Annotated in this window: 36 protein-coding genes and 1 tRNA gene; 12 read left to right on the top strand and 25 right to left on the bottom strand. The window is 47.0% G+C overall.

Annotated features, from left to right (window positions below; all coding sequences use genetic code 11):
- From ABIX36_RS10940 to ABIX36_RS10925, 4 genes are all read right to left on the bottom strand, one after another.
- The coding region (locus ABIX36_RS10940; protein ID WP_348082203.1) for a class I SAM-dependent rRNA methyltransferase at positions 1 to 995 on the bottom strand (995 nt) is incomplete at its 3' end.
- Positions 996 to 1003: 8 nt separating this feature from the next.
- Positions 1004 to 1933: an agmatinase gene (speB, locus tag ABIX36_RS10935; RefSeq protein ID WP_348082202.1), complete on the bottom strand. Its 930-nt coding sequence runs from the start codon at positions 1931 to 1933 to the stop codon at positions 1004 to 1006.
- Positions 1934 to 2041: 108 nt separating this feature from the next.
- Entirely contained in the window at positions 2042 to 2251 is a 210-nt protein-coding gene (locus tag ABIX36_RS10930; protein WP_348082201.1) for a hypothetical protein, read from the bottom strand.
- A 215-nt stretch (positions 2252 to 2466) separates the two neighbouring features.
- Positions 2467 to 2543, bottom strand: a tRNA-Asp gene (locus tag ABIX36_RS10925).
- 177 nt (positions 2544 to 2720) lie between these two features.
- On the opposite strand from ABIX36_RS10925, the gene ABIX36_RS10920 reads away from it, so the two are divergent.
- The 3 genes from ABIX36_RS10920 (at position 2721) to ABIX36_RS10910 (ending at position 6820) form a co-directional block, all read left to right on the top strand.
- The gene (locus ABIX36_RS10920; protein WP_348082200.1) at positions 2721 to 4232 is read left to right on the top strand and encodes an FGGY family carbohydrate kinase; all 1512 of its coding nucleotides are present in this window, start codon (positions 2721 to 2723) and stop codon (positions 4230 to 4232) included.
- Between the two features lie 141 nt (positions 4233 to 4373).
- Complete coding sequence (locus ABIX36_RS10915; protein ID WP_348082199.1) at positions 4374 to 6074, top strand: sodium/sugar symporter; 1701 nt, start codon at positions 4374 to 4376, stop codon at positions 6072 to 6074.
- Positions 6075 to 6205: 131 nt separating this feature from the next.
- The gene (locus ABIX36_RS10910) at positions 6206 to 6820 is read left to right on the top strand and encodes a hypothetical protein (protein ID WP_348082198.1); all 615 of its coding nucleotides are present in this window, start codon (positions 6206 to 6208) and stop codon (positions 6818 to 6820) included.
- 70 nt (positions 6821 to 6890) lie between these two features.
- On the opposite strand, the gene ABIX36_RS10905 is transcribed toward ABIX36_RS10910, so the two are convergent.
- From ABIX36_RS10905 to ABIX36_RS10895, 3 genes are all read right to left on the bottom strand, one after another.
- Complete coding sequence (locus tag ABIX36_RS10905; protein ID WP_348082197.1) at positions 6891 to 7427, bottom strand: hypothetical protein; 537 nt, start codon at positions 7425 to 7427, stop codon at positions 6891 to 6893.
- A gap of 211 nt (positions 7428 to 7638) precedes the next feature.
- Positions 7639 to 9381, bottom strand: a complete 1743-nt coding sequence (locus ABIX36_RS10900; protein ID WP_348082196.1) for a S41 family peptidase — start codon at positions 9379 to 9381, stop codon at positions 7639 to 7641.
- A 62-nt stretch (positions 9382 to 9443) separates the two neighbouring features.
- Positions 9444 to 9659: a hypothetical protein gene (locus ABIX36_RS10895; RefSeq protein WP_348082195.1), complete on the bottom strand. Its 216-nt coding sequence runs from the start codon at positions 9657 to 9659 to the stop codon at positions 9444 to 9446.
- A gap of 175 nt (positions 9660 to 9834) precedes the next feature.
- Here ABIX36_RS10895 and ABIX36_RS10890 point away from each other — a divergent pair, with 175 nt between their 5' ends.
- Together ABIX36_RS10890 and ABIX36_RS10885 are read left to right on the top strand one after the other, a co-directional pair.
- On the top strand, positions 9835 to 10422 hold the full coding sequence (locus ABIX36_RS10890; RefSeq protein ID WP_348082194.1) for a porin family protein: 588 nt from the start codon (positions 9835 to 9837) through the stop codon (positions 10420 to 10422).
- Positions 10423 to 11048: 626 nt separating this feature from the next.
- Complete coding sequence (locus tag ABIX36_RS10885; RefSeq protein WP_067188338.1) at positions 11049 to 11525, top strand: Lrp/AsnC ligand binding domain-containing protein; 477 nt, start codon at positions 11049 to 11051, stop codon at positions 11523 to 11525.
- Positions 11526 to 11750: 225 nt separating this feature from the next.
- Here the strand turns inward: ABIX36_RS10885 and ABIX36_RS10880 are convergent, their stop codons facing one another.
- Positions 11751 to 12938: a class I SAM-dependent rRNA methyltransferase gene (locus ABIX36_RS10880; protein ID WP_348082193.1), complete on the bottom strand. Its 1188-nt coding sequence runs from the start codon at positions 12936 to 12938 to the stop codon at positions 11751 to 11753.
- 323 nt (positions 12939 to 13261) lie between these two features.
- Between ABIX36_RS10880 and ABIX36_RS10875 the strand changes: the two genes are divergently transcribed.
- Complete coding sequence (locus tag ABIX36_RS10875) at positions 13262 to 13720, top strand: hypothetical protein (RefSeq protein WP_348082192.1); 459 nt, start codon at positions 13262 to 13264, stop codon at positions 13718 to 13720.
- A gap of 616 nt (positions 13721 to 14336) precedes the next feature.
- On the opposite strand, the gene ABIX36_RS10870 is transcribed toward ABIX36_RS10875, so the two are convergent.
- Together ABIX36_RS10870 and ABIX36_RS10865 are read right to left on the bottom strand one after the other, a co-directional pair.
- Positions 14337 to 15467, bottom strand: a complete 1131-nt coding sequence (locus ABIX36_RS10870) for a DUF6515 family protein (protein WP_348082191.1) — start codon at positions 15465 to 15467, stop codon at positions 14337 to 14339.
- A gap of 229 nt (positions 15468 to 15696) precedes the next feature.
- Positions 15697 to 16266 carry a thiamine diphosphokinase gene (locus ABIX36_RS10865; RefSeq protein ID WP_348082190.1) on the bottom strand — a complete coding sequence of 190 codons (570 nt, stop codon included), beginning with the start codon at positions 16264 to 16266 and terminating at the stop codon, positions 15697 to 15699.
- Positions 16267 to 16338: 72 nt separating this feature from the next.
- On the opposite strand from ABIX36_RS10865, the gene dinB reads away from it, so the two are divergent.
- The 3 genes from dinB (at position 16339) to ABIX36_RS10850 (ending at position 20700) form a co-directional block, all read left to right on the top strand.
- On the top strand, positions 16339 to 17439 hold the full coding sequence (dinB, locus tag ABIX36_RS10860) for a DNA polymerase IV (RefSeq protein WP_348082189.1): 1101 nt from the start codon (positions 16339 to 16341) through the stop codon (positions 17437 to 17439).
- A gap of 732 nt (positions 17440 to 18171) precedes the next feature.
- Complete coding sequence (locus tag ABIX36_RS10855) at positions 18172 to 19479, top strand: ammonium transporter (protein WP_348082188.1); 1308 nt, start codon at positions 18172 to 18174, stop codon at positions 19477 to 19479.
- A 243-nt stretch (positions 19480 to 19722) separates the two neighbouring features.
- Entirely contained in the window at positions 19723 to 20700 is a 978-nt protein-coding gene (locus tag ABIX36_RS10850; RefSeq protein ID WP_348082187.1) for an integrase core domain-containing protein, read from the top strand.
- A 120-nt stretch (positions 20701 to 20820) separates the two neighbouring features.
- Here ABIX36_RS10850 and ABIX36_RS10845 read toward each other — a convergent pair whose 3' ends face one another.
- From ABIX36_RS10845 to ABIX36_RS10835, 3 genes are all read right to left on the bottom strand, one after another.
- Positions 20821 to 22800 carry a glycoside hydrolase family 97 protein gene (locus ABIX36_RS10845; protein ID WP_348082186.1) on the bottom strand — a complete coding sequence of 660 codons (1980 nt, stop codon included), beginning with the start codon at positions 22798 to 22800 and terminating at the stop codon, positions 20821 to 20823.
- A gap of 100 nt (positions 22801 to 22900) precedes the next feature.
- Complete coding sequence (locus ABIX36_RS10840; RefSeq protein ID WP_348082185.1) at positions 22901 to 23911, bottom strand: dipeptide epimerase; 1011 nt, start codon at positions 23909 to 23911, stop codon at positions 22901 to 22903.
- The gene (locus ABIX36_RS10835) at positions 23908 to 24453 is read right to left on the bottom strand and encodes a hypothetical protein (RefSeq protein ID WP_348082184.1); all 546 of its coding nucleotides are present in this window, start codon (positions 24451 to 24453) and stop codon (positions 23908 to 23910) included. Before ABIX36_RS10835 ends, ABIX36_RS10840 begins: the two co-directional genes overlap by 4 nt.
- A gap of 61 nt (positions 24454 to 24514) precedes the next feature.
- Here ABIX36_RS10835 and ABIX36_RS10830 point away from each other — a divergent pair, with 61 nt between their 5' ends.
- The gene (locus tag ABIX36_RS10830; protein WP_348082183.1) at positions 24515 to 25504 is read left to right on the top strand and encodes a hypothetical protein; all 990 of its coding nucleotides are present in this window, start codon (positions 24515 to 24517) and stop codon (positions 25502 to 25504) included.
- Here the strand turns inward: ABIX36_RS10830 and ABIX36_RS10825 are convergent.
- Genes ABIX36_RS10825 through ABIX36_RS10810 form a run of 4 tightly spaced genes read right to left on the bottom strand, consistent with a single transcriptional unit; the run spans position 25501 to position 28956 of the window.
- Positions 25501 to 26103 (bottom strand): rhomboid family intramembrane serine protease, encoded by a 603-nt coding sequence (locus ABIX36_RS10825; RefSeq protein WP_348082182.1) that lies wholly within the window; start codon positions 26101 to 26103, stop codon positions 25501 to 25503. The genes ABIX36_RS10830 and ABIX36_RS10825 overlap by 4 nt on opposite strands.
- Positions 26100 to 27842: a M14 family zinc carboxypeptidase gene (locus ABIX36_RS10820; protein ID WP_348082181.1), complete on the bottom strand. Its 1743-nt coding sequence runs from the start codon at positions 27840 to 27842 to the stop codon at positions 26100 to 26102. Before ABIX36_RS10820 ends, ABIX36_RS10825 begins: the two co-directional genes overlap by 4 nt.
- Before the next feature lie 36 nt (positions 27843 to 27878).
- The gene (locus ABIX36_RS10815) at positions 27879 to 28235 is read right to left on the bottom strand and encodes an MmcQ/YjbR family DNA-binding protein (RefSeq protein ID WP_348082180.1); all 357 of its coding nucleotides are present in this window, start codon (positions 28233 to 28235) and stop codon (positions 27879 to 27881) included.
- A 1-nt stretch (position 28236) separates the two neighbouring features.
- Complete coding sequence (locus ABIX36_RS10810) at positions 28237 to 28956, bottom strand: hypothetical protein (RefSeq protein ID WP_348082179.1); 720 nt, start codon at positions 28954 to 28956, stop codon at positions 28237 to 28239.
- Positions 28957 to 29031: 75 nt separating this feature from the next.
- Here ABIX36_RS10810 and pepT point away from each other — a divergent pair, with 75 nt between their 5' ends.
- Positions 29032 to 30297, top strand: coding sequence for a peptidase T (pepT, locus tag ABIX36_RS10805; RefSeq protein ID WP_348082178.1), 1266 nt, complete (start codon positions 29032 to 29034; stop codon positions 30295 to 30297).
- Positions 30298 to 30398: 101 nt separating this feature from the next.
- Here the strand turns inward: pepT and hflX are convergent, their stop codons facing one another.
- The 8 genes from hflX to ABIX36_RS10765 all read right to left on the bottom strand — a co-directional run bounded on the left by hflX (position 30399) and on the right by ABIX36_RS10765 (position 38853).
- Entirely contained in the window at positions 30399 to 31583 is a 1185-nt protein-coding gene (gene hflX, locus ABIX36_RS10800) for a GTPase HflX (RefSeq protein ID WP_348082177.1), read from the bottom strand.
- Positions 31584 to 31897: 314 nt separating this feature from the next.
- Positions 31898 to 32317, bottom strand: a complete 420-nt coding sequence (locus tag ABIX36_RS10795) for a hypothetical protein (protein ID WP_348082176.1) — start codon at positions 32315 to 32317, stop codon at positions 31898 to 31900.
- A gap of 8 nt (positions 32318 to 32325) precedes the next feature.
- Entirely contained in the window at positions 32326 to 33108 is a 783-nt protein-coding gene (trpC, locus tag ABIX36_RS10790; RefSeq protein WP_348082175.1) for an indole-3-glycerol phosphate synthase TrpC, read from the bottom strand.
- 183 nt (positions 33109 to 33291) lie between these two features.
- On the bottom strand, positions 33292 to 33903 hold the full coding sequence (locus ABIX36_RS10785; RefSeq protein WP_348082174.1) for an aminodeoxychorismate/anthranilate synthase component II: 612 nt from the start codon (positions 33901 to 33903) through the stop codon (positions 33292 to 33294).
- An 82-nt stretch (positions 33904 to 33985) separates the two neighbouring features.
- On the bottom strand, positions 33986 to 35395 hold the full coding sequence (locus ABIX36_RS10780) for an anthranilate synthase component I family protein (protein WP_348082173.1): 1410 nt from the start codon (positions 35393 to 35395) through the stop codon (positions 33986 to 33988).
- Between the two features lie 210 nt (positions 35396 to 35605).
- Entirely contained in the window at positions 35606 to 36052 is a 447-nt protein-coding gene (locus tag ABIX36_RS10775; RefSeq protein WP_348082172.1) for a cytochrome B, read from the bottom strand.
- Between the two features lie 67 nt (positions 36053 to 36119).
- A complete protein-coding gene (locus tag ABIX36_RS10770) occupies positions 36120 to 37601 on the bottom strand; it encodes a PQQ-binding-like beta-propeller repeat protein (protein WP_348082171.1) in 1482 nt (493 codons plus the stop codon).
- A gap of 52 nt (positions 37602 to 37653) precedes the next feature.
- On the bottom strand, positions 37654 to 38853 hold the full coding sequence (locus tag ABIX36_RS10765) for an anhydro-N-acetylmuramic acid kinase (RefSeq protein WP_348082170.1): 1200 nt from the start codon (positions 38851 to 38853) through the stop codon (positions 37654 to 37656).
- Between the two features lie 118 nt (positions 38854 to 38971).
- Between ABIX36_RS10765 and ABIX36_RS10760 the strand changes: the two genes are divergently transcribed.
- Positions 38972 to 40698, top strand: a 1727-nt coding sequence (locus ABIX36_RS10760) for a 6-phosphogluconolactonase (protein WP_348082169.1), incomplete at its 3' end; no start/stop codon positions are given.

The following is a 40698-nucleotide window of genomic DNA, read 5'->3' as shown; positions in this document are numbered from 1 at the left end:
TCGGGCAGGAGGCTCATGGCGCGGCGGTTGAGTTCGCGATAGCCCTTGAGGCCCTCGGCCATGCGAGCGCGGCTCTTGACTAGCGCGGGCGGGTCGAGCACGACCGCGTCGTAGCGCTCGCGCGCGCCGGCCATGCGCGGCAGCGCGTCGAACACGTCCTCGACGTGGAACTGCGCGCGTTCGCTCATGCCGTTGAGCTCGGCGTTTTCGCGCGCGATCGCGAGCGCGGGCTCGGAGCCGTCGACGAACAGCACGCTCTCGGCGCCGTGGCGCAGCGCCTCGATGCCCCACGCGCCGGAATAGGCAAACAGGTCGAGCACGCGCGCGCCCGCGACTCGGCCCGCCAGCAGGCGGCGGTTGATGCGCTGGTCGAGGAAGAAGCCGGTCTTCTGGCCACCCATGGGATCGACGTGATAGGACAGGCCCTCGACGTCGACCGTGACCGGCGGCTCGTATGCGCCGTGCCAGACCAGCGTCTCGAGCGGCAGGCCCGCGAGCTTTCGCAGCGCGACGTCGTTGCGCAGAACGATGGCGCGCGGCGCGAGCTGCTCGATCAGCGCCGCCTTGACGAGGTCCCTGCGCTGCTCCATGCCGAGCGTCGTGATCTGGACCGACAACACGTCGTTGAAGCGGTCGACCGTCAGGCCGGGCAGGAAGTCACCCTCGCTCGAGATCAGGCGGTAGGAGCTCGCGCCGGGAAAGAGCTCATCCCGGTAGGCCGCCGCGCGAGCGATCCGCTTGTGGAAGAACGCGGCGTCGATCTCGTCGCGGCTCCGGGTCAGGAGGCGCACCGCGATCAGCGAGTGGCGATTGACATAGCCGCGGCCCAGATAGGCGCCGCGCGAATCCACCACGTCGACGATCGCGCCGTCGGGCGGCTCGCCCTCGACGGCGTCGATCTCGTTCGAGAAGATCCACGGATGCCCCGCGCGCACGCGGCGATCCTGGTTCTTCTTGAGCCTCAATACCGGGTGGGTCGTGGTGAGGGTCGACACGGCCGTGCCTAGAGCGGCCGGTTCGGGTCGGGCGGCTTGAGCTTGCCCTGGGAGACCAGCGACCAGCCCCAGATGCGATAGAGCAGGCGCGACGCCAGGAAGTCGCTCCTTATCTGCCCGCCAAGCGGCATCAGCTCCATGATGTCGAAGCCGACGATGCGCTTCTTCTGCGCGACCTGGGCCACGATGTCGGTCAGCTCGTACCAGTCGAGTCCGCCGGGCTCGGGCGTGCCCACGCCGGGAACTGTCGCCGGGTCGAAGCAGTCGAGGTCGACGGTGATGTACACGTCCTCCGAGAGGGCGTCGACGATGGGCGCGTAGTTGCCCTTCATGGCGCGCGTGCGCCGCGCGCTGACCACCGGCCACTTCTTCTCGGCGATGAGCTCGGCCTCCTCCTCGGAGATCGAGCGGATGCCGACCTGGACGGCCGGCACCATCTCGCGCACGCGCCGCATGACGCAGGCGTGGCTGTAGGGCGTGCCGTGGAACTCGTTCCTCAGGTCGCCGTGGGCGTCGAACTGGAGCACTGAGAGCTTGGGGTACTTTTTGGCGTAGGCGCGCACCGGGCCCGACGTGATCGAGTGCTCGCCGCCGAGCGTGATCATCATCTTGTCCTGGTCGAGGCCCCAGGTCACCGCGTCGGCGACCCGGTCGACCATCGCCTTGGGATCCGCCACCACCTCGAGATCCGGGAGCGTGTGGATGCCGGCTTCGTAGAACGCGCCCAGTTCCTCGTCGTACAGCTCCATCGACTGCGACGCCGTGATGATCGCGCGCGGCCCGAGTCGGGCGCCGCTCATGTACGACATGGTGCCGTCGTAGGGCACCGGCAGGATCACCGCGTGCGCCCGCTCGAGGTTGGTCAGGCTCTCATCGAGTCCGCCATACGCGAAGTCGACCGTGTGCGGTGGGCGGTTGGTCGAAAGCTTCTGGGTCATCGGTTCTCCTCCTTCCTGCTCGGCTCCAGAACGACAACGGCGCGGGGAGCACTCTCCCCGCGCCGATGTTCGGCTGGCGGACGCTCGCGCGTTTCGCCCGAGTGGAGACTACTCTTCGTCGGTTTCCACTTCCGCGTCATCGTCGTCGAAGTCGACATCGTCGTCGTCGTCATCTTCGTCGTCGTCCTCTTCGTCGAGGTCGAGATCGTCGTCTTCTTCTTCCTCATCGAGGTCGTCGATGAACTCTTCGTCCTCCCCGTTGAACTTCAAAGTCGTGGGGAGAGCGCTTTGGTCTTGGGCGATGCCGAGGAATTCCATGTCGCACCCTTGCCTGTGGTGGGCCCGACCCGCGTCGGGCGCCTTCTTGACGGTACCACCGTGAGGAAAATCGCGAAACCGGCCGGCAGTATATCGAGCCGACCCGATGGGTCAACTTTTTTAACCTCACGGCCTGGATCGAGCGAAAACTGCCCGAAAATGCAATCGCCGCGAGGCGAATTGTGGCACAGCGCCGCGCGGCGAGAAGAGAAAAATGGCGGGGTTGACGGGACTCGAACCCGCGACCTCCTGCGTGACAGGCAGGCATTCTAACCAGCTGAACTACCACTCCGTTTGGGACTGCAAATATACGCCTCTTTTTGTTTTACACAAGTCCTTTTTAAAAAATTATCTGATAACAAGTTTTATCGCCTAATTCACAGCGAAATACATTCAAATTCAAAAAATAATTTAAATTCGTGTAGTTATCCCAATTTTTACCTGTCCGCTAATATTAAAGTTAAATAACATGCTCTTATTAGGCATTGATATTGGTACCTCGTCTGTAAAAGCAAGTGTTGTTGACTCTGTAACACAGTCGGTTATCGCATCCGCGCAGTATCCCGAACACGAATCGCCCATCATTGCGTTAAAAACGGGCTGGGCAGAACAATCGCCGGATATGTGGTGGCAGCAAACCGGGCAGGCTATTTCGCTTTGCCATAAAAAAGGTGGCTACAATCCAAAAGATATTGCCGCTATAGGGATAGCTTACCAAATGCATGGGCTTGTTTTGGTGGATAAAGACCATCATGTACTGCGTAACAGCATTATTTGGTGCGACAGCCGCGCGGTAGAAATTGGCGATAAAGCCTTTGAAGATATCGGGCACGAAACCTGTTTATCGCATATGCTCAATTCTCCCGGCAACTTTACGGCATCAAAACTGGCCTGGGTAAAACAAAACGAACCGGAGATCTACGACCAGGTAGATAAAATAATGCTGCCCGGCGACTACATAGCCATGAAACTTACCGGCGAGATCACCACATCGGCGTCGGCTATGTCCGAAGGGATCTTCTTCGATTTCCAGTTCAATGGGCTCTCAAAAGACATTATAGAGTATTTTGGGTTCAACGATGGGTTGTTCCCCGTTGTTAAACCCGTGTTTTCGTCACACGGCCGCGTAACTACAGATGTTGCCGCCGCGCTGCAGCTGAATACCGGCATCCCCGTAACCTATAAAGCGGGCGATCAACCGAATAACGCCCTATCCCTGAACGTACTTAAACCCGGCGAGGTAGCTGCTACGGCAGGCACATCTGGTGTTATCTACGGCGTGAGCGACCAATTGGCCTATGACCCGCAATCGCGCGTGAATACTTTTGCCCATGTGAATTACACCAACGAACGTAAACGCCTTGGTGTTTTGCTTTGTATAAACGGTACCGGCAGCCTGTATCGCTGGGTAAAAAATACCTTTGCAGCTCCCCTGAGCTACAGCGAGGTAAATACACTGGCCGCCGCAGCTCCTCTGGGCAGCGACGGACTCAGAATTTTACCTTTTGGTAACGGGGCCGAGCGGATGCTGAACAATAAACAGGTTGGCGCCCATATTCACCATATCGATCTGAACCTGCATACGCCGGCGCATGTGTACCGCGCAGCACAGGAAGGCATCGCTTGTGCTTTCCGCTATGGGTTGGATATTATGAGGGAGAACGGCATGGACCCTACCGTGATCCGCGCGGGCCGCTCAAACATGTTCCTGAGCGATGTTTTTACGGAAGCTTTTGTAAACGCTACCGGGGTGCCTGTAGAACTGTATAACAACGATGGCAGCATTGGGGCGGCAATAGGTGCCGGCATTGGTGCGGAGATCTTCGCATCAGCAGCCGAAGCGTTCAGCAATATCAAAGCGGTAGCTTATGTTGAACCGAAACCAGCCGATACAGCAGCTTTTGAAGAAGTGTATCAAAGCTGGAAGGAAGTGCTGGACGAACACCTGGCGCAAATTGAAGCAAAGCCTGTCCATTCTTAATTATTAGCAAAATATTAAAGCATAGCGGCAAGTTTAATAGGAATTGGTAACAACACCATCTCAAAGTTTGATTAACCGATTTTATAGCGTATTATTAGCCCGCCAATTAATAAAACACTATAATTTAAACTGAGCAGATAAATGAAGACCCTTTCCACTGGCGATTACATCGTTTTTTTCATCTACTTTGTAATCGTATCGAGCTATGGTTACTGGATATACCGCCGCAAGCACAACGCGGACGCCACCTCAAAAGATTATTTTTTAGCTGAAGGGTCGCTTACCTGGTGGGCTATCGGCGCTTCGCTAATCGCATCAAATATCTCTGCCGAGCAATTCATCGGCACCAGCGGCTCGGCTTTTAAAATGGGATTGGCTATCTCTACTTACGAGTGGATGGCAGCAGCAACCCTTGTTATCGTAGCGGTATTCTTTATTCCCATTTATCTTAAAAATAAGATCTTCACCATGCCGCAGTTCCTGCATCAGCGGTATAACGGCACGGTAGCCATGGTAATGGCCATTTTCTGGCTGTTACTTTACATCATTGTTAACCTAATGTCTATCCTTTACCTTGGCGCATTAGCTATATCGGGGATATCAGGACTCGATGTTACCCTGTGTATCTCATTGCTTGCCGTATTTGCGGTTATCATCACCTTGGGCGGCATGAAGGTTATCGGCTATACAGACGTTATCCAGGTGTTTGTTTTGATATTGGGTGGCTTAGTTGCTACCTATTTGGCGCTTAATAAGATCAGCGAAGTATCGGGTACTACCGGCATGTGGAACGGCCTTAACATTATGCGCAGCGAAGCAAGCGACCACTTCCATATGATATTTAAGAAAGATAACGCTAACTATATGGATCTGCCAGGCTTATCGGTACTCATAGGCGGTATGTGGATAGTGAATCTTAACTACTGGGGCTGTAACCAATACATCACCCAACGCGCTTTGGGTGCAAACCTGAAAACAGCACGCGCTGGTATCCTGTTCGCGGCTTTCTTGAAATTATTAATGCCGATAATAGTAGTATTACCGGGTATCGCAGCTTACCTGCTTTATCAAAAAGGCATGTTCCATCAGGAGATGATGAGTTCATCGGGCGTTACCGATGTAAATAAAGCCTATCCATCGCTTTTAAACTTATTGCCAACCGGATTGAAAGGCTTATCATTTGCAGCACTTACAGCGGCTATTGTAGCTTCTTTAGCGGGCAAAGCAAACAGTATAGCTACCATTTTCACATTGGATATTTACAAAAAAGCTATCAACCCGGAAGCAACCGATAAAAAGCTGGTAGTGTTAGGTAAATGGTCGGTAGTGGTAGCCATGGCATTAGGCGTGATCATGTCGCTGGTTATTGGTGAGCGCCTGATGGGCGAAGGCAAGCAGGGCTTCCAGTACATCCAGGAGTATACAGGCTTTGTATCGCCTGGTATATTTGCCATGTTTATTTTAGGCTTCTTCTGGAAAAAGGCGACCTCGAACGCGGCTTTATTTGCAACTATCGGCGGTTTTGCGTTCTCGGTATTCTTTAAGTTATTGCCTCGTTTTGCTAATTTGGAGTTTCTGTCACCTTTTGGCTTCTCAAAATTAGCTTTACAAGATGACAAAGTAACTTACTTGTATGAAATTCCTTTTATTGACAGAATGGGTTTTGTATTCCTTTTATGTGTTGCTGGCATGTATGTTATCTCAAAAATTGACGCGGCTAAAGGCGTAAAAGCAAACGGCCTCGAGATAGATTCATCTATGTTTAAAACGAATCGCGCATTTACTGCCGGTGCTTTAATTATAGGCGGCATAATTGTTGCGCTCTACTCGTTCTTCTGGTAACAGAAACTCGTTTTAAAATATGCAAAGGCGGCTTGTTTACAGGCCGCCTTTTTTATGTTTTAACATATTATTTACCTGCACTAAAACACAATTAATGGCATCTATGTTTAACTGCTACAACCCATTTAAACATGCCAAACGCTTACGAAAACATCCCGCAGCAGGTAGAGGGCGAAAAAACCGACACCATACATATAGTGGATTGCCCAACGCTGGAGCAAGCGCACCATTTATTCCTGCTGGCTAAGGATAGGCTGAAGGATATTTCCATGTGGCACCAGTTCAGCGGCTTTGGCTCGGCCAGGTTTGCTATTACAGATGCACAGGGTAAGGAGCTTTACAAAATGGCCGAAAAGGGAGATCTTTTCTATATTAACCTCCCTGCCCCCGGGCCTTTAGCCGGCGATGGCAAAGAGTGGGTGCGTATTGAGGCTATGGATCTGTTGGAGGATGCAAACGCGGAAAGTGAATACCTCACCATGACAGTTAGGCCCATTGCCAATCCAAGACATCATAACGATGCATCTATAGCACATTTTTACGACCATAGATCTACCAGTACATTTATTGTTGAGCGGTATAAAAACAACGTAAGCGTTGCCGTGCATGGCCGTAACGAAACGCCAAACACCAGCACCAATCTTTATGATACCGTGCGCAATACCATTATTGCACTTGCCGCGCGCGAAGGCTTATCTTTCCCGCAATGGAAATCGCTGGCAAAAGGGATATTGGAATATAAATAAACCCATTTAACAACAAAAAGGGCATTACGTTTCCGTAATGCCCTTCTGTATAAATTACCTGTTAAAACTATCAGTGCCCGTGGCTACGGTTATCGTGGTTAGACTTCCTGATATCCTTGCGGACCTCTTTTTTGTCGTTACGGATCTCTTTACGATCGTTCCGCAGTTCTTTACGGTCATCGCGTACCTCGCGGCGGTCGGCTACCCAATGGTTACGATATTTGTTATCGCGGCTGTCGCGGATCATCGGCTGGCTGGTACGGCCCCTGTAGCCCGAGTATTTAGCGCGGTATACATTGTTACGCACCCACGGGGTACGTTCGTTCACTACTACTTTGTAGCCATTGTACACGTTGTAATTGTTGTACCTGGCGGGTAACGAAGCCCTGTGTACCCAGTTATTGTTCTCATAATATACATACTGATGGGCGGGGATATCGTAGTAGCTGTCGATATCGGGCATGTAGTAATAATCTGCATGATCGTAACCCACCGGCCCCCACTCTGGCTGGCTGCCAATGTTTATATTAAAACTTATTTGTGCCTTAGCAACCTGGAATGAAAGGGCGCTAAGGAATATTGCGGTTGTTAAAATTATCTTTTTCATGTTTGTATGTTTTGCAGGTATGACATGCAAACAGAGACCTTGGTTTAACCGGAAACGGGTATTGGAGGCTTTATAACGGGGTTGTTACAAGGGCCGAAAAGGGACAGTAAGAATCAGGAAACAAGATAAAAAACTATTTTATAGCGAATTAATAGGTATGCAACGGAAGAGGGCGGCTCTCGATTCTTGCCTCCTATGTCTTGCTTCTAATCTAATCCTCACTATCGTCTTTATCGTCATTCTTTGCGGCCATGGCCAATACCGGCTTGCCGATTACTTTAAAGCTGCCCTCACCTTTCAGGATGGACGCAAGCTGCATCTTATCCTGCATGGTTCTTACGGCCTGGGCTAATTCTTTGTCGTACTTAAAGTTTGCCTCATAGCGGCCCTTTTCATAAAAATAGCGGGAAGCTATCTCGTTTTCCAGCACCTGCTTTATTTCTTCTTTATGCAGCTGCAGATCGTTCTTTTTGCTGGCGGCCATTTTAGCTTTCAGCACATCGTACTCCGCCTGTATCTCCGGGAACTGCTTTTCTTTTGTCGTCTCGGTTTTTAACTGATCAAGGATCTTTTCAGAAAAAGTGCTGTAGCTATAGTTTTTCCCCGCCAAGTATTTTGTAAAATCAGCGTACTCCGCGTCTTTTAATACAAACGCGCGCGGGTCGCCTATTTGCGGGTGGGCTGTGCGGTACTGGGTGGCGTAATCAAATATCAACAGCTTGCTTACCAGTGTTTGGGTAATGTTGGCAAACCGCTCCTGTTTTACAAAAATATCGGGGTAAACACCGCTGCCATCATAAACCGAGCGGCCATTTTTTGTTTTAAATTCATGCATCAACGAATCGGCAACCTTTATTACGCTGCCATCATCTTTACGGTGCGCGTAATCTAAAGCCTGTACACATCGGCCCGATGGTACAAAGTACTTGGCAATGGTAATTTTAACAAGGCTGTTGTAAGGCAGGTTAAACGTTTGCTGCACCAATCCCTTACCATAGCTGCGCTGGCCAATAATAATGGCGCGGTCAAGGTCCTGCAAAGCCCCCGCTACAATTTCTGATGCCGAGGCCGAGCGGCTGTTCACTAATACAACCAATGGCAAATTTGGCTCCATAGGCGTTGCCACGGTATTATAGGTAAAATTCTTTTCTTTTACTTTACCCTTTTGCGATACCACGGTAATATCCTTAGCAACAAACAGGTTTACAATTTTTACAGCTTCCTGTAAGATGCCTCCCCCGTTGGAGCGAAGATCGAGTATGATACCGTTGGGGTTATTCTTTTTTATGGCAGCAAGCGCGGTGCTTACCTCATCGGCAGAGTTTTCGAGGAATTTATTGAGCTTGATGTAACCCATATTGCCATCAACCATGCCCGAGTAAACAACATTAGGCTGCCTGATCTCGTCACGTATCAAGTTCTTTTCTACAACGGGTTCGCTGCCACGCTTAATTAACAAGCGTATGGTAGCTCCTTTAGAGCCTTTTAGTAATTGGCTTACCTGATCGTTGGTTTTCGCAGTGAGGTCGATATCATTTATTTTCACCAGTTGATCGCCCTGGCGTATATCTGCCTTTTGCGCCGGGAAACCGGTAAAAATATCGGCTATATAAACTTTGTTATCACGAAGGAAAATGCTGGCTCCAATGCCGCCATACTGTGTACTTACATAATGCAGTTTATAATCTTCAATTTCAGATTCGGGTACAAATTCGGTGTAAGGGTCCAGGCCTTCCAGCATGGCATCCACACCGGTTTTAACCAGCTTTGCAGAGTTGATGTCATCAACATAGTTAATGTTTACCTCCTTATATACCGAGGCAAAAACATCCAGGTTTTTGGTGATCTGAAAAAGGTCGTCGTTAAACCCCCAGGCCGCAATGGCCACGACAAATATGCCAGCAAAAAGAGCTGGTTTCCTGTAATTTACCTTCTTCCTTTTCTCAGTACCCATTTTAAAACCCGTTGAAATATAAAGCTACAAAAAGCAAACTGCTTTTATCTAATTAACTGATTTTAAAGACGGTTATTATCAATGTTAACCAAAGCTTTTTTCAGGGTGAATACTACGTAGTTCCTGTCGCGGTTTACCAGCTGCATAATACGGGTTATCAGGCTATCTTCCTGGCCTTCGATGTACGCCAACTGTTCATCTGTAAGGTGGTTATATTTACGCTGCACCTTTATTTTTATACGTTCCCAATCTTTATTGCTGATCGTTATCTCTGCCATAAAACAAATTATTTCAACAAAAATATAAAAAATACAGCGCCACTTACGTTTAATATGCGGCTTAGCGTTAAACTTTTAGCTGTAAGCTACATCAAACCGATTATTAATCAGACAAAGGTGTGCGGGCATTCCGTTCAATTATTACGAAAGGCGGCACACCATTAAACAAACAACTATGAAAAAGCTATTTTTAAGTATTGCAATCATCGCGGCGGCGGCCTTTAGTGCCAAAGCGCAATTTTCGCTGGGGATTAAAGGCGGGGTGAATTTCTCTAAGATCAACACCGATAATGTAAGCGAGTCGACTACCACAGGTTACCAGGCAGGGCTATTCGCTCGTTTTGGCTCCAGCCTTTACCTACAACCCGAACTTTATTTGGGCAGCAGTGGTGGTAAATTCGATTTTCAAACCAATAACAACACGGTAACTACCGAAGGAAAGGTAAAATTTACCACTTTAAACCTGCCTTTATTAATAGGTAAAGGTTTCGGTGGCGATAATTTAAACTTCAGGATAATGGCCGGCCCGGTTTATAGCTATGTGCTGGATAAGAACGACAATTTCTCCAGCGCGGTAAACTCCGCCTACACCGATTTTGGCGATTACAAAAAAAGCACATTAGGCTTCCAGGCGGGTGCCGGTATTGATGTGGGGCATATTACAGCCGATTTCCGTTACGAAGGCGGGCTTACTAAAATAAACCAAAACTTTGGTCAGCGCCAAAATTTATGGGCTTTGAGCGTTGGCTTTAAATTCTTTTAAGCAAAAGTAACGATACAAATATAGATCCCGGATAGCAATAGCCGGGATTTTTTTGTTAACGGCAAAACAGAGCCGGGCGTTACGCTCAACAAACACTCTCATTAATAAACTATTAGGAAACCTTTTAAGTAATAGGCGAAAAAAAAACTTTTAAAAAAGTAAAGCCCCTGATGGGCAGGGGCTTTTACTAACCAATTATAAACCTAAATTATGAGAAGAGCTGTAGGAGAAGGGGTCGAACCTCCACAGAGTGGTTATTCTTATTGCTAAGAGTTTCCCATATTCTCCGCCACCGCGACAAGGAGGTGTGTCTGCCAAAAATTTCACCATCCTACAGGATAAAAACTAAACCTTGCGTTTAGCGTGCTGTTGGGGAAGGGATCGAACCTTCACAGAGTGGTTAGCCCGCGTCGGGTTTCCCATATTCTCCGCCACCGGGACAAGGAGGTGTGTCTGCCAAAAATTTCACCACCCAACAATATTTTTTTAAAGAACAATTCGCAATTCTCATTTGCTTGATACAAATTTAAATTACTTTGCTATTCCTTGCAAATATTTCAACAAAATATTTTTATTTTTACCTTAATTTTAATTAAACTTGTATTTGAATATAGATATTAAAATATATGCCTCACAGGAAACCCCAAAATTTAGAAATTGACAATCTGGATATACAGATTTTATCGATTTTGATGAAAAATGCGACCACTCCATACACCGAGATCGCAAAAGAGTTGATCGTTTCTGGCGGAACCATCCACGTACGGATGAAAAAGTTGGAGGAGCTGGGAGTTATTAAAGGCGCGAGCCTTGAAGTGAATCCGCAAAAGCTTGGGTATGATGTTACTGCCTTTTTAGGGATCTTCCTGGAGAAGGGGTCGCAGTATAACGAAGCTGTAAAACAGCTAAAAATGGTGCCGGAGATAGTAGAACTGCATTACACTACCGGCAGCTGGAGCATTTTCGCCAAGATAGTTTGCCATGATACCAACCATTTGCGCGAGGTATTAAATGAGCAGATCCAAAGCGTAAAAGGCATTCAGCGTACCGAAACGTTTATTTCTTTAGAGGAAAGCATTAAAAGGCAAATCACTTTGGAGTAACGTTTACGTAGCTTTTTTACCGGGCAACCACGCCCATAAACGCCATTGTAATAAAGCATCGGGTACCGAAGTTAAGCCTTCAGTTACCCGGTGTTTTTTTATGCGCGGAGATTGGGAGTGCCCATCACCTGTCATCCTAAGCGGCAGCGAAGCATCTATTCGGCGGCGTGCAAAGCGGCGATCAGATGCTTCACCGCGTTCAGCATTACAATCTTTTTCTTTTCATTACCATACCCGGCAAAGTAAGCCTTTCAGATATTCACCCTCCGGGAACGACGCCCGTACCGGGTGATCTTCGGGCTGGTGAAACTGGTAGATGAACTGCACCTGCTTGCCGGCATCCAGCGCGGCCCATGCCAGCACCTGTTTAAAGGTTTCCATATCCATGGCACCCGAGCAGGAGTACGTGGCCAGCAGGCCGCCGCTGTTGAGCAATTGCATGCCCAAGCGGTTCAGATCTTTATAAGCACGGGAGGCCCTATCCAGCGCGGAGCGCGATGGCGCGTATTTTGGCGGATCGAGCACAATGATATCAAACTTCTCCCCCTCCTCGCGGAATTTGCGGAGCTGCGCGTTCACATCAGATTTGATGGCGTTATGTGCCGATGTCTCAAACCCGTTAAGGCGGATGTTTTCGGTCAGGGTTTCTATAGCCAGGGCAGAACTGTCTACACTGGTTACGGATGCCGCGCCTTCCCGCAGGCTGTTCAGCGTAAAGCCGCCCGTATAGCTAAAGCAATCCAGCACCTTTTTGCCTTTGGCATAGGAGGCCAGCAGTTTGCGGTTATAGCGCTGATCGCAATAGAAACCAGATTTTTGCCCTTCGGCGATGTTGATGCCGTAGGTAATGCCATTTTCCTTTACCATTACCAGCTCCGGCGGTTCGGTACCGGCAAGCAGGGCGTTGGTAGTTTCCAGTCCTTCGTGCGCCCGGGATGTGGCATCACTTTTATCAAATATACTTAGCGGACTAAGCAGCGCGTTCAACTCCTCTATAATAACCGGCATGGCATTCTGCATGCCCGATGTAAGCACCTGTACGGCCAAGTGACCCGCGTATTTATCTACAATAAGTCCAGGCAGGTAGTCGGATTCGCTGAAGATCAGCCTGCAGGTATCCGTATCGCCATCGGCCAAAATATGGGCGCGACCGGCAACCGAGGTACGCACCTTCTGGCGGAACCATTCGGCATCAACCGCAATGCTCTCCTCCCACTCCAGCAAACGTACCGCTACGCGCGATTGGTCGTTATAAAAACCGTAAGCCAAAAAAGCCGACTGACTGCTCAGCAAACGGATAATTTCGCCATTTGCCGGTTTGCACTGAACCTTATCTATCGCGCCGGAAAATACCCAGGGGTGCTTATGCAGCACCGCTTTTTCTTTCCCCTTTTTTAATACCACATCAATCATGCAGCAAAGTTAATAAACATAGCACAGGGTGGGGAGAATAAAATGGAGAGGGGGCTTGAGGGGCTTTTTGAGGCGCTGCGGCTGGCTTTTACAATTCGTTATTGCATAGTTAATACCTTGCAAATGCCACAAGTTGGGGACGCTTGCGGCAACGGGGGGACTTAAATAAAATCCTGTTAGATTTGCTATTGCGATGTGGTTATTTTTAAACGGCCCAGAAGTGGGAACGCAAGCAGCAGCAGATTATAGTGCGTTCAGCTCGGGTGGGAGAAGAAAAAGACCCGAAGTAAAGCCACCGAAGAACAAATAATTTTTAGAATAGCATGGAAATTGTAGAATCTGTTTATAATCTTTATAAAAATATCGGAGACCAAATTCTGTTTTTATTACCCAGTGAAATGCTGGAAAAATTGAAAATCAGCTATTTTAAAGACGCTTATCCGAATAAAAGCGGTTTTTCGGTTACGTTTGAAATATTGATAGTGACACGAATTTTGGAGGACGATAATTTTGGATTAGTGTTTTCAACACATGCTCAGGTAAACGCTCATGATAGTACAATGAGTAATCAATTTGCCGAGGGATTGCACTTATATGCGGCTTTGGGCACAACTGACGGCAGAATTATAGATGAAACTGATGAACTCAATTATTTACCGTTTAACGACGAAAACATCAAACAAATTTGGCAGATCGTCGAAAAGTTTACGATATCCAAAATTGAAATTGTAAAACCAACCTTGTTAGAACTGTACCCTGAGTTATCAGAAAAAAAGAGGTAGTGTAGCACACCCCCCGCTGCCGCGAGCGTCCCCGGCTTGTGGCCCGCATGCAAGGTCAACGCGCGACAAGTAGCAAAAATCATTCTACCTCAACCTTAACTAACCCTTTCACACCGCAATAATTCCTTGCGCCACTATGCAGCCATTCGTAATCCATTCCACAAATCCGGCTTCGATGGGGTTATTATGGTATATTCCATCTTTTGCTGAATAACCGTGGCGCTCCATAATTCTATCGGGTGGTTATGCTGTTGCCAAAATTGATAATGCGTTTATTGGAGTTAGCTGCACCTGCGTTTTTAAAAGCATTCAGCATCCATTTAAGCCTGCTTTCTTCGCTGTCTCAGCTAGTTAATAATGAAAATTTTATAAAGGTTACTTAAACAACAGGGGTGTTCCAAAGTGTTTCACAAAAAAAGTAAAATACTAATTGTCAATATTGTTTTAAAAATAAGTGTGCCACATTCAAAAGTGGAACAGATGTAAAAAATATTCCTGCCGCTCTAACTGCGAGCATAATTGATCATTAATCTGGCTGCTTCATTATTTAACTCACTAAAACAAAAAAGGGTGCCCCGCAATCCGGCGCACCCTTTAAAAAACATAGTACTAAGAATTATTTTTGGTCGTCGGCAGGCTGCTCATCTGTTGGCAGGCCTACTACTTTGTAAACTTTGTTATTATCCTCGTCAAGCGCTTCCTGGAAGTAGGTGCCATCAGGGGCTACGTATAGCTTTTCGCCGTTCACTTTTATTTTGCGGCTATCCTGCGGTAACTGGTCAACCACGTCGCCAACTTGTAAAGGCGCGTCATCTGCCGATGTGTACGATTGATCGTCCTGGGCGTCGCCGGTATTCAGTTCGCCATCTTTACCGGTAACCTCATACACAACGGTACCGTCGTCTTTTGTTACCGCACGGTAGTAAACCCCGTTCGATTCGTAGTACTGCTCACCATTGATGGTGATCGCTTCCGCACCTGATGGCAAAGAATTTACGGCTGCACCTATAGGTGGTTCAACCACGGTGTATTGGCTGCCATACTGCCGATAGTAAAGCCCGTCGTTGTAGTAATATTGGTAATCGCCCCAATAGAACGGGTAGTAACCAAATGGCAGCACGCCTATGCTAAAGCCCAAACGCGGCCTGTAGTAAGAGTTGTAGTAACCACGGTAGTTATAAAAGCCCCGGTTAAAATAACGCGGGCCATAAGAACGGCCCCAGGTGCCGCCACGATAAACGCCACCACGGTATGTACCGCCGCGATAGCCGTAAGAGCCGCCACGATATGCAGATGTGCCACGGCCATAATTGCCGCCACGATATGCAGAAGTACCACCCGGGCGGCCAAAACCACCACGGTTGAAACTACCCTGCGGGCGACTGAAGCCGCCTACAGAATTGGTACGCGGGCCACGGCTAAAACCGCCGCCCTGCGAATAGCCACCACCACGTTGTGGCGCTACACCTACGCTGTTCGGCCTGCTGAAACCGCCGCCGCCTGATGGGCGACTAACGCTCCCCTGCGGACGGCTAAAGCCACCTCCACCAGAAGAACCGCCACGACTGAAACCGCCGCCACCGCCGCCTCTGCTGATGCCACCGCCGGAAGAACCGCCACCACCACCACCGCGACTAAAGCCGCCGCCACCACCACCGCCGCCTCTGCGCTGTGCAGCTGCCGGTAAAGCTAAAGACAGGAACAATAGTCCGCCGAAAGCCACTGAAAGGAATTTTTTATATGTCATTTTGTTTTGAATGATTTTAATTGACCGGTGTTTGAACCGATGTATTGTATAGACTAAGATAATTATCAACGGTTTAATTCGGGTTTAATTATTTTTCAAAGAAAATTAAGGGGCTGTTTTGTAGCTGTTTTGGCGTTGCCCTCGGGCGTCGCCGGAGGGTCTCTCGATAGAGGACCCTGCGCCATAGGATGGTAACGAATTACTTTATAGTCCGCGAGGATTATACTTGCTAAATCTCCTCAGCTACAAACAAAAAAGGCTCATCAAATTGTAGCGTGTAAAAGCCGTCGCTGGTGGTTTTATAAACACTTTCGCCCAGGGCTGTTAATCCTTCGGTTTTTACATCTGTTGATACAGAAAGCAGCTCAACCCACTCCCCTGCCGGTTTCCATTTGCTAAAGCCCGACGTTACCGGGAAGATCTTTTTATCCCGGCAAAATATCACCAGGTTTATTTTATCGGCATAAAACAGAAACTCATCCAGGTTCAATTCATCGGTAACGATGTTTACGGCCGAATAGCCCGCGTCAATTAAATAATTCAAGGCTGCTTCTACCGTGCTCCCCACACCTGCTGCTATCAACTTTACGTCGGATTGCATCTCCGCTTCCACAGTATTGGAAATGATGAGGTCTATTTTAATGCCGTAGGCGTTTATCTGTTCGGCAGTGGCGGGCGTGGTGATCACCGTTGGGCTCCATTCCAGCAGCTGGCCCAAAAGTTCGGCATCAAAGGTGTCCAGGCCAAGGGCCAGTAAAGCGGGTTCCTGCTTTTCGCGTACGATGTGGTGTGACGACATTTTTTTATAAAAACCGTGTTGTTTAACAAAGATAATTTAAATAAATAGCTTAATATTTGTTAGCACATCACAGTGGAAGAAAAGCGAACACCAGCTCGGCGAAAAATTATCCATATTGATATGGATGCTTTCTACGCGTCGGTAGAGCAGCGCGACAACCCCGAGTTGCGGGGTAAACCGCTTGTTGTTGGCGGCCTGCCCGAGGGGCGCGGCGGTGTGGTGGCTACCGCCAGTTACGAGGCACGCAAATTTGGCATCCGCTCGGCCATGTCGTCTAAACGGGCATTGCAGCTTTGCCCCCATGCTATATTTGTAAGGCCCCGGTTTGCAGCTTATAAGGAGGCGTCGCAGCACATCCGCGAGATCTTTAGCCGCTATACCGATCTGATAGAACCTCTATCGCTTGATGAGGCTTACCTTGATGTTACCCAAGATAAACTGAACATTGGCTCGGCCATTGATATTGCCAAAGAAATAAAGCAGGCCATCAAAGAGGAACTGAACCTTACCGCCTCCGCGGGGGTATCGGTAAATAAATTCGTGGCGAAGATCGCGTCGGACATGCAAAAGCCCGACGGGCTAACTTTTATAGGCCCCTCATCTATCGAAAGCTTTATAGAGAACCTGCCGGTTGAAAAATTTTACGGCGTAGGCAAGGTTACCGCCCAAAAAATGAAGAAGCTGGGCCTTTTTACCGGCGCCGACCTGAAACAGCTTAGCTTGGAACAGATCACCCGGCACTTTGGCAAAGCCGGCGCCTTCTATTATAATATCGTGCGGGGAATTGATGAACGTGAAGTGCAGCCCCACCGCGAAACAAAATCCATGGGGGCCGAGGATACCTTTGCTTATGACCTTACCACCCTTGAGGAAATGAACACCGAACTGGAGAAGATAGCCAAACTGGTGAACGAGCGTTTGCTAAAATACCAGCTTAAAGGCCGCACCCTTACCCTCAAAATAAAATACAGCGATTTTCGGCAGATAACGCGCAGCCAATCCCACCCCGATTGCTTCGACGATATGCCAACCATTATAGATACCGCCAAAAACTTATTGCTCACCACCGATGTAGAAAACAGCCGGATCAGGCTCTTGGGCATTACCGTATCTAATTTTAACATTGCAGAAATAAAACCTTTGGGAACACCTACTCAATTGAAACTATTTTGACAATTCCGATCAAAAAAAAATCTCAAAACAAGCCTTTTTATTAATATTGTTGATAAATACAGGCTACAGTATCATTTTAACAATATGATATATCTTTTTAGTAGTTTTTTTAGTGAAATTTGCATTAAAAATTCTTCTTTGTAAGAAAATAACAATTTTTTGTCATTTATTTTGTCATTTTCATTTTATTATTCTACTTTTAGATTATGCCTCTAAGAAAATATAAACATATTTTAACTTTATTCTTGCTCTGCGAGGCTCTTTTTCTATTATCCCTACCGTTTTTCGAACAAAAAGAAAACTCCTCTATTGATTCCCTTACAAATTACAGACGCAATCAAGAGAAACGTCACATTAGTGCTGCCCTTTATTTAAAAAACCGATCAGGCAGTTTTCAAACCCATAAGATTCGCTTCCAGTCTATACAAAAGGAGGCCTCTACAATTTTAACTTCAGGGTTCTCTTTCCTGACAAGTGATTACCATCAGTATAATCAAACCGTACAGCGGTTAACTAAACTGATGCTGTTTCCGTATCATTCCTTTTGGTAGGGTAAAAAGGGAGCAACAAACTACAATTATTCCTGAGCCAGCATCGCTAAAAAGCCTCTTCATACAGCAGGCCGTTTGTAAAGCATAGGAATAATATGCCGTTATTGTTTCCACTTTTTGTTTAACGCCCACCACCAGGGCTCCCCGACTATTTAATTTAATCACTTATCACAACAACAAAATGAAAAAAATTGTACCATTTGGCATCCTTGTCATTGTAGTTATTCTGGCCTTTATGTTCCCCGGGAACGTAGCGGCCGCTAAACCAGCAACAACTTACGTTGGTGCCGACATCGCCTGGTTGCTTATCTCAACCGCACTTGTATTATTAATGACGCCGGGCCTGGCCTTCTTTTACGGCGGTATGGTTCGTAAGAAAAACGTTATTTCTACCATGCTGCAGAGTTTTGTTTGTATGGGCCTTATCACTATCATCTGGGTAGTATTTGGTTTCAGCATGGCATTTGGCGAGGATGTTGGCGGCTACGGTATCATCGGTAACCCCAAATCATTCTTTATGATGCAAAACACACTTGGCGTTGCCTGGCTGGGTGGTACAATTCCGGTTATCCTTTTTGCAATGTTCCAGTTAAAGTTCGCGGTTATTACACCAGCGTTAATTACCGGCGCATTTGCAGAGCGTATCCGTTTTAACTCTTATTTAATTTTCATCACCCTGTTCATTGTAGTTATTTACATCCCGCTTGCACACGCAACCTGGCACCCGGAAGGCCTGTTCTTTAAATACGGCGTGTTAGATTTTGCAGGTGGTACTGTTGTACACATGAGCGCTGGCTGGGCCGCTTTGGCATCGGCATTATACCTTAAAAAACGTAACGCTGTAGAAGAGGCACACACGCCAGCACGTATCAGCTACGTAATATTAGGTACAGGTTTGCTTTGGTTTGGCTGGTTCGGTTTCAACGCGGGTTCTGCATTAGGTTCTGGTGAGCTTGCTGCTACTGCATTGGCGACTACAACAACTGCATCTGCAGCTGCTGCCATGTCATGGATATTTTTTGATATTTTGAGAGGCAAAAAACCATCTGCAATGGGTGCTTGTATTGGTGCTGTAGTAGGTTTGGTTGCTGTAACCCCTGCTGCCGGTTTCATCACCGTATCAAGCTCATTGATAGTGGGTATTGTTGCCGCTGTGGTAAGTAATTTAGTAGTTATATGGCGCTCGAAAACAAACATCGATGATACGCTGGATGTTTTCCCTTGCCATGGTGTTGGTGGTATGGTTGGTATGTTGATGACCGGTATCTTTGCAACCAAAAGCGTTAACAGCTTAGGTGCAGATGGATTGGCATACGGCGAAACCGCTTTATTTGTTAAACATCTTGTGGCTTTAGTATCAGTATCGGCATTTGCTTTCTTCGGTTCTCTTCTGTTGTTGAAGATCACTGATATGATAAGCAAGTTGCGTGTATCTGAAGCCGACGAACTCGCTGGTCTGGATATGAGCCAGCACGACGAAGAGCTATAACCATACATCGAACGTGTTTATAAAAGAGGGGCGCAAATTGCGCTCCTTTTTTTTGTTTTAAGGGGATTTGTGTACCCTCTCTCGCAGCGTCATTGCTGGGGTACGAAGCAATCTCCCCCGATAGGACAAGTCGGCGATTGCAAAGCGTTCATATATAGTCAGGAGATTGCTTCGTGCCTCGCAATTGTAAAGGTTAGATAATTCGGTAACAGAATTAGCTTTATACAAATAAAGTTAAGAGTTATGCGAATCAACACTAACGACCTTACACTAAAGCGGAACTATCTGAATAAGTACCGTTTTCTAATCGGCCATTACGAGCAGGTGAAACGGGGCGAACACCCTCAGTTTAGATTTGCGAAGGATTTCTATGCAGCACATGACACCGATGCCCGAAGCTTTTTAAAGTACTATAATCGATTCAAGCAGTCAGGGAATGAGTTAGATCTTTTACCGGCTAAGCGCGGGCCAAAATACAATACACGTCGCCCTGACCCTGGTGATGAGCAGCAGGTGCTGCACCTGCGGGAACGAGGCTGTAATAAGTTCGAGATCGCCGATCAGTTTAAGCGAAAAGCTAATAACTTTACACCATCACCTTCGGGAGTTTACAACATCCTGAAGCGGTACAATAAGAACCGTTTAACTGTTGCTGATAAAGAGGTAAAGCGAAAGATCATCAAAGAACGTATGGGTCAGTTAGGACATATCGACTGTCATCACCTGAGTAAAAGCGTGATCAGGGGGCAAAACAGGAAACTGTACCTGCTTTGCGTATTGGACGATCATTCCCGCCTGGCCTGGGCACAGGTAATGGAAGACATTACTGCGTTAACCACCATGTTCACTGCTTTGCATTGTATGCAGGCACTTAAACGGGAGTTTGGCATCCAGTTCGAGGAGATCATCGCTGATAATGGACCCGAGTTCGGACCGGCCATCAGCCAAAACAAACGAAATCACCCTTTTGAGCGGATGCTGATAGAAACCGACATCAAACGCCGCTATATGCAGCCTTACAGACCGCAAACAAACGGTAAGGTGGAACGCTTCTGGCGAACACTTAAAGATGACCTGATTGAAGATACAGACTTTGATAGTTTAGAGGAACTCGAAGATGAACTGCTTAAATACCTCGTTTATTATAACTGGGAAAGACCCCACCAGGGTATTAATGGCAAAAAACCTATCGACATGGTCACCCTAAACAACAAAAAATAAATACCTGATTCTGTTACCGAAATACTAAACCCTTACAGCAATGACGGGGCGTTGATAGCAAAACGGGCAGAGTGCTTTACGCATTCTGCCCGTTTGTTTAAATGAAAAACTTATATGGTCTTAATTTACCTTTTCAAACTTCGCAGCCCAGCCACCGCCGGATGCCAGTTTTACGGTTAATTTATCTTTTGAGGTAAGCGTTACTTCCTTGCGCACGTAATCTTCGCCATTGCGGTTGGCATTTACACCATCGCTAAACAAAACAGCTTTATAGCTGCCTTCGCCTAAAAAGGAAAGGTCTATCGTAATTTTCCGCTCATCCCAGTTGGTCATAGCCCCGGCGTACCAGGTGCTGCCTTTACGACGAGCGATACTCACAAAATCGCCGACTTTACCATCCAATGCAACGGTTTCGTCGAAGGTGGTGGGTACAGAGGCGATATAATCTGTGCTTTCCTGCTCTTTTTTGTAAGCGCTTGGGTTATCGGCCATCATTTGCAGCGGTGCCTCAAATATGGTGAACATAGCCAGTTGGTGAGCGCGGGTTCCCTGTGTCATAGGGTTGCCGTTAACCGGTCGGAAACTGGCTTTCGACGCGTTGCGCATCCCGCCGGGTGTGTAATCCATCGGCCCGGCCAACATCCGGATGAAGGGGATGCTTACATCATAAACGGGTTGGTCTTTTACGCCCCATTTCATGTTTTCCAAGCCTTTTACACCTTCAAAGTTTAAAATATTGGGGAAAGTGCGCTGCAGGCCCGATGGTTTGTACATTCCGTGGTAATCTACCAGCAAATGGTGGTTGGCGGCCTTTTGTGCAATTTCGTACAGCGAGTTTACAGCAAACTGATCGTCGCGGTCTATAAAATCTATCTTAAAGCCCTTGATCCCCATTTTTTCGTACTTGTCAAAAACGGCATCGGTTTGCTGCATGGTGGCGTACCAGCTTGCCCACAAAATGATGCCTACGTTTTTCTCTTTAGCGTAAGCAACCAGTTCTTCGATATTGATATCCGGCGAGATCTGGTTCAGATCGGTATCTTTCGACCAGCCTTCATCTATAATGATATACTCCAGTTTTTTGGCCGAGGCAAAGTCGATATAATACTTATAGGTAGGCACGTTGATGCCCGCCTTAAAATCTACACCGGTGATGTTCCAGTCGTTCCACCAGTCCCAGGCAACTTTGCCGGGCTTTATCCAGGTTTGGTCGGTAAGCCTTGATGGTGATGCCAGTTTTTGCACCATATCGTTATCGGCCAACTGCTTGTCTTCGGTACTGATCACTATCGCGCGCCATGGGTATTGGCGGGTGCCGCTGGTTTTAGCCATGTATTCGGCGCGGCGTTTTACCACGTAGTTCATGTCGGCATAACCACCGGCCGCCTGCTCCAGCGGGTAAGGCGCAAAGGTGCCACGCAGGCTGTTTCCTTTCCCGCCGATGAGGTACATACCCGGGTAATCTTCAATATCAGCCTCTAAAATGGCGGCTTTTATTTGGTCGTTTATGTTTACCAGCACGGGCAAAAAGGCAAGCGTATCTTTTTTAAGGGTAGAGATCTTTAGCGTATCGTAATGCGCCTCATAGGAGGTATTGTATTTATCTTTTGCCCGGTAATCATTTACAAAGGGCAGGTAGGCTTTGGTATCGGTAGCAAAATTAAAGTTTGCTTCCTCGTCTTTCAGGGTGATGGTTTCTTTAAATTCGGTTGTGAAGCGGTAGGCTACGCCATCGTTATAGGCCCTAAAGATAAGGCCGTAATCGCCACTGAATTTTAGGACGAGCTGGTTGTAGTTATCATGCACCTTTGCCCGCTTGTAAATGGGCGTATTAAAATACTCGTCCTTATCACTCGTCTTATCACTTTTTACTACAGCATTGAGGCCCAAAACGGAGCCATTGTTGAGCACCAGCGACACATTCGAGGGCATAATAACATCCGCTTGCTGATATTTTACCGACCAGTTAATGGTTGCGCCCGCATTTACGATCATATCAATTTTGCCATCCGGCGATTTGATGTGGTAGGTTTTGGTTTGCGCTTGTGCCGTGGCGAAGAACGGTATGGCAGCCAGCAGCAGTAATATTCTTGTTTTCATGGGGCGAATTAAAAATTGGTGGATGAAAATAGGTCTTTTTATTATTTTGATGACAGTTAATATTTAACCATTTATAGTTCAATTTTTGCCCAAATAGACCTTAAACCGCTATCCCCAATCCCGGCGCATTATTCAGCACCCATTTACCATCGGTAAACTGCGGCAATTGGTAAGGATTGTTGCTGGTAAGGAAGGGTCCATCCAGGTCGGCCCAATCACATTGCGGGGCAAGTGATGCGGCGGCAAGGGTGGCACAGCTGGTTTCGGTCATGCAGCCTATCATCACTTTTAGTCCCAGTTCGCGTGCTTTATCCAGCATTTGTTTGGCCTCGTACATCCCGGCAGATTTCATCAGTTTGATGTTGATGCCATGGTAAACGCCATTTGCTTTCTCCACATCGGCCAGGCGTTGCACGGCTTCATCACCAATTAGCGGCAGCGGACTATGCTCGGTAAGCCATGCATTGCTGTCCACATCGGTTTTTAGCATGGGTTGCTCTATTAAAACAACGCCCTGCTCTTTCAGCCAGTAAACCAGGTCGAGGCTTTGCTTGCGGTCTGTCCACCCTTGGTTGGCATCCACAAAAAGCGGCACATTGGTTACCGAGCGGATAGTTTGGATGATCTCTTTATCATTATCGCGGCCAAGCTTTACCTTGATGATCTTAAAATCGGCGGCTTCCTTAAGCTTTTGAATAATCACTTCTTTGGTATCTATCCCAATGGTAAAGCTGGTGATGGGCATTTTTGCCGGGTTAGTGCCCAGCAGTTCCCAGCAGGGTTTGCCTTGCAGCTTACCGTCCAGATCGTGCAGGGCAATATCTATACCCGCCTTTACAGCCGGGTTACCGGGTGCTATGGTATCCAGGTAGTTGATAATAGCGCCAAAATCAAAGGGGTATTTAAATTGCCCTGCATCTACCTTGCTTAAAAAGACGTTGGCGGTTTCGTAACTCTCGCCCATGTAGGGCACCATAGAGGCCTCGCCATAGCCAATAACGCCTTCGTGCTCCATCTGCAGCAGCATAACCGGCGTGCTGGTGCGCGAAAATTTGGCAATAGTGAACGTATGCTTTAAGGTTAATTCGAATTGCTGGTAAGTAAGCTTCATTCTTCTGTTTTTATCATTAACTCCCAGTAAATACCCATTTGCCCGCGGTTTTCAAACACGCCGGCAGGGAGTTCTTTTGGGAATTTCTTTTTGGAGATATCTATGGTTTTTACAAACTGGTTAAGGGTAAATAGTTTGTTCTCCACATACGGCAGAAAAACATAATCCCAAACCGCGTAGTGGCTCAGCATCCAGGTAAATTCCAGATCAAACTTACCTTGCTCCATATAGTCGTTCAGGATGCTGTAAGATTCAAATACCGCGGCCTCGTCCAGGTCGTCTATTCCGGTGAGCCAATCCGGCTCCACAATGGCTTCCCAATTTATGAATATCAATCGCTTTAACGCTTCAAGCTTTATTTCTTCGTCGCTGCTCTCATGGAACATTTTCAAATATTCCAGATGGATGCTTTTGTAGTTATCCAAAATGAGTTTGTTATCATCCCATTCGCCTTTTGTGGAAACGTTACTATTTAGATTAAACTGCGTGCGTTTATAGATCTCGAGTTCGTTATCCGAGAGGCCTAAAAGAGGTAAAGTCATTTTTACTACATAAAACTCAAAGCTAAAATAATACTTCTAAAAGCTGCTTATCTTTGCGGCCATGGCGGTACAAATTTATCACCCTTTCAGCAACTTTAATTTCAGCAACACCAAATGCTTTTTAACCGGCCAGCCCCTCAGCAGCACCGAAGAAAAGATCCAGGTTTTTCCAGCTTGGCTCATGAGCCTGTACAACCTGCAGGACCAGCCGTTTAAACTGCTTGATGAAAGCATCGCCACGTACAAAGATCTGAAGATCCCTTGCTCGGCAGTCATTAACGAAACCTATTTAGAGCCGCTGGAAACTGAGGTAGCCGAAGCATTTGCCAAGGGCTACGAAGGCGTAAAGGCACTTGATGAGCACCGGCTTTTCCTTTGGGTGGCTAAGCTGATGTACGGTATTATTTTTAACGAATTGCAGGCCGGCATAAAAATGCAGCATACGCAGGGCGAGGAGTTCAACATATCACAATCCATCATTCATAAATTCAGCCATTTGCATTTGATGCTGCAGAGCATTAACCTGCCCATACAGTTTGAGGATTTTAAACCCTACAGCCTGTTTTTATTTAAGGTGGATAATAACGAAAAGGAGTTTGGCTACCGCGACGAGATAAACACCCAAACCTTTGCCCTGCGGATAAAAGACTTCGGCTTGGTGATGTGTTTGCAGGATAACGGCGCCAATGGCAGCTATCACCGCGAATTATTTACCAAAATAAAAGACGAAACCCTGCACCCCATTCAATTCGAAGAGTTTTCCGGACGGATGTTTTATTCTAACTACCTGTTTAATCGGCTGCCTGAATACGAGGTGATGCCGCTGGGCGAGGATATTTTTATAGAGGCCATGCCCCTGCGCGGCTTCAACAGCAAGCCGTTGTTTGATGAATGGATGAACAAAACCTATGGCCAGGTGCTGGAAAACTTCTGGAAGAACTGGGGCTTCCTGCTGCTGGAGATCATTAAAAACCCAAATCAGCCCATGAGCTTTTTATTTAACCCTGATGGCAGCCCGATAACTGCCGCATCCATAGAACTACCGCGCTAAAACTGCGCGATAAATTCGTTGATGATACCGTGATGCAATATAATGGTGATGAGGATGCCGCTTAAGGCCCCGAATAAGTGGGCATCATGGTTAATATTATTCCGCGCGTACCGGGATGCAAAATGGCAGTAAACCAGGTACAAAATGCCGAAAATATAGGCTGTGATAGGTATGGCAAACATAAAACGAAATTCGGCATGTGGCTGAAACAAAATAAAGCTGAATATTACCGCGCTGATAGCGCCCGATGCCCCTAAAGTATTATACCAGGAATCGTTCTTGTGTTTTTGGATGGAGGGCAGATCGGCCAGTATCATGGTTGCCAGGTACAATACCCCAAACTGCCAGTGACCCAGCATCTTTTCTAACTCAAACGCAAAAAAGTAGTACGACAGCATGTTAAAGAACAGGTGGTTCCAATCGGCATGGATCAACCCACTGGTGATAACAGTATACACCCGGTACCCGCGCGAAACCTCGTATGGGTTCAGGATAAATTTGGCATAGATATTTGGGTTGGAGAACGCCAAAAGCGAAGTGCCCAGCGTTAGTACAAATATAAAGGAGGCCACGGGAGCCAGCGTTAGGAATTCTATCATTTAAGGTCGAGTTTGGTATCTGTTAGCAGCCTGCCTACCGGGTAGCGCAGGTATGTTTTTTCGAAATAAGGTGAATTGCGGTAAACAAAGTTCAATTGGGCCGCGGCGCTGTTTGCCATTTTAGGGTCCTTCGCTTTTTCATTATCCAGTTTTTTGCGCAGGTCGGGGTCTTTTTTTAGCAGGTCGGCGGCAATATCCTCAAAAACATAGTCGGAAAAATATTCTTTTTGCCCCAGCACCGAATCAAAAAAATTCCAGGCGAAGAACGAATCCACGCCCTGCGGCTCCAGCGTTTCTACAATGTAACGGTTAATGGGCTGGTTTACATATACCACATAATCGCCGGCGTAAAATTTAATTTTACTATCCACGGGGTTTAGCTTTACACCGGTGTGGATATAATGCCCCTCGTAAGGGCGCATGCCGGTTTTATAATCGGCTATGTAATACATCTGCAGGTTTAGCGTGGTGTCATGCGCTAATTGACGCATGGCAACCCGGTTCAGCTTAAACAGATCGATAACCTTGCCCCATGCTTGCGGAATAATGTAGGCAACAGGCTTATCGGCCGTAGCGGAAGCTTTATAGGTATTGAAGAATTTAATGGTTTTGGCGTAGGGTTTATCACGATCGTAAAACAGGCGTTTTAGCCCGCTTACTTCGCTGGTTTTGTAACCGGCCTCATAGCCTTTAAAGGTAATGGTATCCACCTTAGTTTCGTCGAGCGTCCATGCAAGGTTAAACGTTTTTTGCCTGCTTACTTCGGCATCCACTTTTTTACGCAGATCGCCTATCACTTTGGCATCGCGCTGGCAAATGGCTATTAGGTGCTCCATAAAGCTATAAGTTGCGTACAGGCGCTTATCGAAAGGCTTCAGCATGTGCGTCTCCGTCATATAGCTGATCATATTATGCTGGGCGGCAAAGCCGGTAGAAAACCTTGGCGTTTCCATAAAGCTTACGATGCCGCTATCGGGCAGGCCGCTTTCGCCCGCGCCGTAAGGGATCATCTCAAAACCGCTTTTCTTCATGCCTTTATACAGGTCGGCGGTCATTACCTTAGCGGTATAATCGGCCAGCAGCGGGTTCTGTTTATCTTTTTGGGTTTCTATCAGTGTCATCACGTACTGGTAGTCGGCACCATCGCTTACGTGGTTGTCCAGCAGCACTTCGGGCTGCCAGGTGTTCAGGATCTGCGCAAAGGCGAGCGCGTTACGGCTATCGGCTTTAATAAAATCGCGGTTCAGATCCAGGTTGCGGGAGTTGCCGCGGAAACCGTATGCATCGGGGCCATTCTGGTTAGCACGCGAGTGCCCCCGGTTCATGTTCCCATCAATGTTATATACGGCTATGATGCAGATCACCACATCACTGGGTAGCTTACTGCTTTTTAGCAGATCGCGCGTAAGCATCATACTGGCATCAATCCCTTCCGGCTCACCGGGGTGGATTCCGTTGTTGATGAGCAGCACACACTTGTTTTGCTTTTTGATGAGCGCCGGGTCGAATACTTTGTCCTTAGATAATACCACCAGCGTTAAAGGTTTGCCCACATCTGTCATCCCGTAATTGATGGTACGCATCTGCGGGTATTGTTTCGCCAGCTTTTGATAATAGGCAATTACCTCGGCATGGGTGGCAGAGTAATTTTTATTTTTGCTTAGTTCGAAGGGGGTGAGCTGGGCATGGGCCTGTATAAAGCAAAACAGGGGCAGCAGCAAAAACAAGGATCTTTTCATATCGGTACAGCAAATATAAACCAGGCGTTCAACTAATTATTTGGAGTCGGCTATTTCTGCCTGTAACTTTTTTGGGAGACTTTTTAGCACCAGTTGGTACGAATCAGCTATCATTTCGCAAAGTTGCTTGCGGGTGAGCGTACCGCTCATATATACCGTATTCCAGTGGGCCTTATTCATGTGATAACCGGGTTTAACCTCGGTATAACGCTCCCGCAGTTCTATGGCGCGTTCCGGGTCGCACTTGGCATTAAAATGGTGCCCGTCCTGCAAACCGGCTAACAAAAATATTTTTCCGCCCACTTTAAACACTAAAGTCTCCTCCCCGAAGGGGAAGCCCTCTTCAACAGCCGGCAAAGCAAGGCAATAATCGCGTAGTTCTTCAATATTCAAATCAATTCCCCTTTATAGATTTATCGTAAGAATGTTCCGTACCGAAGTTATATTTAAACCCGATGGTTATCTGGCGGTATTGGTCGGGGGCGTTATTTTTAAATTTAGAGGTAGGGTCCTCATAGCCATCCAGGCCTTCGCCAAAGGTTACATTATGCTGGTAGCCAATATCGATACCAAACTTAGGCACGCCGTAGTAATCAAATATCTTAAACTCATAACCAAACCGCAAAGGCACAACAAGGTTTACCGTTTTCTCCTTTCCGGGGAATTGGTAGCTGGGGTCTATCAGGCTAAACCTGTTGGCATTCACATTATTGAACATCGCCCCTACACCAATGCCCAGATAAAAATTCTTCAGGAGATTTAAAAAATCGCTGCGGTAATAATCTATGGCATCCCCTAACTGATAATTTACATGCAGCATAAGGGCTTTATAATTGTTTTCGAACCGGCGGGTGTCCTTATCTTCGGCAACGGAATTACCCCCACCCCTTAGTTTACCCATCTGAAATTCGAGAACAATTGGCACATAAGGGTTATAGTAATACGTAAAATTGGCATTGTAGCCATAATCGCTAAAGCCCTTCTTCAGATCTGCAAGTGGGTGTATATAGCTTGCGCCAACTCCAAAACCAAAAGAATTGTAATTGTAGCCGCCCTGGGCTTTGGCCGCAAAGGAAGCAAACGTAACTGCAACTAATAGTATGTATTTTTTCAAAATAATTAATTAAGATTATTTACAATTTTGTACCCGGCACCGTTCACAAAAAATTTTCACTAATATAGGCTTTATATGGATTTTAACACACCGCTAAGTTTCACCGTTACCGAAAGATTTTTGCGCTACGTAACCATCGATACACAATCGGACCCGGCATCGCCAACCTGCCCGTCAACCGAAAAGCAAAAAGACCTGGGCCGCCTGCTGGTAAAAGAACTGTTAGCTATAGGCCTTGCCGATGCCCATATCGACGAATTTGGCTACGTGTATGCTACCATACCAGCCAAAACCGATAAGGCAAATGTGCCCGTGATCTGCTTTTGCTCGCACATGGATACCGCGCCCGATTGTAGCGGCAAGGACGTTAAACCATTGGTGCACCGCAATTATACCGGCGCCGACATTGTTTTGCCCGACGATAATACCCAGGTATTACGCATGGCCGAACACCCCGACCTGAAGAACCAGGTTGGTAACGATATCATCACGGCATCGGGCACAACCCTTTTGGGTGCCGATAACAAGGCTGGGGTTGCCGAAATTATGGATGCCTGCTATCAACTCATCAATCATCCGGAAATAAAACATGGCGACATCAAAATATTATTTACGCCCGATGAAGAGATAGGGCGCGGGGTTGATAAAGCCGATATTGACAAGATAGGTGCCTTTGCCTGCTATACTATGGATGGCGAAAGCGCCGGGAACATGGAGAACGAAACCTTTTCGGCAGATGGTGCAAGGCTCACCATTAACGGGGTTAGTTCGCACCCCGGCTTTGCTAAAGGCAAAATGGAAAGCGCCATCAAAATCGCGGGACTGATCATTGCCGCCCTCCCCTATGAATTATCTCCGGAAGGTACCGAAGGTATGCAGGGCTTTGTACACCCCGTGGATATAGCCGGCCATGTAGAAACCGCCACCATTGATTTTATCATCCGTGATTTTGAGGAAGAATTGCTGGTAAACCACGCAGACGCGATACGGAAGATTACCGAAGAAGTATTGAAAAGCTTCCCAAACAGCACCTACACGTTTGATGTAAAACCCCAGTACCGCAACATGAAGAATGTGCTGGCACAGCATCCACAAATTGTCGACTATGGCATGGAAGCCATTCGCCGTGCCGGTATGGAACCCAAGCTTTGCAGCATCCGCGGCGGTACCGATGGCTCTCGGTTATCTTTTATGGGTTTGCCTACGCCAAATATTTTTGCAGGAGAGCACGCGTTTCATGGGAAACAAGAGTGGGTAAGTGTACAGGATATGCAAAAAGCGGTGGAAACGATATTGCAGTTGTGTAGTATTTGGGAAGAGCAGAGCCCCCCGGCCCCATGAAGGGGGAGCAAAATATAAACGCCGATTATCAAAGTTCTTTTACTTCGACATTCGGCGTTCAGCATTCGATGTTCGATATTTCTTACAACCCCGTGCCTGGCTTAATACAGCAAATTATCGTACGGGTACCGCTCGGTATGGATCTTCTTAACAGCATCGTAAAGCATCGTTTTAAACTCTTCCACATTCTCTTTTTCGGTGGCAGAGATGAATATGGCCGGGGCGTTATTCTTGGCCATCCAGCTGTGGTTAAAATCATCCATGGTTAGGGGCGTGTCCTTTATATCGATGTTATGATCGGCGGGGTTGAAAGCATCTATTTTGTTGAATACCGTGATTGTCTTTTTATCAACCACTTTCAAATCCTTCAATGTTTCGTTAACCGTGCGGATCTGGTCTTCAAAAGTAGGGTGCGATACATCCACCACATGGATCAAAATATCGGCCTCGCGCACTTCATCCAGGGTAGATTTAAAGCACTCCACCAAATGGTGAGGTAATTTGCGGATGAACCCAACCGTATCTGATAGCAAGAACGGCACATTCTCTATCACCACCTTGCGCACGGTGGTATCCAGTGTTGCAAACAGTTTATTCTCTGCAAACACATCAGATTTTGCCAGCATATTCATGATGGTAGATTTACCCACGTTGGTATAACCTACCAAGGCCACACGGATCAATTGCTGGCGGTTTTTGCGCTGGGTTTCGTTCTGGCGGTCGATAAGTTTAAGGCGCTCTTTTAACAGGGAGATCTTATTTAGGATCAAACGCCTGTCGGTCTCTATCTGGCTTTCACCCGGGCCACGCATACCAATACCTCCCTTTTGGCGCTCTAAGTGCGTCCATAAGCGGGTAAGGCGTGGCAGTAAATATTGCAACTGGGCAAGTTCAACCTGGGTTTTAGCCTGCGCTGTTTGGGCGCGACCGGCAAAAATATCCAGGATGAGGTTGCTTCGGTCCAATATCTTCACCTGCAGTTCGCGCTCAATGTTGCGCAGCTGCGATGGCGTAAGCTCATCGTCGAAAACAACAATGTCTATCTCTTCGGCAACAACGTATTCTTTTATTTCTTCCAGCTTACCGGTACCCACAAAGGTGGAACGTTCCGGGCGCTGTAGTTTTTGGGTAAAGGTATGCACCGTGAGGCCACCGGCTGTGGTAACCAAAAACTCCAATTCTTCTAAGTATTCTTTTTCTCGTGCTTCGGTCTCGTTAGGTGTTATTACACCCACCAGCACAACTTTTTCCTGCTTCACAGCAGTATCATAAAATTTCTGTTTCATTCAAAAAACGATTAACATTTAACCATAAAGGTATATGTAATTTACCTTATTATAACTCACGGGGTGGTGGTTATGTTCACATAGCGCAAAATTGTTTTTTTATTGATAATATCGCTTCTAATAAATATTAAGAAGCATTAAATAAGGTGAGCGTTACAAACAGGCAAGTTTGTAACAAAGACTTTCGTGCAAAACCATCAAGGCCCGGCTCATTGAAAGTGTGGTATGGAGTATTACATTAACATGATGGCACAAAGATATGGAAAGCGAACTTAATTACAAACCATTCGCAGATTATCGCACAATTAAAGCTGTTAAAACCAAGGAACTATATAAAAGTCACGCTGTTCCACCTTGATTTCAAAGTCCCTTTTTAAAATAAAAATGTTATCGGGATTGTGCGCAAGCAGAATATTTATTGCAAAAAAAACTGTCGCCAATAAAATTAAAGTAAGTGGTATAAATCGTGGTGCTTTATTGATATCCACAAATTTGTTAAGAATTAAAAAAAGGGCAAACCAAATTAGCAAATAAACTACGAGATCTACAAGCAACGGCAATAAAAAGAGCTGCTGAGACATTGATGTGTGAAAGCCTTTGCATGTGTAAAGAAAAGGAAATCCAATAAAATCAATCGACCCAATGTCATCTACAAATGCGATTGATCGCATAGTAATTAATGAAAAAGAAATGATGGTAAGCGGAACAACGAACTTTACAATTATCTGCTTCATTATTGTTATTACAGCCCCTTCACAAACTCTTGCATCGCCTTACCCGGGTCTGCCTGTTTCATAAAGTTTTCGCCGATAAGGAAACCCTGAAAGCCAACTTTCTTCAGATCCTTTATCGTTTGTGTATCGCTGATGGCGCTTTCGGAGATCTTTAAAAACTCGTTGGGGATATGATCCACCAAATCGTAAGAGTTTTGTACCGAAACGGTAAAATCAGCCAGGTTGCGGTTGTTTACGCCAATGGCATCCAGGTTGGTATCTATGCTTCGTTCCAGCTCTTCCAGGTTATGCACTTCTAAAAGCACATTCAGCTCCAGGCTTTTGGCCAGGGCGGCCAAATTTTTTATCTCTGCCGGGGTTAGTATAGCCGCGATCAATAGAATGATATCGGCACCCAGGGCTTTCGCTTCTACTACCTGGTATTCGTCTATCATAAAATCTTTACGAAGCACCGGGATGGTATTGGCACGGCGGGCACGTTTCAGATCCAGCTTACGGCCGCCGAAGAAATTGCGGTCGGTGAGTACCGATAGTGCCGAAGCACCTGCATCAGCGTACTGTTTGGTTACCTCTTTTACCAGTGCTTCATCGTTAATGATCCCCTTTGATGGCGATTTACGTTTAAACTCCGCGATGATGCCCGTGCGTTCCGGCGCCAATAAAAAATCACGGAAAGAATACGTCTCCCGGTGGAAATATTCAGATTCCTCCAGTTCAATGTAAGTGGTTTCGCGCTTATCGCGATCAACTTCCCTTTTTTTATGTGCGACTATTTTATCGAGTATGTTCATTAAATTCAAATCTAAAATAAACCCCTGTCATTTCGAACGAAAGTGAGAAATCTTATACGCCCTGCATCTCTTGATGCAAAGGTTGCAAACCTGGCGTTTACGTTTTCTCTTCGCGGGCTGCTCTTTCCCCTCCCTCCGCTCATCGAAATGACTGGTGGCGGGCAGTAGGCTTGAGTTCACTATTTATCCCTTTAACCAATTCTCCATCATTTCCTTGCCGTATTCGGTCAGTACCGATTCGGGGTGGAACTGTACGCCGCGCACATCGTACTCTTTATGCCTTAACGCCATTACGGAATCATCCGCTTCGTCTATAGCGGTAACCGTCAGTACTTCGGGCAGGTCTTTTTCTACCACCCAGCTATGGTAACGGCCCACCTTAAAGCTTTGGGGCAGGCCTTTAAAAAGTTGCTCGCCATTGTCGGTTACTTTTATGGGCGTTGCTATGCCGTGCATGGGCTGTGGCAGGTTGTATAACTTGCCGCCAAAAACCTCGGCAATGGCCTGCTGACCAAGGCACACACCAAAAATACTTTTTGTTGGCGCGTACTTTTCAATTACCGGCAGCAGCAAGCCTGCTTCGGACGGTATGCCCGGCCCCGGCGAAAGGATGATGTGGCTGTAGGCGTCTACGTCCTCTATTTTAAACTGGTCGTTCCTCCAAACATCGCATTCCAGGCCAAGTTCATTAACCAAATGCACCAGGTTATAGGTGAACGAATCGTAATTGTCTATGATGAGGATTTTGCCCCCCAGCCCCCTGAAGGGGGAGCTTTTTGAATTGCTATTTGTCATTTTATATCGTAAATCCCTTATCGGGATAGTCTTAATAATTTAATAAACTCCTGTTCCCCCTTCAGGGGGTTAGGGGGCTCGCCTATAGGCTCTCAGCCAATTCTACCGCTTTTCTTAGCGCGGCTATTTTATTATCTACTTCTTTCAACTCACTTTCGGCAACCGAGCCTGCTACAATGCCAGCGCCTGCCTGGTAATGCAGCGTATTGTTCTTGCTCAAAAATGAGCGGATCATGATGGCGTGGTTAAAATCGCCATTAAAACCAAAATAACCTATCGCGCCGCTGTAAAAGCTGCGTTTGCTTTTTTCGTTCTCGTCGATAATTTCCATGGCGCGGTATTTTGGCGCGCCGCTCAGCGTACCCGCCGGGAAAGTATCCGCTACAATTTTAAAGGACGATACACCCGGTTTCAGCCTGCCGCTTACATGCGATACCAGGTGGATGAGGTGCGAGTAATATTGCACTTCTTTAAAAGCCTTTACGCTTACCTGGTCGCAATGGCGACTCAGGTCGTTGCGGGCCAGATCCACCAGCATTACGTGCTCAGCAGATTCCTTGGGGTCGGCCTCCAGCTGGCGAGCTAATTCGGCATCTTTCTCGTCATCGCCGCTGCGTTTAAAGGTTCCGGCTATCGGGAAAATGCTTGCCACGTTGTTTTTAATGGTGATCTGCGCCTCGGGTGATGACCCGAAGATGCGGAAATCGCCAAAATCAAAATAAAACAAATACGGCGATGGGTTGATAGAACGCAGCGCGCGGTACACGTTAAATTCATCACCCAAAAACTTACGGGAGAATGCACGCGACGGTACTATCTGGAACACATCACCACGGTAGATGTGCGTTTTCATTTTCTCCACTATCGCCATAAATTCCTCGTTGGTGAGGTTGGATTGCTCCGCTTCCTTGCTCTCAAAAGTGTACTCGGGGAAGTTTTTATTTTTGATGAGGTATTCCAATTTCTCCAGGCCGTTGGTTTCGGGCTGGCCCTCAACCTGGTTGTGGAAAATGTAGAGTTCGTTCTTAAAGTGATCTACCGCTATTATGTAGCCATAGATGTGGTACTGCATCACCGGGATCTTGCGCGGGTTATCGGCGGTTTCCTTCAGTTTAATAGTTTCAAAATGCTCCACAGCCTCGTGGGTAAAGTAACCGAACAAGCCGTTAGAAATTATTTTGGTGTTTTGCGCGTCGGTTTCAAAACGGCTTAAAAAGCTGTTGATCTCGTCCGTTAGTTCAAAGGTGCCGGGTGCGCTCACTTCTGTACTGCCATCCGGGAAGCTTTTTTTCAGCTCATCATTATCCAGCACAAAACCGCTGATGGGCATACAGCAGATATAGCTCATGCTGTTTTCGCGGCTGTGGTAATCCGAGCTTTCCAGCAGCAGCGAATTGGGGAAAACATCCCGTAGCCGCAGGTAAATGCTAACCGGCGTGGTGGTATCTGCAAGCAGCTTTTTATGTGTAGTATTTATTTTAAAAGTTGTCATTTTCAATAGTTTGTAAAAAGAAAAAACCCGACGAATTGGGGTCGCCGGGTTTCAATATAGGTTTATATTTGATTAGTAATGCATGTCAAAAACTATCCGGCTGCCAAATTTTAGTTTGGTGCCACCAATAGATATTGTTCAAAGTTTTTTTCATGATCGGGGAGCAAATTTATAAAGAAAATTGAGATTGCAAACTTTTTCTGCTTTTTTTTAATTACTCATGCCAAAAAAGGCGCGTTTGCTCTGCATAATGGCCACAACTATCACTATTATAGCGAGTGTATAAAAAATGGCGATGGTGCGGTGCTTGCTTTCCGGCAGGGTTTCTTTCTTGGATTTGGAGTGCCCGATGGTGATCAGTACAATAGCAAAGATCATCATGCTGATGTGCTCTACCGTCCAGTAACGGGCTTGTGCATCGTGCATAGTTTCTTTGGCAAACACCACAAAGGGGCTGACAAAATACAGCACCAGCCCTATTAAAAGCTGCGTGTGGGCCGATATTAAAGCAAACAGGTTAAGCTTGCGGTTGCCTTCGGTATATTCTTTTTGGCCAAGCCAGCCGGCAAAAGCTTGCAAAACGGCCAGCAATAATAATACCATTACAATGTACCGGAAACCGGAGTGGAGCAACAGGGTGAATTTGTATAATGCCATGGGGTGTAAAAATTTGGTTCGAATATAGGGATAAAAGTTTTTTAGTTTGAGAAGGGTAGGAAAACCATTACAATTTATGCCCCCTGTGCATCCCGCTTTGCGGCAGGTAATAAACATTTCCATTTAAAATTAATGTAAAAGGGCCTACCATTTTTATGCCCGGTAAGCTGGTAATTTCTGAATTGCCTGTTTGATTGTTGTACACTTTAAATGGCGTAGGGGTTAGTGAGCCGTAATGAGAAGCTATGTCGTTATGCAACAACAACTTCTCAGGTGAAAACACCATGTACTCCGGAACATTGTCTTTTTGCCAAATGGGTTTACCAGCCTTAATATCTATCTTGTGGATAGCGTAGGGTAACGAATATACAAACAAATTTGCCGCATCGCCGGTTAGATAGCCGTTGCCCGCAAATCCTTCCCAAATAACTCTCTCGGTAGTCTTATCTATAGCAAACAGGTTATTCTCCGAGCCGGTATCGCCTAATAGCGATACAAATACATTATTGCCAATAACAAGTGGGCGCGATTGCGGCCCCTCATAGCCTGGAGATCCGCGTAGCCGGCACATAACCTTTTTAACGCCCGTTTTGGCGTCAAACGAACACATATCAGACACCCATAACGAACTAAAATTACCGGTTGGGTGGCCCTCTATCATATAAATGGCGCCGTTACTTTCGATTGGCAGGCCCAACACAACGTCTCTTGTTTTATAGTGCCATTTTTCGATGCCCGATCTTCCATCATATGCGCGCAGGTAGTAGTTGTTTGCAACATCATAATCCAAGCAATATAGCACGCCGTTGGCTGCGATGGGTTTATCCAAATGGAATTTGGCGGAGTGCCACAGTTGTTGGCCATTTCGTGAATCGAAAGCATACATTTCTGTTTTGCCTACTTCATAAACAACACCATGATCGTAAATTACATCCTGAAAATCGGGGTAATAGGGCAGGCGTGCATCCTTAAACCAATCAATTTGCCCGGTTTTTATATCGAGGGCGTAAATTGCAGCCGTATTATAGTTGAGCACATGCCCCTGAACAAACAATGTATCATTAGATATTGCAGCAAATGAGCCTAAGCCGATTTTTTGTTCCCATACAAAAAGGCCATCTACAGTGTAGCAACTAAAGTATTCCGCGTCGGAGTTGCTATAAATAAATCCTTTCTCTGTGTCGATATTGAAATTTACTTTAACCGAAAGGCCTTTGCTATTTGTGGCGGTGATTTGCCCCGGGTAGGCAATTGTGGCGTAAATGTCTGTGAGTGTGTATGTGGTTGTTTTAAGGTTGGCGGCAATTACTTTGCCATTTAAACTCACGCTGTATTTAAGGGTTGTGTCTACGCCGCTGCCAGTTGCATCCGTCCAGCTGATATCAACAAGACGCCTGTCTTTTCGTTTTAAACCGATAAACTTAAATGATAAAGCCTGGGCTATTGTATCGGTTTTGTTCGGCTTATCGGGCAGGTTTTCAACATTGTCCTTCTGGCAGCCGATCAAGTACAATACAAGGAAAAGGGATAGGTAGCAAATTTTCTTCATCAAACCGTAAATAATGCATTTAAAGATAGGTTAAATTTTTGACAGTAAAGAGTTAACCTAACAACGGAAAACTAAACTTCCCCATAAGCACTTTTGGGTTATTGCCTATAGTCATCGGTTCGCCGCAAAGGGCTTCGTTGCCGAGCAGGGCGAATAGTATAGCCTCTTTTGCATCGGGGTTTATACCCAATTCGCTGGTTTCCGAAACGGAAGCACCCGGCAATGCCCGCTTAATATACTCCATAACAAAGGGGTTCCTGGCACCGCCGCCGCTTACAAATATTTTGGCGCCCGTTGTGTCGAAATTGGAAGCGATAAACCTTGCGATGCTGCGCGCGGTAAAGGCGCTGAGCGTGGCCACCAGGTCTGCCTTTGCTATGTTGAGCGTGCGGCTGGCTTGCTGGGCATCCGCAACAAAATCAAGGTTAAACAATTCCGGGCCGGTGGTTTTTGGCAGGTTTTCGTTAAAAAAGGGGTGGTGCAGCAGTGCATCCAGCAGGGTTTCATCTACGGTACCCGAGTAGGCTATCGCCGAATCTTCATCAAAAGGTTTATCAAAATAAGCGCGGCAGGCGGCATCTATCAATGTATTGCCGGGGCCAATATCGGTACACATTACTTTGGTGTAATCGGCATCGGCAGGTAAATAGGTAAGGTTGGCAATGCCACCAATATTGAGCAGGATGCGGTTCTCGCCGGCCTTGCTGCCTAAAAGCACGTCGCCATATAAAGCCAGCGGGGCCCCTTCGCCACCCGCGGCAATATGTTTCTGCCGAAAATCGCTGATGGTTAAAATGCCGGTCTTCATGGCAATATGGTCGGCATCGCCTATTTGCAGGGTGGCATTACCATAATTTGCCTGCTGATGCAAGCGTTTTGGCGCATGATAAATAGTTTGCCCATGGCTGGCGATGAAATCAACATCGGCTACATTTACCTGCCATTCGGCAAGCGCCTGTAGTATCAGTTCGGCATGGAATGTGCCTATGTAGGCGTTCAGCAACGTTACTTGCTCCAAACTCACCTGCTTTTTGGCGAAGACCTGCTGCACCTCTTTTTTAAAGGCTTCGGCATAAGGTATGGTGGCGAAGTTGATGAGCTTAAATTTGGTTTGCAGTCCGCTTCCACTAAAACTGCACAGGGCAATATCCAAACCATCCAGCGACGTGCCCGACATGAGTCCGATACCCAACCTTTCCTCTTTTTGGGCGGCGGCAAATAGTTTCTGCAGGTTTTGGTTTAATGGCGGCATGTGTGTAATTTACCTGTTTTAGGCAGCATAGCAAATGTAAATTAAAATGCCCTGTATCTAAATATCCTATATATTTGTTTTAACCCATTGTACACCAATACAACCCTAAGCAATTTTTATGGCAAGATTAAATTTACTGGAAGAGACACGTTACGAGAAGCTGCCGGTGAGCGTTTATGCGGACCAGAAGTCGGCATCGCTGGCAGTAGCAGCAAGGATAGCAAAACTCATTAAGGATAAACAGGCAGCAGGGCAGCAAACCGTGTTGGGTTTGGCTACCGGTGTTACGCCCGTTGGCGTGTATGCCGAACTGATCCGTTTGCACAAGGAAGAAGGTTTGTCGTTCCGCGATGTCATCACCTTTAACCTGGATGAATATTATCCCATGAAACCGGATGCTGTGCAAAGCTATGTCACTTTCATGAATGAGAACCTCTTCGACCATGTAGATATCGATAAAAACAAAGTACATATCCCCGATGGTACTCTGGACCAGGATGCCGTTGCCGCTTTCTGTTTGGATTACGAAAGGCAGTTATCGGAACTGGGCGGACTGGACCTGCAATTATTAGGGATAGGCCGTACCGGCCACATTGGTTTTAACGAGCCGGGCTCCGCGCCAAACTCAGGTACCAGGTTGGTAACGCTGGATGACCTGACCCGCCGTGATGCTTCCCGCGATTTTGGGGGTAAGCAAAATGTGCCTGCCAAAGCTATCACCATGGGGGTGGGTACCATTTTTAAAGCAAGAGAAATTATCCTAATGGCCTGGAGCGCTAAGAAAGCGCCTATCGTGCGTAAAGCAGTAGAAGGTGAGATCTCTGGTGAAGTGCCTGCTACTTTCCTGCAGCTTAGCGATCATGTGGAGTTTGTACTGGATGAAGGGGCCGCATCGGGCCTTACGCGCTTTGATACGCCATGGCTGGTAAAAGATTGTGTTTGGGAAAATGCCTTGATCAAAAAAGCGGTGATCTGGTTATCGGGTACTGTAGGCAAACCCATCTTAAAACTGACCGAAGAGGATTACAATAACCATGGCATGGCGCAGCTGGCTGTGGAGCAGGGTCCTGTGTATAATATCAATATCGACATCTTTAACCAGATCCAGCATACCATCACCGGTTGGCCGGGTGGCAAACCGGGGGCAGATGATAGCCAAAGGCCTGAACGTGCTGAGCCTGCAAGGAAGCGTTCTATCGTATTCTCTCCTCATCCGGATGATGATGTGATCTCCATGGGTGGTACGTTTATCCGTTTGGTTGACCAGGGGCACGACGTACATGTGGCTTATCAAACCTCGGGGAATACCGCCGTATGGGATGATGACGTATTACGTTACGTAGAGTTCGCTATCGACTTTAAGGAAAGTGTTGGTGAGGATGCTGCTGAACTGAAAAAATTATACGGCGAAATGCGCCATTTTATCGAAAACAAGCTGCCCAACCAGATAGATACGCAGGAGATCCGCAACGTGAAAGGTTTTATCCGCAAAACGGAAGCCATCTCGGGTGCCCGGTTCTCAGGAGTACCCGACAGTAATATCCATTTCCAGGCATTGCCTTTTTACGAAACGGGTAAAACCAAGAAGAACGCCGTTGGCGAAGAGGATATCCTGTTGACCATGGAACTATTGAAAAAAGTAAAACCTCAGCAGGTGTTCGCCGCAGGTGATTTTGCCGACCCTAACGGGACGCACATTGTTTGCTTTAATATTATCCTTGCTGCTTTACAGCGTTTGAAGGAAACCGAGGATTGGGTGAAAGATTGCTGGATGTGGCTCTACCGTGGTGCCTGGCACGAGTTTGCTACGCACGAAATTGAAATGGCGGTGCCTTTATCGCCTGC

This window comes from Mucilaginibacter sp. (assembly GCF_039925265.1).
In the GTDB taxonomy this organism is placed as follows: domain Bacteria; phylum Bacteroidota; class Bacteroidia; order Sphingobacteriales; family Sphingobacteriaceae; genus Mucilaginibacter.
The sequence above is the reverse complement of the archived record's forward strand: the minus strand, read 5'-3'. Positions and strand labels throughout refer to the sequence as shown.

Bases quoted from the DNA above. Each gene is read 5' to 3' on its own strand.
- ABIX36_RS10920 (WP_348082200.1), top strand. From the start codon at position 2,721: ATGCTCTTATTAGGCATTGATATTGGTACCTCGTCTGTAAAAGCAAGT.
- ABIX36_RS10845 (WP_348082186.1), bottom strand. From the start codon at position 22,800: ATGAAAACAAGAATATTACTGCTGCTGGCTGCCATACCGTTCTTCGCC.
- ABIX36_RS10875 (WP_348082192.1), top strand. From the start codon at position 13,262: ATGGAAATTGTAGAATCTGTTTATAATCTTTATAAAAATATCGGAGAC.
- hflX (WP_348082177.1), bottom strand. From the start codon at position 31,583: ATGAAACAGAAATTTTATGATACTGCTGTGAAGCAGGAAAAAGTTGTG.
- ABIX36_RS10830 (WP_348082183.1), top strand. From the start codon at position 24,515: ATGGCGGTACAAATTTATCACCCTTTCAGCAACTTTAATTTCAGCAAC.
- ABIX36_RS10770 (WP_348082171.1), bottom strand. From the start codon at position 37,601: ATGAAGAAAATTTGCTACCTATCCCTTTTCCTTGTATTGTACTTGATC.
- ABIX36_RS10870 (WP_348082191.1), bottom strand. From the start codon at position 15,467: ATGACATATAAAAAATTCCTTTCAGTGGCTTTCGGCGGACTATTGTTC.
- trpC (WP_348082175.1), bottom strand. From the start codon at position 33,108: ATGAACATACTCGATAAAATAGTCGCACATAAAAAAAGGGAAGTTGAT.
- ABIX36_RS10820 (WP_348082181.1), bottom strand. From the start codon at position 27,842: ATGAAAAGATCCTTGTTTTTGCTGCTGCCCCTGTTTTGCTTTATACAG.
- ABIX36_RS10825 (WP_348082182.1), bottom strand. From the start codon at position 26,103: ATGATAGAATTCCTAACGCTGGCTCCCGTGGCCTCCTTTATATTTGTA.
- ABIX36_RS10850 (WP_348082187.1), top strand. From the start codon at position 19,723: ATGCGAATCAACACTAACGACCTTACACTAAAGCGGAACTATCTGAAT.
- ABIX36_RS10780 (WP_348082173.1), bottom strand. From the start codon at position 35,395: ATGACAACTTTTAAAATAAATACTACACATAAAAAGCTGCTTGCAGAT.
- ABIX36_RS10890 (WP_348082194.1), top strand. From the start codon at position 9,835: ATGAAAAAGCTATTTTTAAGTATTGCAATCATCGCGGCGGCGGCCTTT.
- ABIX36_RS10865 (WP_348082190.1), bottom strand. From the start codon at position 16,266: ATGTCGTCACACCACATCGTACGCGAAAAGCAGGAACCCGCTTTACTG.
- ABIX36_RS10930 (WP_348082201.1), bottom strand. From the start codon at position 2,251: ATGGAATTCCTCGGCATCGCCCAAGACCAAAGCGCTCTCCCCACGACT.
- ABIX36_RS10785 (WP_348082174.1), bottom strand. From the start codon at position 33,903: ATGACAAATAGCAATTCAAAAAGCTCCCCCTTCAGGGGGCTGGGGGGC.
- ABIX36_RS10775 (WP_348082172.1), bottom strand. From the start codon at position 36,052: ATGGCATTATACAAATTCACCCTGTTGCTCCACTCCGGTTTCCGGTAC.
- ABIX36_RS10885 (WP_067188338.1), top strand. From the start codon at position 11,049: ATGCCTCACAGGAAACCCCAAAATTTAGAAATTGACAATCTGGATATA.
- ABIX36_RS10840 (WP_348082185.1), bottom strand. From the start codon at position 23,911: ATGAAGCTTACTTACCAGCAATTCGAATTAACCTTAAAGCATACGTTC.
- ABIX36_RS10910 (WP_348082198.1), top strand. From the start codon at position 6,206: ATGCCAAACGCTTACGAAAACATCCCGCAGCAGGTAGAGGGCGAAAAA.
- ABIX36_RS10905 (WP_348082197.1), bottom strand. From the start codon at position 7,427: ATGAAAAAGATAATTTTAACAACCGCAATATTCCTTAGCGCCCTTTCA.
- ABIX36_RS10835 (WP_348082184.1), bottom strand. From the start codon at position 24,453: ATGACTTTACCTCTTTTAGGCCTCTCGGATAACGAACTCGAGATCTAT.
- pepT (WP_348082178.1), top strand. From the start codon at position 29,032: ATGGATTTTAACACACCGCTAAGTTTCACCGTTACCGAAAGATTTTTG.
- ABIX36_RS10855 (WP_348082188.1), top strand. From the start codon at position 18,172: ATGAAAAAAATTGTACCATTTGGCATCCTTGTCATTGTAGTTATTCTG.
- ABIX36_RS10915 (WP_348082199.1), top strand. From the start codon at position 4,374: ATGAAGACCCTTTCCACTGGCGATTACATCGTTTTTTTCATCTACTTT.
- speB (WP_348082202.1), bottom strand. From the start codon at position 1,933: ATGACCCAGAAGCTTTCGACCAACCGCCCACCGCACACGGTCGACTTC.
- ABIX36_RS10895 (WP_348082195.1), bottom strand. From the start codon at position 9,659: ATGGCAGAGATAACGATCAGCAATAAAGATTGGGAACGTATAAAAATA.
- ABIX36_RS10900 (WP_348082196.1), bottom strand. From the start codon at position 9,381: ATGGGTACTGAGAAAAGGAAGAAGGTAAATTACAGGAAACCAGCTCTT.
- ABIX36_RS10880 (WP_348082193.1), bottom strand. From the start codon at position 12,938: ATGATTGATGTGGTATTAAAAAAGGGGAAAGAAAAAGCGGTGCTGCAT.
- ABIX36_RS10765 (WP_348082170.1), bottom strand. From the start codon at position 38,853: ATGCCGCCATTAAACCAAAACCTGCAGAAACTATTTGCCGCCGCCCAA.
- ABIX36_RS10795 (WP_348082176.1), bottom strand. From the start codon at position 32,317: ATGAAGCAGATAATTGTAAAGTTCGTTGTTCCGCTTACCATCATTTCT.